Source organism: Lacticaseibacillus thailandensis DSM 22698 = JCM 13996, assembly GCF_001312865.1.
Classification (GTDB): Bacteria; Bacillota; Bacilli; order Lactobacillales; family Lactobacillaceae; genus Lacticaseibacillus; species Lacticaseibacillus thailandensis.
The window spans coordinates 115,343-173,013 of sequence record NZ_BBER01000002.1 but is presented as its reverse complement, the minus strand read 5'-3'; the positions used below and the strand labels follow the sequence as shown (position 1 = coordinate 173,013).

General features: G+C 54.1%; 42 protein-coding genes and 16 pseudogenes (2 of these 58 running past the window's edge). 20 read left to right on the top strand and 38 right to left on the bottom strand.

Annotated features, from left to right (window positions below; all coding sequences use genetic code 11):
- The 13 genes and pseudogenes from JCM13996_RS04375 to licT form a co-directional block, all read right to left on the bottom strand.
- Nucleotides 1-1,003, bottom strand: a pseudogene (locus tag JCM13996_RS04375) (MFS transporter); it reaches 247 nt to the left of the window's first position.
- A gap of 134 nt (nt 1,004-1,137) precedes the next feature.
- On the bottom strand, nt 1,138-1,803 hold the full coding sequence (locus JCM13996_RS04370) for a histidine phosphatase family protein (protein ID WP_054749924.1): 666 nt from the start codon (nt 1,801-1,803) through the stop codon (nt 1,138-1,140).
- Nucleotides 1,804-2,055: 252 nt separating this feature from the next.
- Complete coding sequence (locus JCM13996_RS04365; RefSeq protein ID WP_054749922.1) at nt 2,056-3,015, bottom strand: ABC transporter permease; 960 nt, start codon at nt 3,013-3,015, stop codon at nt 2,056-2,058.
- On the bottom strand, nt 3,016-4,257 hold the full coding sequence (locus tag JCM13996_RS04360) for an ABC transporter permease (RefSeq protein ID WP_082383823.1): 1,242 nt from the start codon (nt 4,255-4,257) through the stop codon (nt 3,016-3,018).
- Nucleotides 4,247-5,787 (bottom strand): annotated as a pseudogene (locus JCM13996_RS04355) (ABC transporter ATP-binding protein). The gene JCM13996_RS04360 and the pseudogene JCM13996_RS04355 overlap by 11 nt, the downstream one beginning before the upstream one ends.
- A 431-nt stretch (nt 5,788-6,218) precedes the next feature.
- On the bottom strand, nt 6,219-7,265 hold the full coding sequence (locus tag JCM13996_RS04350; protein WP_054749920.1) for a BMP family lipoprotein: 1,047 nt from the start codon (nt 7,263-7,265) through the stop codon (nt 6,219-6,221).
- A 399-nt stretch (nt 7,266-7,664) separates the two neighbouring features.
- The gene (locus tag JCM13996_RS04345) at nt 7,665-8,852 is read right to left on the bottom strand and encodes an ABC transporter permease family protein (protein ID WP_156321860.1); all 1,188 of its coding nucleotides are present in this window, start codon (nt 8,850-8,852) and stop codon (nt 7,665-7,667) included.
- The gene (locus JCM13996_RS04340) at nt 8,792-9,472 is read right to left on the bottom strand and encodes an FtsX-like permease family protein (protein ID WP_054749916.1); all 681 of its coding nucleotides are present in this window, start codon (nt 9,470-9,472) and stop codon (nt 8,792-8,794) included. Before JCM13996_RS04340 ends, JCM13996_RS04345 begins: the two co-directional genes overlap by 61 nt.
- Nucleotides 9,473-9,484: 12 nt before the next feature.
- Nucleotides 9,485-10,242: pseudogene (locus JCM13996_RS04335) on the bottom strand (ABC transporter ATP-binding protein).
- A gap of 158 nt (nt 10,243-10,400) precedes the next feature.
- Nucleotides 10,401-12,062, bottom strand: coding sequence for an APC family permease (locus JCM13996_RS04330; RefSeq protein WP_054749914.1), 1,662 nt, complete (start codon nt 12,060-12,062; stop codon nt 10,401-10,403).
- A gap of 338 nt (nt 12,063-12,400) precedes the next feature.
- Nucleotides 12,401-13,873 carry a glycoside hydrolase family 1 protein gene (locus JCM13996_RS04325; RefSeq protein ID WP_054749912.1) on the bottom strand — a complete coding sequence of 491 codons (1,473 nt, stop codon included), beginning with the start codon at nt 13,871-13,873 and terminating at the stop codon, nt 12,401-12,403.
- Nucleotides 13,848-15,763 (bottom strand): annotated as a pseudogene (locus JCM13996_RS13150) (beta-glucoside-specific PTS transporter subunit IIABC). Before JCM13996_RS13150 ends, JCM13996_RS04325 begins: the two are co-directional and overlap by 26 nt.
- Nucleotides 15,764-15,880: 117 nt before the next feature.
- On the bottom strand, nt 15,881-16,735 hold the full coding sequence (gene licT, locus JCM13996_RS04315) for a BglG family transcription antiterminator LicT (RefSeq protein WP_054749910.1): 855 nt from the start codon (nt 16,733-16,735) through the stop codon (nt 15,881-15,883).
- Between the two features lie 811 nt (nt 16,736-17,546).
- Between licT and hflX the strand changes: the two are divergent.
- Both hflX and JCM13996_RS04305 read left to right on the top strand, forming a co-directional pair.
- Nucleotides 17,547-18,831: pseudogene (gene hflX / locus JCM13996_RS04310) on the top strand (GTPase HflX).
- A gap of 321 nt (nt 18,832-19,152) precedes the next feature.
- The gene (locus tag JCM13996_RS04305) at nt 19,153-19,953 is read left to right on the top strand and encodes a hypothetical protein (RefSeq protein ID WP_054749909.1); all 801 of its coding nucleotides are present in this window, start codon (nt 19,153-19,155) and stop codon (nt 19,951-19,953) included.
- Between the two features lie 125 nt (nt 19,954-20,078).
- Here JCM13996_RS04305 and JCM13996_RS04300 read toward each other — a convergent pair whose 3' ends face one another.
- Together JCM13996_RS04300 and JCM13996_RS04295 are read right to left on the bottom strand one after the other, a co-directional pair.
- A complete protein-coding gene (locus JCM13996_RS04300; RefSeq protein ID WP_054749907.1) occupies nt 20,079-20,717 on the bottom strand; it encodes a DUF1648 domain-containing protein in 639 nt (212 codons plus the stop codon).
- Nucleotides 20,704-20,982, bottom strand: coding sequence for an autorepressor SdpR family transcription factor (locus JCM13996_RS04295; RefSeq protein ID WP_054749905.1), 279 nt, complete (start codon nt 20,980-20,982; stop codon nt 20,704-20,706). The genes JCM13996_RS04300 and JCM13996_RS04295 overlap by 14 nt, the downstream gene beginning before the upstream one ends.
- 302 nt (nt 20,983-21,284) lie before the next feature.
- Between JCM13996_RS04295 and JCM13996_RS11610 the strand changes: the two genes are divergently transcribed.
- From JCM13996_RS11610 to JCM13996_RS04280, 4 genes and pseudogenes are all read left to right on the top strand, one after another.
- Nucleotides 21,285-21,524 carry a DeoR family transcriptional regulator gene (locus JCM13996_RS11610; RefSeq protein WP_225353460.1) on the top strand — a complete coding sequence of 80 codons (240 nt, stop codon included), beginning with the start codon at nt 21,285-21,287 and terminating at the stop codon, nt 21,522-21,524.
- Nucleotides 21,521-22,040, top strand: a pseudogene (locus JCM13996_RS11600) (DeoR/GlpR family DNA-binding transcription regulator). Before JCM13996_RS11610 ends, JCM13996_RS11600 begins: the two are co-directional and overlap by 4 nt.
- Nucleotides 22,041-22,058: 18 nt before the next feature.
- Nucleotides 22,059-22,972 (top strand): annotated as a pseudogene (pfkB, locus tag JCM13996_RS04285) (1-phosphofructokinase).
- 24 nt (nt 22,973-22,996) lie between these two features.
- Nucleotides 22,997-24,958: pseudogene (locus JCM13996_RS04280) on the top strand (PTS fructose transporter subunit IIABC).
- A 69-nt stretch (nt 24,959-25,027) separates the two neighbouring features.
- Here the strand turns inward: JCM13996_RS04280 and JCM13996_RS12345 are convergent.
- On the bottom strand, nt 25,028-26,374 hold the full coding sequence (locus tag JCM13996_RS12345) for a gluconokinase (protein ID WP_162205184.1): 1,347 nt from the start codon (nt 26,372-26,374) through the stop codon (nt 25,028-25,030).
- Nucleotides 26,307-26,588 (bottom strand): FGGY family carbohydrate kinase, encoded by a 282-nt coding sequence (locus JCM13996_RS12340; protein ID WP_054749902.1) that lies wholly within the window; start codon nt 26,586-26,588, stop codon nt 26,307-26,309. The genes JCM13996_RS12345 and JCM13996_RS12340 overlap by 68 nt, the downstream gene beginning before the upstream one ends.
- A gap of 143 nt (nt 26,589-26,731) precedes the next feature.
- On the opposite strand from JCM13996_RS12340, the gene JCM13996_RS04265 reads away from it, so the two are divergent.
- Entirely contained in the window at nt 26,732-27,622 is an 891-nt protein-coding gene (locus JCM13996_RS04265) for a deoxyribonuclease IV (protein ID WP_054749900.1), read from the top strand.
- Between the two features lie 18 nt (nt 27,623-27,640).
- Nucleotides 27,641-28,468, top strand: coding sequence for a dihydrodipicolinate synthase family protein (locus JCM13996_RS04260; protein ID WP_054749897.1), 828 nt, complete (start codon nt 27,641-27,643; stop codon nt 28,466-28,468).
- Nucleotides 28,469-28,576: 108 nt separating this feature from the next.
- On the opposite strand, the gene JCM13996_RS04255 is transcribed toward JCM13996_RS04260, so the two are convergent.
- The 5 genes and pseudogenes from JCM13996_RS04255 to msrB form a co-directional block, all read right to left on the bottom strand.
- Nucleotides 28,577-29,203: a histidine phosphatase family protein gene (locus tag JCM13996_RS04255; protein WP_054749895.1), complete on the bottom strand. Its 627-nt coding sequence runs from the start codon at nt 29,201-29,203 to the stop codon at nt 28,577-28,579.
- Between the two features lie 11 nt (nt 29,204-29,214).
- Nucleotides 29,215-29,585: pseudogene (locus JCM13996_RS04250) on the bottom strand (HAD hydrolase family protein).
- Nucleotides 29,582-30,016, bottom strand: a complete 435-nt coding sequence (locus JCM13996_RS04245) for an HAD family hydrolase (protein WP_054749890.1) — start codon at nt 30,014-30,016, stop codon at nt 29,582-29,584. Before JCM13996_RS04245 ends, JCM13996_RS04250 begins: the two are co-directional and overlap by 4 nt.
- A gap of 369 nt (nt 30,017-30,385) precedes the next feature.
- Nucleotides 30,386-31,342, bottom strand: a complete 957-nt coding sequence (locus JCM13996_RS04240) for an aldo/keto reductase (RefSeq protein WP_054749887.1) — start codon at nt 31,340-31,342, stop codon at nt 30,386-30,388.
- Nucleotides 31,343-31,434: 92 nt separating this feature from the next.
- Nucleotides 31,435-31,866 carry a peptide-methionine (R)-S-oxide reductase MsrB gene (msrB, locus tag JCM13996_RS04235; RefSeq protein WP_054749885.1) on the bottom strand — a complete coding sequence of 144 codons (432 nt, stop codon included), beginning with the start codon at nt 31,864-31,866 and terminating at the stop codon, nt 31,435-31,437.
- 290 nt (nt 31,867-32,156) lie between these two features.
- On the opposite strand from msrB, the gene JCM13996_RS04230 reads away from it, so the two are divergent.
- Complete coding sequence (locus JCM13996_RS04230; protein WP_054749884.1) at nt 32,157-33,086, top strand: LysR family transcriptional regulator; 930 nt, start codon at nt 32,157-32,159, stop codon at nt 33,084-33,086.
- Between the two features lie 541 nt (nt 33,087-33,627).
- On the opposite strand, the gene JCM13996_RS11115 is transcribed toward JCM13996_RS04230, so the two are convergent.
- Entirely contained in the window at nt 33,628-33,831 is a 204-nt protein-coding gene (locus tag JCM13996_RS11115) for a hypothetical protein (RefSeq protein WP_162205183.1), read from the bottom strand.
- 58 nt (nt 33,832-33,889) lie between these two features.
- Here JCM13996_RS11115 and JCM13996_RS04220 point away from each other — a divergent pair, with 58 nt between their 5' ends.
- Nucleotides 33,890-34,288 carry a Crp/Fnr family transcriptional regulator gene (locus JCM13996_RS04220; protein ID WP_054749880.1) on the top strand — a complete coding sequence of 133 codons (399 nt, stop codon included), beginning with the start codon at nt 33,890-33,892 and terminating at the stop codon, nt 34,286-34,288.
- Nucleotides 34,289-35,731: 1,443 nt separating this feature from the next.
- Here JCM13996_RS04220 and JCM13996_RS04210 read toward each other — a convergent pair.
- From JCM13996_RS04210 to JCM13996_RS04205, 3 genes are all read right to left on the bottom strand, one after another.
- Nucleotides 35,732-36,517 (bottom strand): hypothetical protein, encoded by a 786-nt coding sequence (locus JCM13996_RS04210; protein WP_054749876.1) that lies wholly within the window; start codon nt 36,515-36,517, stop codon nt 35,732-35,734.
- A gap of 422 nt (nt 36,518-36,939) precedes the next feature.
- Nucleotides 36,940-37,188 carry an HAD family hydrolase gene (locus tag JCM13996_RS12850; RefSeq protein ID WP_162205182.1) on the bottom strand — a complete coding sequence of 83 codons (249 nt, stop codon included), beginning with the start codon at nt 37,186-37,188 and terminating at the stop codon, nt 36,940-36,942.
- Nucleotides 37,113-37,754: an HAD-IIB family hydrolase gene (locus JCM13996_RS04205; protein ID WP_162205181.1), complete on the bottom strand. Its 642-nt coding sequence runs from the start codon at nt 37,752-37,754 to the stop codon at nt 37,113-37,115. The genes JCM13996_RS12850 and JCM13996_RS04205 overlap by 76 nt, the downstream gene beginning before the upstream one ends.
- A 531-nt stretch (nt 37,755-38,285) precedes the next feature.
- Between JCM13996_RS04205 and JCM13996_RS04200 the strand changes: the two genes are divergently transcribed.
- Nucleotides 38,286-38,765, top strand: a complete 480-nt coding sequence (locus JCM13996_RS04200; protein WP_162205180.1) for a hypothetical protein — start codon at nt 38,286-38,288, stop codon at nt 38,763-38,765.
- Nucleotides 38,684-39,904 (top strand): bifunctional diguanylate cyclase/phosphodiesterase, encoded by a 1,221-nt coding sequence (locus JCM13996_RS04195; RefSeq protein ID WP_054749872.1) that lies wholly within the window; start codon nt 38,684-38,686, stop codon nt 39,902-39,904. Before JCM13996_RS04200 ends, JCM13996_RS04195 begins: the two co-directional genes overlap by 82 nt.
- Before the next feature lie 127 nt (nt 39,905-40,031).
- Here JCM13996_RS04195 and JCM13996_RS04190 read toward each other — a convergent pair whose 3' ends face one another.
- The 6 genes and pseudogenes from JCM13996_RS04190 to JCM13996_RS04165 form a co-directional block, all read right to left on the bottom strand.
- Nucleotides 40,032-41,393 carry a PTS transporter subunit IIC gene (locus JCM13996_RS04190; RefSeq protein WP_156321859.1) on the bottom strand — a complete coding sequence of 454 codons (1,362 nt, stop codon included), beginning with the start codon at nt 41,391-41,393 and terminating at the stop codon, nt 40,032-40,034.
- An 87-nt stretch (nt 41,394-41,480) separates the two neighbouring features.
- Nucleotides 41,481-42,905, bottom strand: a pseudogene (lacG, locus tag JCM13996_RS04185) (6-phospho-beta-galactosidase).
- Nucleotides 42,906-42,923: 18 nt separating this feature from the next.
- Nucleotides 42,924-43,250 carry a PTS lactose/cellobiose transporter subunit IIA gene (locus JCM13996_RS04180; protein WP_054749870.1) on the bottom strand — a complete coding sequence of 109 codons (327 nt, stop codon included), beginning with the start codon at nt 43,248-43,250 and terminating at the stop codon, nt 42,924-42,926.
- A gap of 50 nt (nt 43,251-43,300) precedes the next feature.
- Nucleotides 43,301-44,170 carry a PRD domain-containing protein gene (locus JCM13996_RS04175; RefSeq protein WP_054749868.1) on the bottom strand — a complete coding sequence of 290 codons (870 nt, stop codon included), beginning with the start codon at nt 44,168-44,170 and terminating at the stop codon, nt 43,301-43,303.
- A 27-nt stretch (nt 44,171-44,197) separates the two neighbouring features.
- Nucleotides 44,198-45,952 carry a PTS lactose transporter subunit IIBC gene (locus JCM13996_RS04170; RefSeq protein ID WP_054749865.1) on the bottom strand — a complete coding sequence of 585 codons (1,755 nt, stop codon included), beginning with the start codon at nt 45,950-45,952 and terminating at the stop codon, nt 44,198-44,200.
- Nucleotides 45,953-46,258: 306 nt separating this feature from the next.
- Nucleotides 46,259-46,945, bottom strand: a complete 687-nt coding sequence (locus tag JCM13996_RS04165; protein WP_054749863.1) for a Crp/Fnr family transcriptional regulator — start codon at nt 46,943-46,945, stop codon at nt 46,259-46,261.
- A 90-nt stretch (nt 46,946-47,035) separates the two neighbouring features.
- Here JCM13996_RS04165 and JCM13996_RS04160 point away from each other — a divergent pair.
- Nucleotides 47,036-47,595, top strand: a pseudogene (locus JCM13996_RS04160) (hypothetical protein).
- A 111-nt stretch (nt 47,596-47,706) separates the two neighbouring features.
- On the opposite strand, the gene JCM13996_RS11210 reads toward JCM13996_RS04160, so the two are convergent.
- The 5 genes and pseudogenes from JCM13996_RS11210 to JCM13996_RS13145 form a co-directional block, all read right to left on the bottom strand.
- The gene (locus tag JCM13996_RS11210; protein ID WP_156321858.1) at nt 47,707-47,847 is read right to left on the bottom strand and encodes a hypothetical protein; all 141 of its coding nucleotides are present in this window, start codon (nt 47,845-47,847) and stop codon (nt 47,707-47,709) included.
- A 12-nt stretch (nt 47,848-47,859) separates the two neighbouring features.
- Nucleotides 47,860-48,111 (bottom strand): GlsB/YeaQ/YmgE family stress response membrane protein, encoded by a 252-nt coding sequence (locus JCM13996_RS04155; RefSeq protein ID WP_054749861.1) that lies wholly within the window; start codon nt 48,109-48,111, stop codon nt 47,860-47,862.
- 348 nt (nt 48,112-48,459) lie between these two features.
- Nucleotides 48,460-49,646 (bottom strand): annotated as a pseudogene (gene coaBC, locus JCM13996_RS04150) (bifunctional phosphopantothenoylcysteine decarboxylase/phosphopantothenate--cysteine ligase CoaBC).
- A gap of 30 nt (nt 49,647-49,676) precedes the next feature.
- Nucleotides 49,677-50,051 carry a nucleotide pyrophosphohydrolase gene (locus tag JCM13996_RS04145; protein ID WP_082383812.1) on the bottom strand — a complete coding sequence of 125 codons (375 nt, stop codon included), beginning with the start codon at nt 50,049-50,051 and terminating at the stop codon, nt 49,677-49,679.
- Nucleotides 50,052-50,179: 128 nt separating this feature from the next.
- A pseudogene (locus tag JCM13996_RS13145) lies at nt 50,180-51,092 on the bottom strand (restriction endonuclease).
- 160 nt (nt 51,093-51,252) lie between these two features.
- Here JCM13996_RS13145 and JCM13996_RS04135 point away from each other — a divergent pair.
- From JCM13996_RS04135 to JCM13996_RS04120, 7 genes and pseudogenes are all read left to right on the top strand, one after another.
- Nucleotides 51,253-54,326: pseudogene (locus JCM13996_RS04135) on the top strand (type I restriction endonuclease subunit R).
- A 71-nt stretch (nt 54,327-54,397) separates the two neighbouring features.
- Nucleotides 54,398-54,706 carry a type I restriction-modification system subunit M N-terminal domain-containing protein gene (locus JCM13996_RS13140; protein WP_439646466.1) on the top strand — a complete coding sequence of 103 codons (309 nt, stop codon included), beginning with the start codon at nt 54,398-54,400 and terminating at the stop codon, nt 54,704-54,706.
- Nucleotides 54,589-54,975, top strand: a complete 387-nt coding sequence (locus JCM13996_RS13135) for a hypothetical protein (protein WP_439646469.1) — start codon at nt 54,589-54,591, stop codon at nt 54,973-54,975. The genes JCM13996_RS13140 and JCM13996_RS13135 overlap by 118 nt, the downstream gene beginning before the upstream one ends.
- Nucleotides 54,926-55,692: pseudogene (locus JCM13996_RS13130) on the top strand (type I restriction-modification system subunit M). The gene JCM13996_RS13135 and the pseudogene JCM13996_RS13130 overlap by 50 nt, the downstream one beginning before the upstream one ends.
- A 46-nt stretch (nt 55,693-55,738) precedes the next feature.
- Nucleotides 55,739-55,957 (top strand): annotated as a pseudogene (locus tag JCM13996_RS13125) (N-6 DNA methylase); the annotation flags it as partial.
- On the top strand, nt 55,947-56,687 hold the full coding sequence (locus tag JCM13996_RS04125; RefSeq protein ID WP_082383811.1) for a restriction endonuclease subunit S: 741 nt from the start codon (nt 55,947-55,949) through the stop codon (nt 56,685-56,687). The pseudogene JCM13996_RS13125 and the gene JCM13996_RS04125, both read left to right, overlap by 11 nt.
- A gap of 25 nt (nt 56,688-56,712) precedes the next feature.
- Nucleotides 56,713-57,264, top strand: a complete 552-nt coding sequence (locus JCM13996_RS04120) for a restriction endonuclease subunit S (protein WP_082383810.1) — start codon at nt 56,713-56,715, stop codon at nt 57,262-57,264.
- On the opposite strand, the gene JCM13996_RS04115 is transcribed toward JCM13996_RS04120, so the two are convergent.
- On the bottom strand, nt 57,243-57,671 hold the end of the coding sequence (locus tag JCM13996_RS04115) for a site-specific integrase (protein WP_054750215.1). 507 nt of this gene lie beyond the right edge of the window; 429 of the gene's 936 nt are visible here — the last part of the coding sequence; its start codon lies off the right edge, out of view; it ends in the stop codon at nt 57,243-57,245. The two genes, JCM13996_RS04120 and JCM13996_RS04115, sit on opposite strands and share 22 nt — an antisense overlap.

Here is a 57,671-nt window from a genome sequence, read left to right as displayed (position 1 = left end):
GCGTTGGACTGGTTAAGGAAAATCATGTTGCAAAAACCGATGGCCACCATCAGGATCATTGCCAACCCGTACGACCGGATGACGATCATCGCTGCTTGCAGCGCTGCGGTGCCGACCCCGACGGACAGGTAAATATTGCGCTGTAGGCCAAAGCGGGACAAATAACTCATCAGGATCGCCGCAATGAGTGACCCGACCCCAGTCGCCGACAGTAGGTTAGCGTACGTTTGCGCCCCGGAATGGAGGACCTCCTTGGCAAAGATAGGGATAATGACGTTATTGTTGTAGTTCAACGTGCAAACAATGATCATCATTTCCGCACTCAGACGAATCTCCGCGTGACTCCACACGTAGCGCAACCCGTCTTTGACGTCCGCCCAGATGTGCTTCTTGGACGGCGTGGCTAGTGGGTGCGTCTGCTTGATCAGGAAGAGGCCCAACAGCACGGCCAGGTAGCTAATGGCGTCAACCAGGAAGCAGAAGCCCAGGCTGAACTTAACCATCAAGAGTCCGACTAACGACGGTCCCGCGATTTTAGCGAGGTTAAAAATCGTCGAGTTCAAGGAGATCCCGTTGAGTAGGTCTTTGTGCCCCACCAGCTCCACAACAAACGACTGCCGCGTTGTGGTATCAAAACTTTGCAACACCCCGTAACCGAGGCAATGGCCACGACTTCCCAATACTGCACAATATTGGTGTACACCAGCACCGTCATAACGACCCCTAGGAGCAAGAAGCCACTCTGCGTAATAATGAGGATCAATCGCTTAGAGTACCGGTCGATCAACGTTCCCGCCACAAGCGTCAGTAGTAAAATTGGCAAAAATTGCGCCGCCGCCAGTAACCCGACCAAAAAGGCCGAGTTGGTCATTTTGTAAACCAACCACGTTTGGGCAGTCCGTTGCACCCAGGTACCCATCACTGACACACACTGCCCAATCCAGAAGTACCGGAAGTTCTTGGAGTGAATGAGTGATGAAAATGTATTATCAAAAAAGTGCATGTTAACCGCCACCTTAATCGTTATTAACCCAACCGCTTATATTGACATTCCCCCAGAATGATGTGGTCCCAGAAAATATTCGTACTGAAACAAAAAGGCCACGGCCGCAACCGTGGTCTCAGTCAATCAACGTGTTAAGCTTTTGGTACAAAATTATAGCTCAGAACCTTGATGCCTGCGTCGGTCAACTGGATCTTGGTAATACTGCCATTTTTCGGCCCCACGGACACGTCGTAACCGTCGTGCCGACCAAACTTGTCGACAATGCTGCGAATCGTGGTCCCGTGGCTGACCATCAGAACGTCGCCACCATCGGGATTATCTTCGCGTAATTCCTTAAAGCCATGCATCAACCGCGTCCAGTAAGTCCGGGCATCCTCGGCGTCGCCAAACGGATCGGCGGCTGCCATAAAGTCCTTGCTGGCGTCCATCCCGTGTTCCCTAATAATCTCGTGGAAGGTGCGCAAGCCACCATGAGGCATCCCAATCACGTACCAAGTACGGGCGGAATCATCACCCTCAAAGTAGCCGTAGCTTTGCTCCCGAAAGTTTTCCGTCAGGTGCAGGGAGGTGCCCGGATACAAGTTAGCGGTCAGGATGTGCTTGGCCGTGTTCCGTGCCCGCATGGTGTCACTGCAGTACGCCCGCTGGAAGTGCACTTCACGCAGGTAGCGGCCGGCACGATCGGCGTCGGCTTCGCCCTTAGCGGTCAGCGGTGAATCACACCAACCCTGCATCCGGTTGTACTTGTTCAGGTAAGTCTGACCGTGACGCACAAGGTAGACGGTTACTGGTTCCATAATGGACCTCCTTATGGTGTCTTATTTACCTTCATCATACCATTATCACTGTTGATTGGCGTACGGTTCTTAACGGGTTAACCCAGCATATGTGGTGATCGTAACTGGCTGTTTGGCGCCCCGGTTTGCAATCGTTAGGAAGTGACCTACAAAACCGCAGCATCACACAGCGCCAACATTCGGTCTCACGCAATCCACCAAAAAAAGCCCCCACACACGTGGAGGCTATTGTTAACTGTACAACTATAACTACTACTTTGCCTTAACGAAGGTCGACCCATCGGCTGCGGGTGCCGCCGACTTCCCGACGAAGGCAACTAGCACGATGATGGTGATCAGGTACGGCGCGATACTGAAGATGACGTCCGGCATCGACTTGATGAACGGAATGTACGCCCCGACAATCGACAGGCTCTGTGCAAAGCCGAAGAAGACGGCCGCGCCCATCGCGCCCACTGGGTGCCACTTACCGAAAACCATGGCAGCCAGGGCCATGAACCCTTGCCCCACAATGGTCGTCACCGAGAAGTTTAACGTGATGGATTCTGCCATGACGGCACCACCGATCCCGCCGAGGAACCCGGACAACATCACGCCCATGTAGCGGTACTTGTAGACCGAAATCCCCACGGAATCCGCAGCCTCGGGGTGCTCACCGACTGACCGCAGCCGGAGCCCAAAGCGCGTGTGGGTCAAAACCCATGCGCAGTAAATGGAAATGATGATACCTAGATAAGCCACCAAGGACGTCTTCGTGAAGAAGATTGGCCCAATCAACGGAATCTTGGATAGCACCGGAATGGTCATCGTTGACAGCGGGTGTTGCAGAATGGCCGTTTGCCCCCGGCCGTCGTACAACAACCGGGTCAGGTAGACCCCGAGTGCCGGTGCCATCAGGTTCAGCACCGTACCACTGATAATGTGGTCCGTCCGCCAGTTAATGGTAGCCACGGCATGGATCAGTGAAAACAGTACACCGACCACACCACCAGCCAGCAACCCGACCCACGGGGTCCAGTTGCCCAACTGGTGACCAAAGGTGAGGTTGAAGACGGACCCAGCAAAGGCGCCCATGACCATGATGCCTTCCAAACCCACGTTGACGATCCCGGAATGTTCCGAGAAGGCCCCACCAATCGCGGTGAAAATGAGTGGAGCGGAATAAACGAGCGTCGTTGAAACCAACGTCAATAAGATAACTTGTAAGTCCATTTATTTCGCCTCCCCATCATCATCATCGTGGTGGTCTGGTGCTTGCTCCACGGGCGGCTGCTTCTGCCCCCGTTGACGTGGCGGAATCGCATCCGCACGCGGTTGGTCCGGTGCTCCGTCACCCGGCCCGGAATCGACCCCGGCCGTGGCTACCGTTGTCGCCGCCACTTGAGCGGCATTTTTAGCTGCTTGCCGCCGCGCACTCGTGTTCAGCGCGTACCGGATAATGTACTGCGCCCCAACGAAGAAGATGACGGCCGCAATAACGATGTCGACAATTTCCGACGGCGTGTTGGACATGATAGAAATGTTCAACCCACCAATCTTTAACAGCCCAAACAGGACGGCGGCAAAGATGATCCCGATGGCTGAGCCACCTGCCAGCAGGGAGACTGACATCCCGTCGTACCCGATACTTGGCATTGCGTCATTCACAATAATGTTTTCGTAGTTACCCAGACCATCGACCGCACCGCCCAGGCCACAAAAGGCACCGGAAATCAGCATCGAGAGGATGATCGTCTTTTTGTCGGACATCCCGGCGTAACGGGCACCATCGGGGTTCATCCCGACGGCCCGAATTTCAAAGCCGAGCGTCGTCTTTTTCATCAGCCACCACAGGAAGATGGCCGCGATAATTGCAATAAACAGACCATAGTGGAAGGTCGAGTTTTGTGTTAGCCTTTCCAGAAATGGAGTCCGCAACCGTGCCGCCACGGGCACCGTCGGGGAGTAGTCGTTATCCCCTTTGGCCAGCACACCCTTCACGAACGCGTTGGTGCCGTACAACGCCACGTAGTTCAACATGATCGTCGTAATAACTTCACTAGTCCCGAAGAATGCCCGCAGGAAGCCGGCAATTCCGGACCAAACGGCCCCGCAAATGACACCAGCGATCAGGGCGCCAGGCAACATGATGATCCGCGGTAGGTTGGGGAACCAGAGGGCAAAGGCGACCCCACCGGCCCAGCCCAGGAGCGCCTGACCAGCAACACCAATGTTGAAGAACCCCGCCGAATTGGCAATCGCAAAGCCACACCCCGTCAAAATCAATGGGGTTGCGGTACGCAGTACTTCACCAATGGCGTTAGGCGTTCCCACGGCCCCGATGAACATATTACTGTAGTTTTGAATCGGGTTGAAACCCGACAGCAGCATGATGATTGCCCCCACCAACAGGCCCAGGAAGACCGCGATGATAGGAATCCAAATGCTACGAATCCACGTCTTACTAATCCGCATTGGTAGTGGCCTCCTTGTCCGTCTGGCCGGAGCCGGCCATCATCAAACCAATTTGTTGTTCCGTCAAGTTTTCTGCATCCTCCGTCGCCACTAGGTGCCCAGCATGAATAACCGCAATCCGGTCCGCAAGCTGACGAATTTCGTCCAGTTCGTACGAAATCAGCAGCACCGCGTGGCCTGAAGCCCGGGCGTTAAGAATCTGTTGGTGAATAAACTCAATGGCACCAACATCCAACCCCCGGGTCGGGTTCATCGCAATCATTAATTGTGGGTCCCGACTCATTTCCCGGGCAATAATCAGCTTTTGCTGGTTACCACCGGACATGGAGCCGGCCGAATTATGCATATCGGCGATACGGACGTCGAACTCTTTGTTCAAGCGTGCCGTCATTTCCGCGGCCGCTTTGGCATCCCGCACGCCATGATGCGCCAGTGGTGGCCGGTAATACTGCATCATACTCATGTTATCAATTTCGGACATCGGCATAATTAACCCAAACCGTTGCCGGTCTTCAGGAATGTGCCCCACACCCGCTTCAATCACTTGCCGCGGTTTGGAGTGTGTCGTGTCCTTGCCACCGATCAGCACCTTACCACCGGTCACGGGCATCAAGCCGGTCAGGGCTTTGACCAGTTCACTTTGGCCATTACCATCGACCCCTGCCAGCCCGACAATTTCGCCGGCGTGGACGGTCAGGTTAAAGTCACGGACGCGGTGCACCTTGTTATGGTCAACCACGTCGAGGTGCTCAATTTGCAGGATAGCCGGACCGTCATGATACGGGGCCTTATCCAACGCAAAGTTGATGGCACGTCCAACCATCATCGTGGCTAGATCTTCGGCAGATTCATCCGCGGTGCGCACCGTCCGGATGACGCGTCCTCGCCGCACGATGGTCGTGTAATCAGCCACCTGGCGGATTTCCTCCAGTTTGTGCGTGATCAGGATGACGGCTTTGCTTCATCTGCGAGCTTACGCATAATCTTCAACAACTCGGTAATTTCCTGCGGTGTTAACACGGCGGTGGGTTCGTCAAAAATCAGCACGTCCGCTTCACGAAACAGGATTTTGACAATTTCTACCCGCTGTTGCATCCCCACGGAAATGTCGCTGACCTTAGCGTCTAGGTCAAGTTCCAGATCATACTGATCAAGGATGGCCTGAATCTTTTTGCGTGCCTGTCGCTTGTCCAAGCGACCCGCACTAGTTGGCTCAGCGCCTAAGATAATGTTTTCCAGGACGGTGAAGGCCTCGACGAGCATGAAGTGCTGGTGCACCATGCCGACACCGAGGTCCGTCGCGTCTTTGGCGGAGTGTAGGTGCACGACCTGGCCCTTGATCTTGATCTCCCCGCTCGTTGGGCGGAGGATTCCCGACAGCATGTTCATCAGGGTCGACTTACCGGCCCCGTTTTCGCCGAGCAATGCGTGTACCTGGCCGTTGTAAAACGAAATGGAAATATCATCATTGGCCTTGAAAGTACCGAAAGCTTTGGTTAAATGCTTAATCTCAATAGCTGCTGTAGGCATATAGCTGTCCCCCAGCATGCGTGTTACTATCCACGCACACCAAAAATGAATTATTCCTCTGCATTATGTAGGCGGCGGTCAACCACAATGTATGCGCCTCCACTGGTGTCTATCATACTACCAGTTGTGGGTGTTGAGCGGTGACCACCAAAATACCTAACTAATATATTACCGTGTTTTTGTGCATGCGGATACGACAAATTGCAATTTTCCGTACGTTGAACGCTTTCACTTCCAATCGTTCGGGTTGTAAACGATGACATTGATAACGAACAGTGGCACTGGGTGGTGACTGTCATTACTAACACCAGCTCACAGTCAATACTAGACGTGTGTGTAAGCGATGGTCCCACGCACCCCAGCCAGCACAAAAACTGTATAGAAAAACCGGAGCCATTACGCTCCGGTTTGGTCAAACTGTCAATTCAGGATTACTTCAGTTCACTAGGCCGTTCAGCAACTTTGATCTTGCCGTTGATGACGTCAGTCCGGTACTTCTGAACGTCCTTCCAGACGGAGGCACTCATGTTGTCGCGGGCCAACTTAACACCATTGCCCTTCAGGCCGTAAGCAATCGTCTTGCCACCAGGGAACTTGCCCTTCTTGGCGTCAGTTGCGAGGTCCTTAACGGCAGTGTCCACACCCTTAACGGTGGAAGCCAAAGTCAGGTTGCCACCCTTGTACTTACCTTCAGCAGTCTGGTCACGGTCAACACCGATGACCCAAACCTTCTTGGACTTGATGGCGTTCTTGGCTGCGGAGAAGACCCCGGAACCAGTACCACCGGCAGCTTGGTAGATCACGTCTTCATTGTTGTTGTACATCGTCTGGGCTAACGTCTGCCCAACATCTGGCTTGCTGAAACTGTTGGCGTACTTCACGTCAACGGTAACCTTCTTGCCCTGGTCCTTGTTGACCTGCGCAACACCCTGACGGAAACCAGCTTCAAACCGGTCGATCACGGCACCGTGCACACCACCGATAAAGCCGACCTTGTTGGTCTTGGTGGTTTCAGCTGCGGCCACACCAGCTAGAAAGGCGGCTTCGTTGTCACGGAACGTCGCACTAGCGACGTTCTTTTCCTTAACAACGGAGTCAATAATGATGAAGTTGGTCTTCGGGTTCTTCTTGGCTGCCGCCTTGATGGTCTTGCTCAGCTTATAGCCACTACCAATAATGGTGGCGTACTTAGCCTGGATCATCTTGTTAACGTTGGGCGTAAAGTCGGCTTCGGAATCACTCTGGGCGTAGTTATAACCACCAACGCCCTTCTTCAAACCGTTAGCCTTGCCCCAAGCCTGCAAGCCTTCCCATTCAGACTGGTTGAAACTCTTATCGTCGATCCCACCACCATCAGTGACCAACGCTACCGAGTGCTTACTCGTCTTGCCTGAACTGGACGAATTCGAACCACACGCCGCTAAAACCAACGTTAATGCTGCAGCCGCCGCCACAGTCGCTACCTTAGTGAATTTCACTACAAGTCCTCCTCTGTTTTAAGGGTCCGTTCCCTGACTACCAAAAAGATACCACTGATATTCACGTAAAACAAGAACAATCGCCACACATTTTTCACAAATTGTTCGAACCCGCATTGGTATTGTTTTTACACGAAAAAAACGTGTGTGTCAGCAACCTGGTTGCAAACGCACACGTCAATTTGTCATGTTATTGGTTTGGTGACCGCCTGTCCGAACGACTATTAATAAGCGCCGTGACGCGGTCTATACCCGTTAAAATGAGAACTACACGTTCATTATCCTCTATTCCCAGTCAAATTGCACGCACAAATTGCGCCGAAAATCATAACCCACAAAAAAATGTGTACAACCCACAACCAATCGTGAGACATTGTTCGGAAATCCAGGAACGCGTATTTATGCACGTGGACGCACAATGCCATTGTACAGCAGCACGGTGAGTCCAAAGTACAGGGCGTACAAGACGGCAAAGATAACAAACGGAATCCAAATGCCCGTATACGGATTGAGCAATAGCGCCTTAAAGAGCTGGAGCCCGAACAATACGTGGGCTACTCCCAAGATGGCGGGCACCCCGAACAGCACCCCAATCTCGGTACGAATCGATCCGCGTAGCAACCGGGGCCGCACCCCCATCCGTGCCAACATGCGGTATCGCGCCCGGTCGGCGGCGGCACCCGACAGAATCTTGAACATCAACGTGCTGGCCAACATCGCGAGGAACGCCAGCCCCAGGAAAAAGCCCATAAAGGCAAAGCCGCTATTCATCCCGTTCATCATGCGGTAGACCAGGTACTTATCTGGCAACACCCGGGTCGCTAGTTGCGGGTAACGCCGCATCTCACGCCGATGAATTCGCTTCAGCACGGGTATGTTGGCACGCAGGTCGCGCACGCGGTAAGTGACGATGGTTTCGGGTTGCCCCGCCGTCCGCGCAAAATCCTGGGCGGACACAAATTGCAACTTGGTGGCGTCCGTAATATTAGCGGTCGTCAAGCTGAGAAAGGCATTTTGGTACGTGAGGTTGTCAGTGCGTGCCGGGTCGGCCCGGTAGCGTCGGTAGTTGACCACTTTGGTCTTGGACACGTCCGCCTTGACGTCCAAGACTGGCTGGGCGCTCACCTCCGCCGTTTGGAAGGACACGCGGTGCTTGGCGACCTTCACGTGGTAAGTCTGCTTGCTGGTCACGCCGGTCAGTTGGCGCGTCGCCCGTTTGGTAGCGGCGTCCGGGTTATGCACCACCACGTCATACGTGGTCAACGCGTTGGTCATCAAGGGCGTCTCCCGGTTGAAGTTCATCCCCACGGTAATGGCCCCCAACGCCAACGCAAAGAGGATGGACACAACTGCCAGAATCGCCGTGTAGGAGTGCAGCCGAAAACCAATCTGCGCCAGGGTAAAGCTGCGCAGGTTCTGCTGGGCAAAGTGGTGGTTACGCCGCAACGCGCCCACGATAGAAGTCACCACTGCCCCCACCAACAAGAAACTACCAAGTACGATTGTCACCAGGGCGATGGGAATACTCAGCAACTGTAAGTCGTTGATGGCCTGCATGGCCCAGTAACCCACACCCAAACTGACCAACCCAAACCGGCCAGGAGCAGGTCTCGCACCGGGTGCCGCCGAATCACAACGGGCTGAGCGTCCGCGTGCAATAGTTCCAGGACGGGCGTTTGCCGCATCTTGTGGGCGTTCACTAGTGCGGCCAGCAAGAAGAGTGCCGCGAAGAAGATGATGGTCGCCGCGACCGCCGGCCAGTATAGGCTGACCAGGTGCCGCGCTGGGGCGTCGAGCGTTTGTCGCAATAGCTGACTCACGCCGGCGGTCAGTCCCACCCCAATAGTGGTACCGACCACCGTCGCACCGAGGCCCAATACCAGCGTTTCGGTAAAAATCAGCCGACTGATCTTACGCGACTTTGCCCCTAGCATCATGAACAGAGCGTAATCCCGTTGCCGTAACGTGAGGAGAAAGGAATTAGCGTAGATAATGTAGACAAAGGTGATAATTGCCAGTAACACCGCGCCAAAGCCGAAAATCAGCGGCGTCGCCGACAGCGTGGAATTGGCCTTCTGGAACTCATCGTTGGTGGCCAGTGCATGAACATGTAAAAAAATGGCACTGCCAATAACCAGGCCGGAGAACAACACGAGGTAATCACGGAGCCGGCTCTTGATGCCCGCCAAGGCTAATTTGTTCAGCATCTAACCCACCCCCTAGTTCTGGAACGTGCCGAGCACATCCAGCAACTCGCGGTAAAATTCCTCACGGTTACAATCGCCCCGCTTAATCTCCTGACCAATCACGCCGTCTTTGATCAGCAGGATGCGCTGGGCGTAACTGGCGGAAAACGGGTCGTGCGTCACCAGTAGAATGGGGACCTGTTGCTCCGTGTTGAGCATCTTCATGGTTTCTAGCAACTCGCGGGCACTCTGCGAATCCAAAGCGCCGGTCGGCTCGTCACCAAAGAGGATGGCTGGTTTGTGCACTAGTGCCCGCGCGGCGGCGACACGCTGCTTTTGGCCACCACTGATGGCGCTCGGGTAGGAATCCAAAATGGGGGTGATACCAAGCGCTGGGCAATCTCGTCGACAGCCTCGGTGATGCGCCCGGACGGGACGTTCTGTAACGCCAGGGGCAACGCGATATTTTCACGGGCCGTTAACGTTTCGAGCAGGTTAAAGTCCTGGAAGATGAAACCAATCGTTTGCGCGCGGAAATCGGCCAACTGGTCACCCTTGAGCTGGGTCACGTCCGTCCCGTTAATGGTGACGGTGCCGCTTGTCGGCCGGTCCAGAGTGCTCAACAAGTTGAGCAACGTGGTTTTCCCAGACCCACTGGCGCCCATGATGCCGACAAACTCCCCGGGGGCCACGTCAAAGCTGATGCCCTTGAGCGCTTGATATTGTTTGGTCCCCTTCTTCCCGTATGTTTTCGTGAGGTCGCGTACGGACACGACGTTTTGCTCCACCATAATGTACCTCCCATTTGGTTACGTCCCAGTTAAACGCGACCACTACTGCTAGCCGCGGAATACTTATTATAGTAGCCGGGCGGCACCCCCGTTGCCATCGGGCGGAAGGCTGAAAAAAAGGACACGCCCATAACGCGGCGTGTCCCCCGAGCAATTAACTATTCTTGATAACTACTGATTTGCGTCCGGCTGTCACGGGTCATCCCCCAGATGATCACAAAGATGACCAGGTCCACGACCAGCATGATCAGCCACCGCCCGATGCCGAGCGTCACCGGTAGTAGTGACTCCAGCAACCCCCACGAGGTCAACCCCATGAGTGCCACCAACATGACTGCCGTCAGCACGTACCAAGTCCCGCGACCAAAGGCGATACCGCCCCGCGCGGCGGCCTGGCGTTTAGCGACCCATGGCATCACGAAGCCCAGGACGATCATCCCCAGGGTAACGCCAATGTTAAGTATCATCTCCATCGTCCACTTGCCGGTACCAAAAACGGCGTCAACCGGGAAGAAGCCCAACACGGCCAACAAGGCGGTAATACCGAACATCCACCAACCCATGGTCAGACCGGCCCAACGGTGCTTGAGGTACACGTACTCGCCACCATGGTACTGGTCGTCGTGCTTGCGGACCATGATATAGGCCCAGAACAGGAACAGGGTGCTGGCCGGACTGACGATTCCGTTCAGGTTCAGCAGCCAGTTAAAGATATCGTTGATCTGCGGCAACAGTCCCGCTAGCGCCATGATAATGCCACAGATGGCGGTCGTCAGCCAGTAACCGTTGATGGGCAGTCCATCGCTAGTCAACTTGGTCAGCTGTTTAGGCATGTACTGCTTGGCGACGTCACCAAGGAAGATGCGGGTGGACGCGTCCAGAATTACGGCCAGCTGCGCCAACATGTAGATCCCCTGCACCACGGCAAAGACATACATCAGCGTGTTACCCATGCCGTACTGCCGTCCAATAGCCTGAAAGGCGTAGTAAGATCCGTTCATTTTCAGGTCGTTGGGCAGGTGGTGGGCGTTAAAGTAGACGCCCAGGCTGAACGTTCCGAACAGCGTCAGGAACATGGTCATGATGGCGATCATCTTCAGCGCCTTGGGGAAGTCCCGGGACGGGTGCCGCATGTCCTTGGTGTACGGCGCCGCAATTTCGGAACCGTTCATGGCAAAAACGAACAGGCCAAAGGTGGCCAGGAACCGGAAGTCGAAGTGTTTCGGCAGGAACGCCTGCAGGTTAAACGGGTGCGTGGCAATCGGTTTGCCTGACGTCAACCCGGCAACGGTCATCACGACGAAGAGGACGGTCATCAGGAACATCGCCCCACCACCGATGGTACTGAGAATTTCGAGCGAGCGGTTCTTGAACAGGTGTTGAAACCAGATAAAGCCGACAAAGATGGCGGCGGTCAGGATGCCAAACCAAGCGTTACCCAGGTGACTTTGGATATTCCCGTTGCCGGTCATGATCCACCCGAGCGACACCACGACGGAGTTGGCCACGTCGACCACGTACGGCAAGCCGGTGATCCAGTAAAACCAGGCGGCAAAGTAGCCGACTTTGTCCCCGTTGACGGCGCGCATCCAGGATGTGATCCCGCCGCCACGGTCCTCGAACTGCGAACCCATGTGGGCGACAATCAGGTTATACGGAATGACGTAAAGCACCGTCATGACGATCCAGGTAAAGACGGCAACGAGCCCTTGGTTCTGGAAGTTGTAGATGATGTCGTCGAACCCAATGACGGTCACAAAGTCCATCAGGCCCACGATCACCCAGGGAATGTAACATTGTTGCGGTTGTTGATTATTCATAAGATTTTTTTGCCCTCAGCTTAGTGTTTACAGTAAACGACGCAACTGTTGTCCGGGTGACTTATTACTGAAACGGTTCATCGGCCGGTCCTCACTATGTATGCTTACTGAAACTCTGCGTTGGCAATACGCCTTGACCATGGTACCAGACTTCCCCCGGCACGCAAAGCCAGCAAAATGTGGGTGACCGGACCCAAATTTTCCGTTTTCCGCCCCGGTTTGCACGGGGGCATGGCTACAACCAATGGGTATCTACGTGGCTGATGCGCTTGTCCACCCAAATGCGGCCACCAAAAAGGCTTCCTGCCAGCTAAGCCGGCAGGAAGCCACATCATACATTAAGACGGAATGTCGCTGAGGTCAGCGCCATTCGACGCAATCACCTGTTTGTACCAGTAGAACGAATCCTTGCGAATCCGCTTCAACGTCCCGTGCCCCGCGTCGTCCTGGTCCACATAAATGAACCCGTAACGCTTGGACATCTCGGAGGTGGAGAAGCTGATCAGGTCGATTGGCCCCCACATCGTGTAGCCCATCAGCTGGACGCCATCGCTGACCGCTTCGCGCATCTGCTCAATGTGCTGCCGCAAGTAATCGATGCGGTAGCCGTCATGCACGTGCCCATCTTCGAGCTTGTCCACCGCACCTAGGCCATTTTCGACCACGAACAGTGGCTTACGGTAGCGATCCCACATTTCATCGAGCGTGATCCGCAGGCCAACCGGGTCGATCTGCCAACCCCAATCAGACTCCTTGAGGTATGGGTTCCGACCCCCCGTAGCCATGTTACCAGCTGCGTTGCCATCTTCATTGGCGGACGTCACGGTGGTCATGTAGTAGCTAAAACTAATGAAGTCCACCGGATTCTCCCGCAGCACCTGTGCATCGTGTTCACCAAACTCAATGTGCACGTGGTGTTCAGCAAAGTAGCGGTTCATGTACTCCGGGTACTCACCCCGAGCCTGCACGTCGGTGAAGAAGAGGTTGAGGTCATCCGCCTGCTGGGCTGCGACCACGTCGACCGGATTGGGCGTCTTGGGGTACGTCTGTTGCCGCGCCAGCATGCACCCAATTTGCGCATGCGGGTCAATCGTGTGCAACTGCTTGGTGGCAATGGCACTGGCCACGAATTGGTTGTGCACCGACTGGTAGCGAATCTGCATTTGTTGCTCCGGCGTCATCCCCGCGTCAATCGCCCCGGTTTCGTGGAAGCCCCACGTGGAGGTATTGATTTCGTTAAAGGTCAACCAGTACTTGACCCGCCCACGGTAACGTTTGAAGACAACTTCAGTAAAGCGGTTGAAGTCGGCGATGGTCTTACGACTCGCCCACCCGTTTTGCTTGATCGTTAACCCAATCGGCATCTCGTAGTGGGAGAGCGTGATCAACGGTTCAATGTTGTACTTGGCCAGTTCATCCAGCACGCGGTCGTAAAACTTGAGCCCAGCCTCGTTCGGAGTCGCTTCATCGCCGTTGGGAAAAATCCGGGACCAGGCAATGGAGAAACGGTACACCTTGAAGCCCATCTCGGCAAACAGCTTAATGTCTTCCTGGTAGTGGTGGTAAAAGTCGACCCCGCGCCGTTTCGGGTAGTGGGTGTCCGTTTGGTCCGCCAGCGCAACTTTGAGGCTCTCCTGGTCGACCGCATCCGCGGACGCCATGTCCTTGCGGTTGTCCGCCTTGCGCACCACGTCTGCGGTGGTCAGGCCCTTACCGTCAACGTTCCAGGCCCCTTCGACCTGGTTGGCGGCAGTGGCGCCACCCCACAAAAAGCCTTCAGGAAACTTAGTCGGATAATCCGGTTTGTACATTTGTCGAAACTCCTTCCTTGCTATCATCAGTTTTGGCGTCCGCCTTTAAGAACCATTGGTCATCCGTGGCCGTGGCGGTCGTCGTTTCGATCGCACCATATTCATTGGTGTTGGTGACCACGACCATCACGGTTGGATCGTAACCATCCTTTTGAATGGCCGCGTAATCAAATTTGACCAAAGTGTCGCCCTGGTGGACGTGCTGATTCTGCTTGACTAGCGTTTCAAAGTGCTTACCGTTCAGTTCAACGGTGTTGATACCAATGTGAATAAGTATCTCCACCCCACTATCACTGGTAATGCCAATCGCATGTCCAGTTGGGTACAGTGCGGTAATCGTCCCGTCAACCGGAGCTTTAACCACACCACTAGTTGGGACGATGGCCAACCCTTGGCCCATAGCTTGGGAAGAGAATACTTCGTCGTTCACGCTAGATAGTGGAATAATTGTCCCCTCAACGGGAGCCACGATGGCAGTGCTTGTGGTGCTGTCAGCGGCACTGGCTTTAGTCGTACCCGCCGTGTCGACATCACTCGTACGCTTAAAGCCGAACAGTAACGTGCTGACAAAGGCGGCGACGAACGCAACGGCCAGCCCCAGTACGGCACCGATAAAGCCTTTGCCCATGTAGGTAGGAATGGCAAGCACACTACCAAAAGCGTAAGAGTAACTGTGGGCCCCTAGCTGAGCGGCAATGGCCCCACCGATACCACCACTAATAATAGCGCAGTAGAATGGGCGCTTCAGGGCTAACGTTACCCCGTAAACGGTCGGTTCAGTAATCCCAAAGATGGAGACAGGAAGCCAGAGCCAGACAAGCTCTTCATCTTCGGATCATGAGTCCGGAAGAAGACCCCCAGAGCCGCACCAGCCTGAGCTAGCACTGCGGCTGCGGTGATGGGCAGAATTGGGTCAGCACCCAACTTGGATAAGTTGTTCATGATCACTGGTACGAAGGTCCAGTGCACACCGAAGATAACGAAGACCTGCCAGAAGGCGCCCAACAGTAACCCCGCAACGGCCGGCACGTACTTGTAAATAAACAGGATAATGGCCGCCAGAACGTTACCAATGACAGTCCCCAACGGCCCAACGACCATCATCGTCAGCGGCACCATAATGGCCAACGACAGTAGTGGCGTCAGGAACGTCTTTAGTGCACCCGGCAATATCCGGTTCAACACTGGTTCCAGGTAGGACATTGCCCATACGGCCAGTAGAATTGGGATCACGGTTGAAGTGTAACTCATTGGCACCACGGGAATACCAAAGAAGTGAATGGTGACACTCTTACTACCCAAAGCTACAATGCTGGGATAAGTTAGTACCGCCCCCAACGTGGCTGCCACGTACTGGTCCACGTGCAACTGCTTAGCCGCCGTGAAGGCCAGGAAGATCGGCAGGAAGTAGAAGACCACGTCGGATGCGGCGTACCAGAGTTTGTAAGCCCCACTATTTGCGGATAGCCAGCCAAACGTAGTGCAGAGTGCCAGAATACCTTTGAACACCCCGGCACCAGCCAAAGCGCCAAGGAACGGCGTGAAGACCCCGGCAATGAAGCCCATGAAGCGGCTGATGATGTTAACCTTTTTGCCGCTCTCAGTTTGTGCGGCCCCGTTATCAGCGTCCGCATCGGCGTCCAGCGGGCCCGTAATGTTGACGAGCGCGTCGTACACGTTACCCACGGAGTTACCAATGACGACCTGGAACTGGCCGGCACTCTTCACGACGGTGATCACGCCATCAACGTTCTTGACGGCATCCACGTCGGCCTTGCTTTCATCCTTTAAGTAGAACCGCAACCGGGTAGCGCAATGCCACCCCTTCTTGATGTTGTCACGACCACCGATGTGCTTCAACACACCCTGTGCTGTTGTTGCATAATCCATTAATATCACCCCAAAATATAAAATAAAAGGCCCAAGGATGCCCACCACGTCGCCGTGCTGACCAACACTTGAGTCTTGCCTAATTGAATAGTTACAATCTCTAGATTGATTATGAAATTATTGCTGATGACTGACCTCGTCCAGCACTCGCTGAACGTGAATCGTCAAATACATTTGTTCGTTCCGTGTGACCTGGCGTTGAGTTTGTTGCGCCACAAACACCACAATTTTCTGCACGCACGCGTAGGCCGTCGGGTACTGGCCCACGATATGCTGGAACAGCGCGCCATCCACGTCGTCATGCCCAGGATGCGCATCATTTGCGGTGACGCGTTGGGCAAAGAAGCGCAGGTGCACGAGGAAGCGCTGGTAGTTCAGGCCATCCTCGTCGAACGTGATCCGCAACTGGTACTTCACAATATCGAGGATACCGTTGATCAGGCGCATGACGCGTTCGCTCTGTTCCCCCAGCTTGTCGTTGAGGCTGTTTTCGACAAACTTCATTGCGATGAAGCCGGCTTCATCGTCCGGTAGTTGCACCTTAAAGTGACTAGCGATAAGGTCCACGGCTTGCTGGCCAAGCAAGTATTCGTGCCGGTAAATTCGTTTGATCTCCCACAGAACCTCGTTTTTGATGTCGATCCCGTGCTGGTGGCGGTAAACGGCAAAGTGGATATGGTCGGCGAGCGCAATCAACATGTTGTCGTTAAACTGCGTTTGCAGTTGCTGACTGCCCATGGTGATAATTTGGCCCGCAACTTCAAAATACTCGGGGTCGATATCGGCCACCAACGTTTTGAAGTTGCTCAGCCACTGTTCGGTAGTCGGCGCGTAGACTTGATCGACTTTGCTTTGGTCAACCGTATCACCGGGATGCTTTTGGAAACCAATACCACGTCCAAGGAGCACTTGTTCTCTAGAACCCGAAGTGGCTAAAACGACGTTGTTGTTAAAAATCTTTTTGATCTGCACGCGCCCCACCCCGTTTCTAGTGATTGTAGACGGAAAATAAAAAGCCGAACCCGCGCATACCCCATCACAAGCAAGTATGGCGATTCGGTTTTGCCCACTACCTGAAGCGGTTACAATCCTTGTCTACAAGAAACAGTGTAGGGGACCAAGCAAAAAAAATGCAAGGGGTTTCATTATATTCTTGATTATATAAATTGTTTTTCCATGAAAAGCTAGATGGATAAGGGCATCTCCCGGACGGTGTCCAAGCCCGGTACTACGGAAGTTTTCATTGTTGAAATGAGTTGCTAGAAATTCGACAAAAAAATATCGGCAACTAGTGTGAATATTTGCACATTAATAGCTAGGCCACGCTCGCCCACCTATGTAGTAGTGATTACTACTATCAAGCCGTAATTTGTTTGGCTGCGCCTTTCACCGTAACGGAAATCCGGGGCTGGTGGGGGACGAAGGCATCGTGGCCCGGAGCGTGGGGGTGGTAGCAATTTGTGGCGTAGGCCGCGTCAACCGCAGTCACCCCCCGCCAACGCCGGAACCAGCCCACCAACTACCGACCGCGCTAAACCGACAAATAACGGCGCTAATATGTTACAATAATGGCAACTTTGACGGAAAGAGGGTGCACTGACATGCGTATTAAAAGTGTTGTTTTGGCAGGTTAATGAAACAGAGCGCTGACTGATACGTGTGCCCGTAACCGAGCACCTGTAGGGCCCCAGCGGCCCTTTTTTTCATGCCTGTCGCCACCCATAATTGCGAGCCACCGCATTGTGGGGTACACCGCAAGCATTATTTGATCAAGGAGGATTTTATGCCCGAAACACAAACTAACGCTATCGTCGCCGGCATTACCCGGCGCCAACCCAACTTTGATTACACCATGACGGAACTGGCCAACCTGCTGCCGCCAACAACTACGTGGTGGTCGACTCCGTGCGGCAAAACGCCGACCAGGTCGTCGCCGCCACCTACTTTGGTAAGGGTAAAGCCGAGGAACTCGGCGAACTGGCCCGCCTCAAAGACGCGCAAACCGTCATCGTTAACGACGAACTGACCCCCAGTCAGTTGCGTAACCTGGAAAAGATTATCGGCGTGGATGTCGTGGACCGCACGCAACTGATTCTCGATATCTTTGGCACCCGTGCCCGTTCCAAGCAAGCTAAGACGCAGGTCGAAATCGCCCAACTCCGGTACGCCTTGCCCCGTCTACGGCAGCGCAACGCCAACTTTGACCAGCAAAGCGCCGGGACCGGGGCTGGCGGGGCCGGCCTTGCCAACCGTGGTAGTGGTGAAACCCAACTGGAACTGGACCGCCGGCGCCTGACCAAGCGCATCAGCCGCCTCAAGCAGGAGCTCGCTGACGAAGCCAAAGACGAAGAAACCCGTAGTGCCCAGCGTAACGAGAGCCACCTGCCACCGTTGCCCTGGTTGGTTACACTAACGCGGGTAAGTCCACGACCATGAACGGCCTGCTCAACCTCTTTGCCGAGCAGGGTGAGGCTAAAAACGTGGAAGAAAAGGACATGCTGTTCGCCACGCTCGACACCTCCGTCCGCAAAATCGAGTTGCCAAGTAACCGCGCCTTCCTGCTCAGCGACACCGTCGGCTTTGTCAGCAAGTTGCCCACGAAACTCGTCGATTCCTTTAAGGCCACGCTGGCTGAGGCCAAGAACGCCGACTTGCTGCTCCACGTGGTCGATTACGCCGACCCGCACTACCAGGACATGATGGCGGTCACCGAGGCTACCCTCGCCGACATCGGCATTCACGATGTGCCGACCATTATCATCGATAACAAAGCTGACCTCCGTCCCGACACCACCTACCCCGAAATGGTGGGTGATTCCGAGTTGATTTTCTCCGCCCGCGATCAGCGGTCGCTACAAAAGCTGGCTGAACTCATTGAAGCCAAGCTGTTTGCTCATGAAGAGACGCACACCTACCTGATTCCGTTTAGTGATGGTCAAGTGGTTAGTTACATTAACGACCACCTGAAGATCGACGCCACGGAGTACACCGACGCCGGCACCCGCATCACTGCGTCTGTCGATGCCACCCAGGCCGGACGCCTGGCACGCTACCTGGACGAGGACTAACCACCGTTGACGGCGACTAATCAACATGGTCGCAAGTAACCAGCAAAATTAGGTTAGGCGGTCCGCGTCATTACAGTTCTAACCAGTCATAGTTTGATGACACCCCACCACCACTCTGGTTACCCCCAGGCTGGTGGTTTTTGCGTGCAGTCAGAATCAACTGATCAGTGTGCTGCAGGTCGAGCATTTACACACCACTTGTGGCTAAATGGTGTCGCGTAAGGGCATTCATCCCCAATCATTACCCCACCAGCGCTCAGCTTTGATATAATAACAGCAACGTGTGCAATCTTTTTTTTGCACTTCTGGAGGCTAATCCGCATGGCAAGGACGTCAGCACAACTCATTGCGCAGTTAAAGCACCAATTGACCCGTACGCGCACTGTGCGCGCCACGATGCGGTCAGCGAACATCTGGGCTACGGTGCTCGATATTCTGTGGGTCACCGCGGCGTTGTTGGCGCTGCTCAGCCTTTTTGTCTACCTATCGGACCCCACACTACGGGTCCTGTACTGGTACCAACTCACCACCCCGGCGTTCTGGGCGGGCAACATCGTCCTGTTTTGGCCGTGGGCAGCACTACTGGGTCTGAGCGTACTGGAGCTAGTTCGGCTGGGCATCCGGACCTTCCGCTCGCACCGTGTGGCAGCAAATATTCAACAACACCCCGACACGGTGGTGCTTGCACAGATATTGCGGATCAACGGCCGCATCGCGATGACCTACTCCCAACCGAATGACGCGCTGCCCGTACCACAGGTGATTGCTAACCTATCCGACGCCGACCGGGTGTTGTGGAAGGACCTCACCGCCCAACGGTGTCACCACAGTGGCGCGTCGGGGCATCAGTTTACCGGGTATGATGATCAGGGTATCCGCCGCTTCCTGGCGGCTCGCACCACGTTGCGGGTCTACGAATTCATCAACACTACCAACACCATCCCCTACCTGTGGTCCACCAGCGATGGCGACGACGTGGCCGTGTATTACCAACCGCAAAGTGGTCCCGCACACCTGATCATGGCCCGCATCACCCCGAAAGGTTCAATTCAGCACAGTAGCCTGCGGTTATGGTTGCTCCTGACCTTTGCGGAAATTCGGAGTATCGGCGAAGACAGCTAAACGCAGCATGCATACAAAGGAGCGTACCCAGTTTCGTCTGGGTACGCTCCTTTTTGGTAGCGAGCAGCACTCCGCGGGTCGCAAGCACGCGTGAGGGTTGCTCCGCTCTATTTTTGAATTCACCATCAATTATCCTCGGTTGACACCCGGTAGCCCCACCAGGTGACGCCGAGTAGCGCCACAATGGCAACAACTAGGGCCACCACCGAACCCATAGGCGGCGTTAAAAGACTCGCCAGCAAAACCACCCCGCCACCGACCATGGTATACCCCAACCGCCGGGCCACCCGCGGCCAGGTGTGCGGATTAGCAGCGGCGGTGCGCATCCCGTTCAAAGTGGTGTTGGACCCTGCCGGCACGGTGGGCAAAAAGTTACCCATCCCCATAAACAGCAAGGCTACCACCAGGATGGCCACCCGACGGATATCGACAGTACGCCCGAGGTTGGCCTGGATGGTCGCAAAGTATAACACCACCATCATTAGCGGGATAATGGCATAACACATCCGTTCGAAGCGCGACACCGCCCCTTTGCGCTGGGCGCTTAGCCGTGAAGCCCCGACGACGATCAACTGCAGCACCGTCATCAGTACCGGAATACCATAAATGGCCACCGCTTTGGGTAGCCACCCGTTCGGCGTGTTGTTGACACCCCAGTGTGTCGCCATCCGGCTGGGTAGCTCAGTGTACTGCGACCAACCATACAGTACCGGTGCCCAGATCACCACAAAACTAAACGGAATGATTTTGCTAGCCCTTTTCATCGCGATGTCCTCCCATTGAGTAGATCCACGTCAGCACGTCCTCAAAAACACTGGCGTTAATATCATAGTAGATAAAATTTTTCTCCCGCCGTTCCGCCACGAGACCGGCCTGCTTCAACAGCTTGAGGTGGTATGAGACCGTCGCCTGGCTAAGGTCAAAGTGATCGGCAATCGCCCCGGCAGAATAGGATTGCTGCTTTAATAGCTCCAAAATTTTCCGCCGTACCGGATCGGCAATCGCCTTTAACGTTTCTGTCATCGCCACCCGGACTCGCCTCCTAACTATTTAGATATCTTTCTAAATAGATTATAAGTCCACGTGGGTGATAAATACAGCACTATTTAGAATTTTTTTCGATATGGCTGGGACGCTCGACCCGCCAAAAGTGCGCACGTTGCGGATCATTTGACCAAAATGCCGCGTCAATCACCCCGCAAATTAGCTAGGATTCGGCATAATGGTCAATTTTTTTTACGTCGTAAAGCCGATAATACCGGCATTTGACAATTGGTCCATCCAATTTTTGCATGTTTTTGCGCGTTTATGGTTGCTAATGACCGTTTAGCGTGTATAATAAATGTCGGAAGGTGATGAAAGTGCTTACAGACGAACGCAAACGCCACATCCTACACGTGCTTGATCGCGACGGCATGGCTTCGGTACAGAACCTGTGCACCGACATGAACACGTCGCCGTCGACCGTCCGCCGGGACCTGGCCGACCTCGAGAGCGAGGCTTACTCGAACGGATCCACGGTGGCGCCAAACGTCGCGGCGGGTTACGCGATGAACCCACCGTCCGCGTGAAGGCAAACCAAAACACCAACGCCAAGGCGCAAATCGCCCGGGCGGCGGTGACGGCAGTCAAAGCAGGCGACCTGATTTTCCTCGACGCCGGCACGACTACCGCGCACTTGGTGCCGTTGCTCCATGACGTACCGGACATTACCGTGGTCACCCCGGGGGTTGATAATGCTTCCCTCCTCGCCGACCACCAAGGCCGTTATCGGGGCGGAAGCGGCGCAACAGTTACAACGTTTCCGCTTCAACATCGCCTTTATCGGGGCCAACGGCATTCATCCCGACTACGGGGTGACCACGCCGGACCCGGAGGAAGCGGCCATCAAGCGCCTGGCCATCGACCACGCGGTGGACACGTTCATCCTGGCTGACCACAGTAAGTTCGACCAGGCCAGCTTTAGCCAAATCGTGGGGTTGCGCGCCAACACGATCATTACCACAGATATTGAGACCCTGAACAGTCCGTACAACGAATGCCGCAACATTGTGGATTCGCTACGCGCCACGACTGTCCGCCAGTAATAGAAAGAGGTACAGCAATTGATTTACTCAGTGACACTAAACCCGGCCATCGATTACGTCATCGGCCTGCCCCACCTCGAGTTGGGGGCCGTGAACCGGTTGGCCAGCGCCGTCAAGCTGCCGGGGGGCAAGGGCATTAACGTCTCCCGTATCCTGCAGGCGCTCGATATTCCGACCACCGCTTGGGGCTTCAATGGTGGCGCCACCGGCGAATACCTAACCAATAGCCTGCACCAGTTAGGGCTACACACCGACTTTGCCCCAGCCGCCGGCGACACGCGCATCAACGTGAAACTCAAAGCTGAAAGCGAAACCGAACTCAACGCCGCGGGCCCAACAATTACCGACGACAACGTGGCCGCCTTCAAAGCTAAGTTTGACGCCCTCCAGCCCGGCGACGTGGTCGTCATGGCGGGTAGCATTCCTCAAGCTTGGGTGACTCGTTCTACCGCGACCTGATCCCGCTAATTCACCAACACGGTGCCGACTTCGTGATCGACACTACGGGTCAGGCACTACTAGACACCCTGCCGGAGCACCCACTGGTCGTCAAACCGAACCACCACGAACTCGCCGCCCTCTTTGACGACGCCGAGTACACCGACCTGGACGAGGTGGTGGAACGTGGTCGCCGCCTGCTGGAAATGGGTGCCCAACACGTGTTGGTATCCATGGCCGGCGCCGGTGCGTTGATGATCACCAAGGATCATGCTTGGCACGGCACCGTACCGAAGGGTGAAGTTAAAAACTCCGTGGGTGCGGGCGACAGCATGTTGGCCGGCTTTACCGGCACCTTTGCCCAGACCCACGAAGCCTTAACCAGTTTCAAAACCGCGATCGCCTGCGGAAGCGCCACCGCGTTCTCCACGGACCTCGCCGATAAAGAAAAGATTGACGCTGTGCTGGCCACCGTCAGCATCGAAGCATTGTAGAACATACGGATTGGAGTAAATATCATGGACATTCGCGAATTACTATTAAAAGACGTCATGATTATGAACCTCAAAGCCACGACGAAGGAGGAAGCCATCGACGAGATGGTCGCCAAGTACGCCGAGCAGGGAATCATTACCGACGCCGAATTGTACGCCAAGGATATCCGCAAGCGTGAGGGTGAGTCCACCACCGGGATCGGTGACGGAATCGCCATGCCCCACGCGAAGGACAAAGCCGTTACGCGGGCCACGGTCCTCTTTGCTAAGAGTGACGCTGGGATCGACTTCAACGCCCTCGACGGTCAACCGGTCCACCTGTTCTTCATGATTGCCGCCCCGGAAGGCGCCGACAACACGCACCTGGCCGCCCTCGCCGCCTTGTCCTCCCTGCTGATCAACCTGCAACTGGTTGCTCAGTTGAAGACCGCCAAGACGCCAGACGACGTCGTCAACTTGTTCAGTGCAGCGCAGGAAGCTAAGGAAGCCAAAGAGGCAGCGGAAAACGCTCAGTCTGACGCATCCACCAATGCCGACCAGGCCGCCCCACAGGCAAGCACCCAGACCGCAACCACCGGCACTAAGCCGTTCATCGTTGCCGTCACGGCTTGCCCCACTGGCATCGCCCACACCTACATGGCCGAAGCCGCGCTGAAGGAACAAGCCGAAAAAAATGGGCGTCGACATCAAGGTCGAGACCAACGGTTCTGAGGGGGTCAAGCACAAGCTGACCGCCGACGATATTGCCCGCGCGCAGGGGGTCATCATTGCTGCCGATAAGAAGGTCGACATGGACCGCTTTGACGGCAAACACCTGATCAACCACCCCGTAATCGATGGGATCAAGAAGCCGGAAGAATTGATCACCACGACTTTGCACGACGAAGGCCCCATCTTCCACGGTAACGGTGCTGGTGGCGCCGAAGACGAGGAAGAAACTGGCTCCCTCTGGAACCGCATCTACAAAGACCTGATGAACGGTGTTTCGAACATGCTGCCATTCGTTGTTGGTGGTGGTATCATCATGGCCATTTCCTTCATCTTTGAACGTTACGCTGGTGCTCACTCCGGGCTGTTCACGTTCACGAACAACCTGGGGAACTACGCCTTTAGTTTCTTGGTCCCAGTCCTGGCCGCTTACATTGCCGTATCGATTGGTGACCGCCCCGCCCTGATGCCTGGGTTCGTCGGTGGCTGGATGGCCACGTTGACCGCCGCTTCCTTCGTTAAGGCCCAGAACCCCGCTGGTTTCCTGGGTGGCCTGGTCGCCGGGTTCGTTGCCGGCTGGATGGTCGTCGGTCTGAAGAAGCTGTTTGCCGGCATGCCACACAACCTGGACGGGATGAAGACCATCCTGATCTATCCGGTGATTGGACTCGCCATTATGGGCTTGATTATGTTCTTCATCGTCAACCCGATCTTTGCCGCCATTAACGGTGCGCTGATCGGTGCCCTGGAATCCATGGGCACTGGTAACGCCGTGCTGGTCGGCACCATCCTCGCCGCGATGATGAGTATCGACATGGGTGGCCCCTTCAACAAGGCCGCTTACACCTTCGCCATCGGGATCTACTCCGCATCCAACTACACGGATGGCCGCTGGATGGCTGCCGTCATGGTTGGGGGCATGATTCCACCACTGGCCATCGCCCTGGCTTCCACGTTCTTCCCCAAGAAGTTCACGGAACAGGAACGTCAGTCCGGCCTCTCCAACTACGCGTTGGGTCTGACCTTCATCACTGAAGGTGCCATTCCGTTTGCTGCGACCGACCCAGTACACATCATTGGTAGTTCCGTTATTGGTTCAGCCATTGCTGGTGCGCTGACTCAACTGTTCAAGGTCAATGTTCCTGCTCCTCATGGTGGGATCGTGGCGTTAGCCTGACCAACCAGAAGCTCGGCTTTCTCGTTTCCTTGGTTGTCGGTGCGGTCGTTGCTGGTTTGATTCTCGGCATCTGGCGGCCAGTAGCAAAGGAAAACGCCTAAGGCCAGATTTGCATACAAAAAGCGGTGTACCCTAGCGGTACACCGTTTTTTTTGTTACCCATGCAGTGTTTATTGCCCGTGATAATCGCCCGCACCGGCTTTGCCGGCATGGAGGGTCTGGAAAGTCGCCAACTGATCGTCCACGGCCCGCGTTTGGTCCACCAATTGGCACCATAGCGGGTACAGTTGCGCGTAAACCGCCACGTCCGCAGACTGTGGTGGCACCATCTGGAAATGTTGTTGTAAGTTATCGATCAGCGGCTGGGTGGTCACACCAAGGCTACGCAACCCCAACATGGCGGCACCGCGGGCCGAACTGTCGACGCCCTGTGGAATGGCTAACGGTCCGTCCAGGACGCTGGCCAGAATTCCACACCATAACGGGCTGCGTGCAAAGCCGCCAGCCGCAGCCACCGTGGTCACCGGGCCCGTCACGTTAATGACGGTGGCCAGCACCCGTTTGAGGTTGTACGCAACCCCCTCTAACGCCGCCCGGGCCATGTGTAGTCGGGAGTGCTCAGCGTTAAGCCCATGGAACGCCGCCCGCGCGTTGGCGTCCCATAAAGGGGCGCGGGCACCGTGCAGGTACGGCACAAACAGTAGTCCGGCGGCACCAGCGGGAATGTTCGCCAACGCCCGCAATAACGTTGCGGTACTGGTGCTACCAACCTGTGCGGCCGCGCCGGGCAACTGCGGGAAGAGGGCGGTTTGGAGCCATTGCAACACGTTACCACCGTTGCTCGTGGCACCGCCAACCACCCACTGGTGCGGCGCCAGGTAGTAGGTAAACAGGTCATGATGTGGTGCCACCAGCGGCCGGTCAGTCATGACCCGGACGGCGCCGGATGTGCCGATGTTGATGGCGGCCGCCCCGGGGTTGATGGCACCGAGGCCCAGATTGCTCAACACCCCATCGCTGGCGCCCACCACCACCGTGACCTGCGGCGATAGTCCTGTGGCTTGGACTGCGGCTGGGGTCAAACCGTGCAGCTGGTAGCCGGTATCCACCAACGGCGGTAATTGGTCCAAACGCACCCCGGCTAAACTCAGCGCAGCTGGGTACCAGGACAAACTGCGCACGTCCATCAGTCCGGTGGCACTAGCAATCGAGTAATCCTCAACCAGTTGGCCAGTCAGCCGGGCCAGTATGTACTCCTTGATGCCCAGTACGTAGTGGGCCTGCTGGAGCAAGTCGGGCCGCCGGTGGTGCAGCCACATAAGTTTGGCTAGCGGCGTCATCGGGTGCGCGGGGATGGGGACATGGGCAAAGAAGTCGGTGCTGGCAATAGTCCGCTGGATGGTGGCAACGGCGCCGCGGGCCCGGGTATCAGCCAGGTCATCAATCGTGTCAACGGTTGCAGGTGGGCGTCCACCAACAGGAGCTATGCATCGCCGCGGAGAACGATAGTCCCGCAATGGCGGTAGGCGCGATGCCACCCGCACCCACGACGGTAGCGATACCCGTGAGCACCGCTTGGTAAATGGCGTCAGGATCTTCTTCGGCCATGCCAGCCGCATCCTGGTATAGCTGGTAGCCGTTGTTGGCCCGGGCTAGTTGGGTGCCGTGGTCGTCATACAGAATCACCTTCGTGCTCGTTGTCCCGATGTCCACCCCGATAATGTACTCCATCCCGTCTGTACCTCCCTATTCGTTCGTACCTACCGTCATTCTACCAGGTTTGGTTGCTTCTTGGTTGCCAACCCCAGATTCGCACCACCAACTAACGCCTGTGCTACACTAAGGCCAGTAGCCAAGACGAGGAGGAAGACAGTATGTTAATTGGTGCAAACGTCAGTATGTCGGGCAAAGCAATGTTCCCCGGTGCGGTCGCGGAAGCCGTCAGTTATGGGGCGACGACGCTACAGTTCTATATCGGTGCGCCCCAAAACACCCGCCGCAAGGACGTGAGTGCCATGCGGATTTCCGAGGGCCTGGCCGCCATGAAGACGGCTGGCCTCAGCCACCTGGTAATCCACGCGCCGTACATCGTCAACCTCGGCAACACCAAGAAACCGGGCAACTACGACTTTGCCGTTGAATTTATGCGGGCCGAAGTCGCCCGTGCCGAGGCCCTCCACGCCTACAGCATGCCGTTCCATCCCGGTGCACACGTGGGGGCCGGCGCCGACGCGGCCATCGCCCAAATTGCGCGCGGACTCAACGAGATCATTACGGCGGACCAGCACGTCACCATTGCGCTGGAAACCATGGCTGGCAAAGGCACGGAGGTCGGCCGCACCTTTGAGGAACTTGCTGCCATTCTGGACCGCGTCACGAATAACGATAAAGTCATGGTCACCATGGACACCTGCCACATGAGTGACGCGGGTTACAACGTGCGCGACGACTTTGACGGCGTCCTCAACGAATTCGACCACGTGGTGGGGCTCGACAAACTGAGCATTATTCACGTCAACGATTCCAAGAATCCTCGTGGCAGCCATAAAGACCGCCACGCCAATATTGGGGCTGGTACCATTGGCTTCGACGCGCTCTACGCCATCGTCCACCATCCCCAACTCACGGATATTCCGAAAATTCTCGAGACCCCATACGTCGGGCCGGACAAGCGCCACATGCACCCACCTTATGGCGTGGAGTTGAATTGGCTGAAAACTGGCAACTACCAGCCGGAGGAGTTAACCGCGCTGGCGCAATCATAACAATAGAAGGACATGCCCATGACTACATTACAACCGTTCCAGGCGGCGGTTCCCACCGCCTTTAACGACGACGAGTCCCTGAACGTGGACGCCACCATTGCGCACATCCAGTACCTCGCTCACCACGGGATTCGCAGCGTGCTGGTCAGCGGCGCCACCGGTGAGCAGCATAGTCTGACCCTGGCCGAAAAGCAGGCCCTCGCGGTGGCCGTTAATAATGCGTCATTCCCCGACGACCTCGAAATCATCTTTGGTGTTGCTAGCATCCAGCAACGTGAAGCCGTCGCCCTCGCCACCACCGTTGCTGCCCAACCGCGTATCAGCGGGATCTTGCTCGGCTTGCCACCGTACATTCTGCCCACGCAACAGGAGGCGGCTAACTACGTCCGTGCCATCATGGCCGCCGCCCAGCGTCCCACCATTCTCGCCAACGACCCGCACCGTACGGGCTTCAACCTGGAGCTAACCACCTTGCGGCAACTTGTCCGTTCGCCGCAAGTGGTGGGCCTCAAAGAAGCGGGTGACCCTGAACGCGTACCCGCCATTCGTCAGCTAATGGGTAATGACTGGCCCATTTACACTGGTAACGAAACGGACCTACGCCACCGCCTGGCGCTGGGTTATAACCACCTATCGTCAATCAGCGCCAACCTGTACTCGGAAGACATGCACACGTGGTTTGACCACCTACGCACCGGTACACAGGGGCCCGATGACCTGATGATACGCCGGCTGGCCGCAATCCACAGCGGCAGCACCCTCACCTTTGTTAAGGCGCGAATCACCGCCCAGGAGGGAACCCCCATGGGCCAACCACGCACACCACTAGGTAACTTTGCCGAGTAAGGCTAATTTGATTATATCGTCACATTCAGGCCGCTGACTAGCAGATTAGCGGCCTTTTGGGACGCAAAAAGGGGCCACCCACTACGGTGACCCCTGGTCGATAATTAGTTAGAAGTTGAGCGGTTGGCCCGCACCCGGTTTCACGTTCCACGCTGCTTTGGTCCAAGTCTGCCCATCCGTCCGCAACACCGTGACGCTGGTATTGGCCACCTCACCGGTATCCCGAGCGTGGTCCAGCGGCACGCCAGTCAGCACGTTGGCGGTCACCGTCAAGACGATACCGTGGCTGACGACCAACGCCCGGCCCGTTGGTCCTACCGACACAGCCAGATCGTTGAAGGCCGCGCGCGTGCGCCGCAGCAATGCCTGGTAACCCTCCGCGTGCACCGCCCGGTAATTCCAGTGTTCCATGTGGTGGCGGTAATTAATGAACTCGGGGTCATCCATCCACGGCGCCAACAGCTGGCCGTCCCAATCGCCGAGACTCATCTCGCGCAGGCGGTCGTCGAGTTCAATTGGCGCGTCGGCCGCCGTCACTAGCCGTGCCGTCGCGACCGCTCGGGGCAACGGCGAACTAACAATGCGGTCAAAGTGGATGCCTTGTAGCAACGTGTGGACGGCTTGCGCCCCCGCCACACCCTTGGCGGTCAGTGGGCCGTCCACCCCACCGCCATTAAAGCGCCCCTCTGTGTTCACGACGGTCTGGCCGTGGCGCACCAAGTATAAGTAGGTCAACTGCTCGCCCCCTAAATAATGTCCGCTAAGACTTTATCAATGATCCGCAAAACCCCGTGGCGTCGGTTGGACGCCGTGGTAAAGCGCGCCGCCGCAGCAGCGGGCGGCAGGGCGTTGAGCACGTGGTAGCTGTACTTCACCGTCCGTAACATCGGTACATCGTTGGCGCCGTCACCGAACGCATCATGTGGGCGGTCGGAATGCCGTACGCCGACCCGATCTGGCGAATCGCCGCCCCTTTGTCCACGTCGGGATTCATCACGTCAACAAAGTGGACGCCGCCGACGGTCACGGAGAGGTCACTACCAAAGGGCCGGTCAAACTCCTTCTCCACCCGGTCGTACGCATCCCCATCCGGATAGAAGGCCGTGAACTTGGTCACATCCTGCTGGAACTGTTCAAGGTGGGGCACCACGCGCACGGCGTTGAAAAAGTTACCCAACTGGGCAATGTAGCGCCGATCCCGCGCATCGATGTACCTGCGTCCACGCCTGACAGGATGGGCACCCCCGCGCGCTGCCGCTGGGCATGCACAACTAAGTGCTGCTGGGTCGCCGTCGGCAGGGCGTTGGTGTACACCCGCCGACTGCCCCGCTCAATTACGGCCCCATTGTCGCCGACCAACGTCACCGCTTTGCGTACGGGAGCGAAGAGTCCCTGTAGGGTGGCAATGGAGCGTCCGCTCACCGCGGCGAATTCCACGCCGTGCTCACGAAGGGCACGAATCCGGTCAAAGAGGCCGGTGGGCACGCTGCCATCCTCCTCCAACAACGTGTGGTCCATATCAGATGCAATTAGCTGAATGTCGGTCATGCGGTTACCCCCAAAGTTAAGTAACACCAGGGCGCCAACCCTGGTGTCTGTTACATAACCCCATTCTAATCCGGCGCATGATTGGGGACAAGATTAGGAGAGCAGAATCTGCAGCTGGTAGTGGGACTGCGGCTGACGGGCCCAGCTTGGGTGCACGGCGGGTTCCACACCCCCCAACCGACCACTGAGGGTAAACAGTGCTAGTGATATTCAACCCACCACGAACCCAGGCCCAAGCGCAAGTAGCGTAAGTTCTAATTAATGTTGCCCGCCCGCCAAATTGGCAAAAAAAATAGCCACCCGCCGAAGACCGCCACGCGTCCTTCTGGGGAAGCTATATTTTACCAAATCACGCCTAACCGCAAACCATTACGGCATATCATTCCCAGCAGCGTAGTAAATGTCGTACCACTCCTGCCGGGTCAGGTCGACGTCCGCACCAGCCGCACTGTCGCGGATGTGATCCGGATTCATCGTCCCGATAATGACCTGCATGTGGGCCGGGTGCCGCAGAATCCATGCCGTGGCAATCGCATTCTTCGATACACCGTGCTTCTTAGCGGCCACGTCCAGAACCCGGTTGACCTCCGGGAAGGCCGGGTTGTTAATGAACGTACCCTCAATCTGACCGTACTGGAATGGTGACCACGTCTGAATCGTCATCTTGTGCAACCGTGAGTATTCGATCACACCGCCATCACGGTTGATACTGCCGTCATCCGTCATGTTCGTGTGCATCCCGAACGTAATCGGACCCGTGTGCATCACACCAAACTGTAGCTGGTTGATCAGTAACTTCTGGTTCACTACCGACTGCAACAAGTCGACCTGCCGTGGGTTGAAGTTTGATACCCCAAAGTGGCGCACCTTGCCGCTAGCCAACAGTTCATCAAACGCCGCGGCAACCTCATCGATTTCCATCAGTGGGTCGGGCCGGTGTAGCAACAATGCGTCCAAGTAGTCAATTTGCAGACGCTCGAGGACGCCATCAACGGCCTCGAGAATGTGACGCTTCGAGAAGTCGTAACGCCCACCATACGGAGCCGCGCCTAACGGGGAGTCACCTTTGCTTTGAACAATTCCGACCTTCGACTGGATGAAAAAGTCGTTGCGGTTAGCGCCCGCACGCTTGAGTGCCTGGCCCAGGACCCGCTCGGAGTCACCAGCACCATAAATGTCCGCAGAATCAATGTAGTTGATGCCCACGTCCTTGATGGTGTCCAGCACGGTCGCCGCCTCGGGTACAGACAACGCGTTCATCCGCATCACGCCTAACGCTACGGCGGATGCCTGGTAGTTACTATTGCCTAATTGTACTTTATGCATATTGCTAACCTCGATTCTATGAAATCGTTTCCTTTTTAAAAGTAAAACAAGCCGCCACGAACGTCAAGTCGTGGCGGCCTAATGTCACCTGTTTATTGAAATAGTTGCCGGTACTCGCCATAACCTGCCGCCTCAAGGTCCGCCACGGGGATAAACCGCAACGCTGCGGAGTTAATACAATACCGCAGGCCACCCGCCGCGGCCGGCCCATCCGAAAAGACGTGGCCGAGGTGCGACCCGGCGCTTTTGCTCCGCACCTCCGTCCGCTCCATGCCGAAGCTCTGGTCCCGGTGCTCAGCCAATTTGGTAATTGGCCGCGTAAATGACGGCCAGCCACAGCCCGCATCATACTTATCCTGCGAAGAAAACAGCGGCTCGCCACTCACAACGTCCACGTAAATACCCGCTTGGTAAAAGTCGTCGTACTGGCCGCTAAACGGGCGTTCAGTCGCGGCCTCCTGCGTCACCGCGTACTGTTCGGGCGTCAACCGGCGCCGCAACGCCTCATCATCTTTGTCTGCCAATGGTTACATCCCCCTTTGTCCGGATACCGTTACTTTTTGTTAGTGCTTGTGGTTAGAATACCACTAACACCATTACCTGCCAACAGCGGTCCAGCGGCGGCAGTTGGGTAATTAGCACGGATACCGACCGCCATTGGGTGCCACTTTCTACTATATTATTAGTACTACGCGCTCCTACCCCAACAGTACCCATGGGACTGGCCAACACACCCCACACTTGCACCCCATTGACGTTGGGCGCATACTGACTAATGATAAGGTTAGATTACGGTTACAAAAGGAGGTCGCTCATGACACCACCACTAAGTCACGAACGTCAGCTCATTAACATCCTCACCGAGATTAGCCAGACCGGGAGTGTCTCCCAGACTGCAGCCAACCTCTTTATGACGCAGCCCACCGTCAGCAAGCTGATTCGCAACCAGGAAAAACAGTACGGCGTCGCGCTGATTGACCGCGCCCAGCACCCGCTGCGCCTGACGTACGCGGGTGAATACTACCTCCGCCAGATGCAGCAACTGGTCCGCTCCTTTCAGACGGTCAGCAACAACCTCAAAGCCTACGCCCATACCGACGTCGGCCGCATCACGTTGGGCGTTAACCCGTCCCTCGCCCAAGTCATTTTGCCGCAACTCTTACCGGAATTTCATCGGCGCTTTCCCCAGGTGCAGATCCACCTCTTTGAACAACCCGCAGTCGCCATGGCGCAAGCCGTACTGGCTGGCGACATCGATATGCACATTGGGATTGGCCGCACCTACGACGAAGCACTGGAGCACCAACGTCTGTTCACGGATAGCGCAGCGTTGATCATGCCCAGCCGCCTATTGCCGCCCGACTTTGACGCCAACGCCACTCCCGGAATCGCCACGCTGATTCACGACCAAGACTTCATCGCCGAAACTGACGACTCGGGCTTTCAGCACCTTGTAACCAGCTTCCTCGCCCAAAACGAGGCGACCCCCAACATCATTTTGCGTACCCCTAACCTGACCACCGCGGTCCAGTTGGCCAACGCCGGGTTGGGTGCCACGATTGTGCCGGCGTCCCTACTGACGGCCACCACCCTTCAGGGTGACACCCAAATTGTGCCGCTGCCCGTAACCGACTTTCAGGCTGATGTGGCCATCACCTACAAAGTTGGTATGCCCCTCAGTGAACCCGTCCAGGAATTTCTCACGTTGGCGCAAGCGACTTTCGACCCCACCAAGATGCCGTAATCGCGGGGACACTGCACATACACGTCTACAGGTCACTGGTGCCTTGCACAATCGCACTGCCTCACCTTCAGTTAGCGTCCATAACACCGATACCGCCACACAATAACACCCCACCGCGTGATTAGGCGCCAATGCTTGGTGTTATCTATGACTAGTTGGCGCCGCGCATACATATAACTAGCACCAATGCTTTTTTTTGCTTTACTTTCATTATGTAAACCAAGTAAAATAAGGGTGTCAGAGCAACCGGAATATTTTGCAACACCTTCCACCCTCCTCGACGGCAAGCGGCCCGCCATCAAGGTGCCAGTATTATTTTTTTTGAATCAGATGCATGGTTTATAACATCATAAAATTAACACTGTTAATTATCGACGAATATTTTCGTGTGTAAATTCTACGCATATAATTGGGGAATGATGGCATCGGTCACACCGAATGCGCACGTCGACCCTCAGGTAGTATTCACATACCATGGCAAGCCGAATGCACCCGCCGGTCACCATCCGCAGACATCCGGGGAGATGCAACAATGAACAAATTAAACTTCTACGTCAACGGGGACTACGCCAAGTTTAAGTCCCTTCTTACTGGTCTTGCGACTAAACGCATCACCGTCCACGTCGGTGAACGCCTGCAAGACACCAATGGCCGCCATTTCTACTACTACATTGAGGACGGTCTCATCATGCGCTCGGTACTCTTCAAGTCGGGATTGGAGCACGGTCTTTTGTTGTGCGGTCACGACACACTTACACCAGTGTACCGTTCCGAAGGCACCAGCAGAGAGCACGCTCAGCCTCGTGGCAATTCACGAAGCCCACGTCTTAGCAATTAGCCATGATAAGATCGACCAACTGGTGTATAACAACCGCGACTTTAATCATCAACTCATTCTCAGCTACCAGCGCAACATCGATTACCTGATCCGCAAAAAGGAGTTGTTGCTGACCAGTACGGGGTGGCAGCGACTGGCATACTACCTGACCTGCTACCTGGACGAATACGAACCCAGCGATGATACGGTCCACGTGAGCCAATCACTAATGGGCAGTCTGGTCGTGCTGAACCCGGTCAACACCTCCCGCAACATGAAAAAGCTCCGGCAACTCGGGCTGATTTCCACGGATCGCAACGGCATTAAGGTGCTGCAGCGCGAAAAGCTGCGGCAGTTGGGCGAGATCGAAGAAATTACAATTTAACGTCAGCCAGAAGGTGGTAGCGTGTGGCTGCCGCCTTTTTGTATGGCGTGAATAACTCCATATACTCAGGTCGAGCACGGCGCGCACCAAGTGGTCGCCGTAACCAAATGCGTTCATGTAAACACGGACTGAATTATGACCGACAGTGGCAAAGTCAATCGTTACCATAAGCGCAAGCATACCGATTTTTCAGAGATTTGTGCTACCGTCACCCAACATTTGCCATGATTAACGCCAATTGGTACGGCTAATTTCCTTGATTGCGTAAGCCCAGGCGCTAATTGGTCTAAATAACAGACCTTTTTTTGTCGAAATATAAGTTTGTTTATCTTGCGATAATGGACAAGTATATACAAAAAAAATGTATAGTTTCATCTGTAAAGTGTAAGTTGTGGGTACGCTGCGGACCAAATGGACGGAGCACTTAGCAACTGAACGTATGGTTACCGATACTTGTTGAAGCAATTCAACGTTCGCGAAGGCGCCACGGTGGGGGCCGTGGAGTATTGGGTGCCTGCGTTGCCTGCGTGTGGGGCACGCCTCAGCAGGATTACCAGGAAGAAGTGCGCAAGTGGGACATTGGCTCCCCATGCGGGCTTCTTTTTTTTGCGCTGGCCCTTAGCGCTTTAGCGCTTAGGGCCAGCCACTCGCAGGGCTCGCAAAGCTAGCCCGAGAGACTGCAGCCCGATACATACCGGATGTCAGAACGAGTTCAGTGACAGATTATCACTACCGCGCTTTAGCGCTTAGGACCAGCCACTCGCAGGGCTCGCAAAGCTAGCCCGAGAGACTGTTGCCCGATACATATCGGGCGTCAGAGCGAGTTCAGTGACAGATTACCACCACTGCGCTTTAGCGCTTAGGACCAGCCACTCGCAGGCTGCGCGCCAGCTCAGCCGAGAGACTGTTGCCCGATACATATCGGACGTCAGAGCGAGTTCAGTGACAGATTACCACCACTGCGCTTCAGCGCTTCGGGCCAGCCACTCGCAGGCTGCGCGTCAGCTCAGCCGAGAGACTGCAGCCCGATAATTATAGGTAGTAACGGAAATCGAAACGCATCCCACCACCGCCGCTCTTTTCAACTTCCTATTATCTATGATAATATTCGCCCACCCACAACCCGTGTCCCACTTCACGCAACAAAAAAAGGCCCCCCGCTGTCCACACGGAGGTCCTCAATGAGGGAGGGTAATGTGATTCTGGGAAACCACATCACGATTATGAAGAAGAAGTTTAGGAGCGAGGTTCTGGGGTACCTCGTTTCTATGTTGATTAGTATGCCGGGAAAGTGTGAAGAAACTGTGCAGGCCGAGTTACGCTTCTTTGCCAATTCCCTTAAGGTGCCATTAAGATATCCCAACCTTCACCATACAAATAGACCCGTTAATTACGTGTCCGCAACTAACGGGTCTATTTATGTACCTATGAATGTAATACTAACTAGTTAGCAAAGTACAGACGTACGTAACCATTGGTAGCTTCACAGGTCTGGAAACTGATCCCGCCCCACTTAGCCTTACCAGCCATCAACGCGTCATACGCCGCGTCGGTCGTGTTGTTCTGGTTGTACAGCACCTGACGGATGGTGTACTGGTGGCCGTTAACGGCAACGGTCGAACCAACACCAGCACTAGCCAAAGAACCAAACGCTACCCCCGTCCGTTCGAACAGGTAGTGGTTGCTCATGCCAGTCCACTGGTAAACGTAGCTGTCGGCTGGAACTGAACCACTACCACTAAAGGACCGGATGGCGTACGTGGAGCCACCGATCGTGAAGCCTGTGGTTGGCGTGGTTGCATGGCTAGCTGCCGGTTGACTGGTTTTGGCTGCTGGTGCCGCGGCCGTAGTGTTTGCACTGGCTGCAGTACTCGTGGTACTGGTGCTGTTAGCCGCCTGGCTGGCCTGGCTACTGCTAGTACTGGTCGCACTCGCCTGGCTGGCACTCGTGTTGCTAGCGCTGGACGCACTAGCAACCTTAGCCTGCTTAGCCGCTTTAGCTGCTGCCTGTTGATGGTCCTTTTTGGCCGTCTTAGCAGCAGTGTCCTTGCTCTTCTTGGCCGTAGACTTCTTGGCAGTATCCTTCTTCACCACTTTGTGGGCCGAAGTTGACTGCGAAGAGCGCACTGCACCATTAGCACTGCCTGACTGACTTGGTGTCCCCCCCAGGACGCCAACTGCCAACAAAGCCGCACTTGCTACAGAAGCAAATACATATTTAATTTTCAAAAGTATCCCCCAAAACTTAAAAACCTAGTAACAACCTACACTCAATAACGTGATAATAGCCGGTAATCATTGGCACGTCCTTATCTTTGGATAACTTTTACCCAATAAATACCTTTGTACATGCTAGTGAAGCCGCCTTCATTCTACCAACCAGTACCTTTGCCTAAATTGGAATAACAGCAAATTTATTTTTCAAATTATGGCAACTTGGTAAGAACGGCCAATGTTTTGCCGCTCTCACACACATACAATCGTGCCCAATGCTGATATTTAAAGGGCGCAACATGGTTATGATAAAAGTGGCGTTATCATTACCATCACCTGGAAAATATATTATTTAACGTCAAATAAAAAAAATCGGTCGCAATCAAATAAGGATTGCCGACCGACATGCATCTTTTGGCATACTGATATCAATTTAACTAAATACCGAAGCGGTTGATTGCTTCCGCGACCCCACCAGCATTATTATCGGCGACCACAGCGTCCGCCGCCTGCCGCAACGCCGCAGCGCCATTACCCATAGCGACCCCAACCCCGGCCGCTTGAATCATTGGGAGGTCATTACCCCCATCGCCGATGGCTAGCGTGGCGGCTAACGGCACCTTGAAGTAGTCGCGCAGGAAAGCCAACGCCGCAGCTTTGGTAACGCCGCGGTGCGTGATTTCCAAATAGGTCGGCTTGGAACGAGAGAGGCTAGGTCTAATTCTGGCCGGTCTGCCAGCGTCGCCTGTAACACGTCGATGTCGGGCTCTTCACCCATCACCAGCACCTTGTGGATCGGGTCTTCTCCCGCCAACACCTCGTGTAGCGGTTGGACCTCCGGCGGGAAGCCCGTGATGTCCGCTTCCTGTGTCTCCCAGTACTCCTGCTCATCCACAAACCAGTGCTGGCCGGAAAAGACGTTGATGCTTAAGCCGGGATCCTGTTGCCGGGCAACCTGGTATACCGTCCGGGCCGCGCCCGGTGCTAGTGGCGCCTCATAAATGGGGGCAAGCACGCCGTCCGCATCCCGTTGGGCGATGTACGCACCGTTGAAGCTGACCAGCGGCACGTCAAAGCCGAGCTGGTCGGCCAAGGCCGTCATTCCCAACGGTGGGCGGGCCGAGGCCAACACGAAGCGGCCACCGCGCGCCTTAAAGTCCTGGATCGTGGTCACAACCTTTGCGGGAATCACGTGGTCATCGTTGACCAGCGTCCCGTCGATATCACTCATGATCAGTCGTACCTTTGCCATTATGACTACCCCCATTCATCATCCCCAGTTTAGCACGATTGGCCCCATTGAATAGCGCTTACACCACAATTTCCACATCTTCACTAGTCCAGCATTAGTACTGCCCAATAGTTGTATTACGTTACCATAACTGATTGATTAATTTGCTTGTAGATTGGCGGATGAAGACATAAACTGAACGTAGATAAATAGGCAAACATCCGTTGCTTATTGTACGTTTATTGCACTACTGCACTCGTGGTAACATCAAAGTCCCAGGCATTTTGGTGGCACCGTTTGTAGCTGATCGTTACCAGCGTTAGGCCCATCTTCGGGGGAACATGGGCTTAACCAAGAACCGCATTTGGGGAGTACTGTCCATGTCCATCAACCAAATCCAACCACAAATTGTTCAACTCGTGGTCATGACGTTTTTTTATCACTAGTTTCATCGGCTTCTACGCTAATTACTGGCACCGCCTCGTCACGTTACGGCGCACCGACCCGCAAGGCCAATTTTCGCGGCTATTGCTCTCACTCGGTATTGTCGCCGTGGGCATTGTGCTATTCGTGACCGCGCGGATGGTGGGCCAGTACAACGCAATTACCTACACTAACGGCGCGCTCATCATGCTGGCAGCCGTCCTTTTTGATACCGCCACGACCCGCACCGAGTATGCTATCCGCGTAGATGGCCTCCTCATCGTCTGGTTAACCGCCCACTGGTCCAACATCACCAGCGCCAACACTATTATTGCCACGGTGCTCCTGATTGCGGCCCTGACTGGGATTCGGCGGTATACGAACATGATTCGCCATAACCCGGCATTGACGGTTGGCCTGGCCGCAGTGGGGGCCGCTGGCTTCTGGCTCACCCTGCCAGCCCGGTCACCATTGGGCCCGGCCGGTAGTCCCACCAGTTTGGTACTAGCCATCGGGACCTCATTGCCATGGCCGCCATCCTCAGCCTGTACTGGACGTACCTGGAACACCTGCGGGCCAAAGCCGCGACGGCTAAAAACAACGTGTTGACCACCGCCGACACCTATGAACGCTATGAGCACCACATGACCGACGCCTTCAACTATTCGCAGGGACACGCGGGCGTTTTCACCATGGCCGTCTTGGATATCGACCACTTTACCCGCATCAATGCCAACTACGGCCACATGGGGGGCAATAGCATCCTCTTGGCGTTGACCCAGCTGCTGGAGGACACGTTACACCCATATGGTGACGCGGCGGAAATTTTACGGACTGGTGGTCAGGAGTTCATGATTGTCGTTAAGGACGTCACGGCGGACGACGCAATGCCAATCATCGTCGCTTGCTGGGAGGCGGTCCGGACGCACCCGTTCCAATACAAAGACGACCAGATAGCCATCACCGTCTCGGTCGGGGTCACCACTATGCAGCCAAGCGATGAGTCGGTGGAAGACACCTACCAGCGCGCCACAATCAACTTGCAAGAGAGTAAACGCTCCGGACGCGACGTGATCACCGTTGACGGGCAGGTGTACGGCCAGCACCACCGCGCCCACCACGCCGAACTGGCCTATTTTGGTCAGGGTATCTACGACGTAACTGGTGGCGACCCCCAAATCGTCCATAACGAACTATTGCTGCGTCAGTACGATGCCAACCACGACCGCTGGGTACTGCCCGAAAGCTTTGACATTGGCGTTGGCACTCAGATCGACCTGTTGCGCCGGTTTCTGCGTTACGCTACCTGCAAGTCCGTGACGCTCAACCTGACGGCTGACGAGTTTAGCGATGCAACGGTGGCTACCGCTTTGACCCTGTTCCATCAGCGCTCAGAGGGTCCCCATGAATTGATCGTGGAGATCATGGACGCGCCTAGTCTCAACTTTGTTCGCGAAATCAGTAGCATCTACCACGCCGGCGGGGTCAAAATCTACATCGACGACGTGGGGAGTGACAACAGCTTTGAGCTCGTTCACAAGCTCTTCCCGTACGTCGACGGCGTGAAGTTTGCCATGCAAAACTTGCGCAAGACCGCGACCTTCGACCAGATGGCGGAGCGCATCAAGTTCTGGACTGGTATCGCCCAGCAAAACCACCTGGAGTTTATTCTCGAGGGAGTCGAAACCCAGTACGAGATGGCGTTCGACCACTCCCACTTTGGCGTCCAGCTGGAGCAGGGCTACTAATTTGGCCGGCCGGCACCTGCGGAAAAGGGCGTTGATGAAGCGGTATAACTAACAACTGCACGTACAACCAAAGGGCAGAATCAACAGTCACACGACCGTTGATCCTGTCCCTTTTGCATACCCTTCATTATGACTCCGTGTAATCCCGGTTCCGGCGCCGCATCGCGTGGGCGTACCACGCGAAGAGTAACAGGTAGACCGTAAACGCCACTACCGTGATGACCAGCCACCGCCAATCACCGGTGTGGCAACGCCCCAGCGTGATGGCCAAAAACTGTTCGATGGGCCCTTCCTTGGTGGCCGCACTAATCGCCATGAGGTGTTGCGAACCGGCCAGTGCGTTGGTCGCGTGCGTGACAAACCCCGCGGACAGCGACCCAGCCCACAGAAACAGTGGTAGTTCGACCGCACCAATGACCACCATGCGGATGACTTTGCCTCGCGTCACCACTAGTAATGCTGGGGTCACCCCCATCGCCATAATTCCGCCGAGGGGGAGAATCCGGTTGCCGGGCAGCACCAGTGCTTCCAGCAACATGATGGGCGCCAAGATGTTGGCGGTCGCCCACACCTCGGCCCGGCTGGACAGAAACGCCCAATCCAAGCCGATGTTGAACGGCTGACCGGCAAAGTGGGCGTTCAGCTTGTCGGTGAGCGCCTGGGTCAGCGGGTCAACGGCGGCGGTGAACCAGCCCCCGATGATGTTAAACAGCTCAAGCGTGGTGGCTAACGTGAATCCCAGTACCAGCATCGGCCCCACGCCTAGCCGCCCCAGCAGGCCCACGAAAATACCAATGTACATCCCAATGGCAAAGCGGCTCCCCGCAAAGCCAATCCGGTTGTTTAGTGCCGCCGCATCAATGTCGTAGCGGTCCAGCCAACCTGAACACCGCGAATAGATACGGTCGAGCACCATCACCAGGGGGTTGATCATGTAGTTGAGGTGCGTGGTCGTCATCAAGCTACTGGTATCACCCAAAAGGTCGTTAAACGTTGGCTTCATCAGGTCGGCATTCATCAACTTTAATACGACCAGCAACACGATGAAGAGCAAGACGACCACTACCGGCGCCCCAACATACAGGGCCAGCAACCCCGTAAACGCCAGGTGCCAGATATCAAAAATATCGATATCAATGGTCCGCGTCCGGTGCCACTTAAACATCGCCACGTTGACCAGCAACGCCAGCCCCAGAAACAGCAGGGTGTACGGCGACGACCAGGTAATGGTCGCAATGGGCGCCCAGCCAACGTCCGCCACCGGTAAGTCAATGCCAGTGTGCTGAGCCATGGCGCGTAACGCCGGCTGGTAGACCGTGGTCAGCACACCCACCGTAGCGACAATCCCGGTGATGGCGATTGCTAGCTGGACCGCGCCCGCAACGGCTTTGCTGAAGTGGGCACCACTCACCCAGGCTGCCGCGGCTAGGCACAGGGCCATCACCACCGTGGGGTTGGCCCGCACAAAATCCCAAATTACGTTCATCATCAATTCCCCCTCGTCTACAACGCGAAAAGGCACAACCGATACGATCAGTTGTACCCTTCACGAGACCATCACCGATAGTCGGGGTGATTAACTACCGATGGTCCGCCCCAGCTCACGGAACCAGAGTGCACTCTTCTTAATCTCACGGGCCTGCGTATCAAAGTTGACGTAGAACAGGCCGTAACGCTTGTTGTAACCATTGGCCCAGGAGAACTGGTCCTGCAATGACCAAACAAAGTAACCTTGGACGTTCACACCTGCAGCACGCGCTTGTAGCAAGGCGGCCACGTGCCGGTCGAGAAAGTCGATCCGCTTATCGTCGTTGATCAGCTGCCCGACACCCTGGTATTCATCCTTGTAACCTAGACCGTTTTCGGTAATGTAAATCGTTTTACTTTCCGGATACTCACGGGCGACCCGCTTGAGCATGTCGTACATCCCCTCGGGGTATATATTCCAGTCCCAATCGGTTTGGTCCACGCCGGGTTTCTTGACGTGTTGCCCCACACCCTTGAACTTGAAATCACTGGTACCCTTCTCGCCGGTGCCGTTAAAGCGGTTGGTGCTTTCGCCGCTGTACGCAGCGACAAACGCCGGCTGGTAGTAATTCATGCCAAAGTAATCGTTCTGGGTGGCCGCCGCCTTAATGATATCCATGTCACCCGGCTCAATCGTCAGGTGCGCATCATTAGCGTCAAGCAACTCGTTGATGAGCGCCATCGTGTCGTCGGTGTACTCACCTTTGAACGTCCCATCCAGCAGGAACCGGTTCATGAACGCGTCTTCCAGTGCCGCCGCGTGTTGATTTTCCGGGGTCTCCGGGTAGGCGTAGACCGGCTCCAACACGTGGATCAGGCCGATCCGGCCAGCGTAACCTTTGTCCTTGAACAGGTTGACCACGCGCGCGTGGGCCAGCAACTCGTTGTGCTCAGCCTGGATAGCGCTAGTCACGTCAAAGTGGTGACTAGGCGGGAAGTTGCCCTGGATGTACTGCGAAAATGCCAGGGAGATCAGTTCGTTAATGGTGAACCAATTCTTGACCTCGGTAAATTCGCCAAAGCAGAAGTCGGCGTACCGTACAAACGCATCAATTGTGGCCCGGTTCAGCCAGTCCCCCGCGTCAAACAGGGTCTTGGGGGTGTCAAAGTGGTGTAGGGACACATACGGCGTGATGCCGTTCGCCAAGCAGTCGGCGAACAAACGGTGGTAGTAGGCCACCCCCGCCGCGTTGGGCTCACCCGTCCCGCTGGGGAAAATGCGGGACCAGGCGATCGACACGCGGATGGCGTTGAGCCGTACAACTTGGCCAACTCGATATCCTCCGGGTACAGGTGGTAAAAGTCGCTAGCAGGATCCGGGCTGAAGCGACCCTGCTGGGCCAGGTAGTCATCCCACATCGTCTTCCCCTTACCGTCCGCCTGGGTAGCACCCTCGACCTGGTAGGCCGCGGTGGCGCCGCCCCAAACAAAGCCGGCTGGTAATTTTTTTAACGCGATTCAACAAAGATGCCAATTTTGTTCTCCTCCAGTACTAGTGTTGCTGACTGGCAAACTGCTCTTCCAACTTGTGCAGCCGCTCATATTCGTCGATGAAGTACTTAGCTTCGTTCTTCAACATCATGGTTGTCATCAGCGTATCCTGCGCGTGGACCATGATGAACGTGACGTCCATTTCTTGGCCGCCGGCTTCCTGACTCAGGAGTTTGGTCTGCGTATTGTGCGCAAGGTTAATTGATTCTTCGGCGGACTTGACCAATTCACGTGCGTGATCAAACTCGCCTTTATGGGCCGCATCCAGTGCGTCCAGCAAGTCCGTTTCGGCATCCCCCGCGTACGCCACAATGTCAAACCCCGTCATTGAGATCTCTTTTTTTTGTTGCCATTATCAATTTACCCCCTGCGACTATTTTATTTTTGAACGTCGTTTTCGTGAATCAAGCGCTGAATATGAATGATAAAGTACAACCGCTCATTTTCAGTTAACTGCACGTGTAACCGCTGCTCCAGCTGCTGGGATATTTCCGAAGCAATACCGTATGAGTGCGGAAACTTCTGCCGGTACTCTTGGTAAATATCTGCACCCAGCGGCTCAGCATCCTGCGCGTTTTCCTTGACCCGCTCGACCATGTACTGCAAATGGATCATAAGGCGATCGAAGTAGTTCTGGTTGGCCACGTTGCGTTGAATATGGTACTCCTTGAATACGGCCTTCACCGTGTCGTTAACCACGCTGACCATATCCACGCTGGTGTCCGCCTGCGCCTCGTCATCATTTTCCTCGCCCTGTGCGTTGATAAAGTGCAACGCGAGGCTCTTGACCTCCGCCTGCGGAAACTGCACGTTCAGGCTGGTATTAATGGCTGCCAACGTATCTTGTGCCACCTGATACTCAACTGGGTAACGTTCATGAATGTCCGGGACCACGCTCGGCTGGTAGCGACCCGCCATCAACCGTTGATACATTTGGAACACGTGGTCCGTCAACGTGATGTAAACGTAGTTGAGTAACTGTAGGTGGTACTGACTTTTAGCCCGGTCCACCGCCCCAAAGACGGTCACTACGATATCGATGGGGATGTTTTTGAGTAAACTCGCGAACTGCCCACGGACGCGGCTATCGTCGAGGTACAGGATCTTCGTGGCCGCACTGGCGTCAATGACATCACCTTTGCGCTTACCAAAGCCAATGCCCTTGCCTTGTACGACGGCTTCTTTATCTTGACCAACTGCGACTAGGGCACTGTTGTTGTTATAGATCTGCCGAACTACTAACTTCATGGTGTCCCTCCTACTTCAACGTCGTCACTAATTCTTAGGTGCTTCTGGGTCCTCCGACTCATTCACGGCGTTCAGCACGAACTTCACAGCATTAGCCGGATCGTGTGTCAACTCAATGTACTGCTGACCCTTGGTAGCAACTAACTTAATACCTAACTTATCCGTATCAGCTTTCAAATCACTGTAATACGTCCGTACCTGAGGTGCCAAAACAACCAGGTCGTAGTTGGGCAGGATATCGTGGTGTGAACCATACGCACCCGCCGTGGCGACGATTGGTTCACCAGTGGCCTTCGCGCCTTCAACCAGCGCGTTGGCTAATTGTTCACTAGTACCACCGCCAGCACACAGAACCAAGACCTTCAACTGCTTATCAAGTTTCTTAACGGGCTGATCAGTGGTGCTGTCAGCTGCGTTGTCGGTGACAGCTGCAGCGGCTGGTTCAACGGTCGTCGTAGTCGTGCCAGCAGGAGCAGCGGTAGCGCCAGCCGTAGCAACGGCGGCACCAGCGTTGTTCGCTTCCTGCAGTACCAACGTCGCGTCGTACGCCTTGATGAATGGTAGGTAAATGAACGAATCAATGACTAACAGAATCGCCATCAATACCAGTGCACTCCACTGGAAGTTCGTATCCAGGAACGCCCCAATTGGCCCAGGTAGCGCCCAAGACAGCACGTACATAAACCCACGCATCAGGTGTAGATCAACGAACATCTTCCCAATGGCAACGTTGATCATTGGTGACAGCACGAATGGAACCAGGAAGTACGGGTTCAGTACGATTGGTGCACCAAACAGCAGTGGTTCGTTAACGGCGAACATAACGGGTACCACAGAAGCGGTCCCGATGGCCTTCAACTGCTTGGAACGCGCAAAGAGCAGGAACAGAATTGGTACCATGAACGTGGCACCAGTACCACCAAGTTCACCAACAAAGTTCAGGAAGTTTTCGGACAAAGCGTGAATTGGGAAGTGACCCGCTTTGAACAGTGCCAGGTTAGCGGTCGTGTTCCCGAACAGCGCAGATTCGATCGCTGGCTTGACCACGGATGGTCCGTGGATGCCCATGAACCAGAACAGCGGAATCAGGAACTCGACGAACATGATCCCAGGGTAAGTGTCGGCACCCTTGAAGATTGGTGCCAGGACGGTCTGAATAACCTGGGCAAATGGTACGTGGACCCAAGCACGGGCAGCAACATCAATCAGGGAGAAGATCAGGGTTGCCATCCCGAACGGAATGATGTCCCGGAAAGTCTGGGAAATCGCCCCGGGCACTTCCTTTGGTAGCTTGATCGTCAAATCACGAGAAACACAGAACTTGTAAACCCAAACAGTCCCAAAGGCGGCTACGAATGCGGACAGAATACCATCCGTCCCGAAGAAACCGGGGATGTAGTTGCCAGCCTTGGTCGTACCGATGGCCAGCAACATGAAGCCGACCATCGCCGCCATCATGGTGGAGGTGTTGTTAATGAAGCGACCACCCTTCATCCGCTGGTTCATGGAACCGGTCAAAGCCTTGGCGGTCGTCCCGGCAACGTAGAACCCCACAAAGCCCATGGTGTAACTGTAAATTTTATTGAACCACGCGTTCAAATCAACTGGGATCTTGATCCCAATGAGCGGTGGAACGTTTGATAGCAAAATGAAGATACTAGAGAACAGGATGATCGGCATGGCGGCAATAAAACCATCCTTGATGGCCATCAGGTAGATGTTACGAGAAATCTTCTCGAACAACTTCTGATGTTTCTCTAGGCGTTTGATGATGAATTGCATGATTTTTCCCTCTTTCAGCATCAACATACCACGACAAATAATTGCAATTGCAGGAGCATCCCGGGAAGCATCGACGCACCGTTTTTGGGCATAAAAATAACCGTGGTGTACAACACTAGCATCATCTAGTGTTGTTCAGCCACGGTCACGCCTAGTCTAGTAGTAACGATCCGTTTATGCTGTTGCTCTCAACACAGCTATAATAACCCGCACGTACCGTTTTGTAAACGCTTTCTGGGTAAAAAAAACACTCAGTTTGGGCGTAACGGCACGAGAAGATTTAAAACGGCCAGAAATTATCGCTGACTATTCGTTCAAAAAAATAACGTTTGGAGCGCTGATACTGTGACATTCATAGCACCCGCACCATCTGCCCTGCATCGCGATGCGCCCCTCCGTGACCAGCTGCTTCAAGTTGCGGCTCAAAGTTTCCGGGGTGATACTCAGCCACCCCGCCAAGTCGTGTTTGCTCATGGGCAACCGAAAGTAATTCGTCCGTAGGTGGGCACCGGTATCTTCGAGGTACCGTAACAACCGGTCGTGTGCCGTCAGCGTACCCAGCCCCGCACTGCGGTTTTCCAGCATGGTCAGCCGGTTGCCAAAGGCGCTGAGGAGGCTCACCGCGAGCTGCGGGGTCGTGGCCACTAACTCGCGAAAATCATCCCGACGAATTGAGCAAACCCGGGCGTCCGTTATGGCTACCGCTGAATTCTGGTGTGCCACGTCGGCAAACAGCGCTGCTTCACTATCCACGGACCGCGGCTCTAGCAGGTACATAATGTGTTCCGTCCCGTCCGCCGCGGTACGAAACACCTTCACCCGGCCGCTGTCCACCACTAACATCCGCTCGGCCGGCTCGCCAGCCGCGTACAACAATGCCCCTTTGGCAACGGGTTGCTGGTGGGTCGAGATTTGCGCTAGCTGCGCAATAATCGGGGCGGGCAGCCCGGCAAAGATGGGTGCGCCGGCGACACACTGTTGCGGATCATGCATACTCAGTACCTCCACGTAAAATTGATAAATGTCAATTACAGTATACGCGGACGGTGCTATACTGACCATAACAATTACGAGGAGGATTTGATGATGACCACATACAAAGCAGACATTGTGCCACTGAACGCTGATAAAATTGGGACTGCCGCCCACGGGACCGCCCGGCTGGAGCTGACCGACACGGAGTTGACTATCAACATTGAAATGTTCGATACGCCCGCTAACATTGAGCACTGGGAACATTTCCACGGCTTTCCTGACGGCCAGGACGCCCAGATTGCGACCGCAGCCCAGGACGCAAACGGCGACGGCTTCGTCGATCTCATGGAAACGGAATCCGTCTCCGGTACGACCATGGTACCGTTCGACGACGCACCGGAACACATGGACATCCCGCACGACCGCTACCCCGTTGCCGACGCGGACGGCCACTTTGCGTACACCAAAGTTGTGCCGGTCAATGAACTCCAGGACAACTTTGCCCAAGCGTTTGGTAGTCGCGACCTGCAGCTCGACAAGCGGGTCATCTACATTCACGGCGTACCAGCGGCTTGGACCTGCCCGACAGCGTGGCGGGAATGGTGGGGATGTTCGACGCCCACGTCACCCTGCCGATCGCCGTGGGTAAGATCAAACGCGTCGATTAATTACTGCACCATACTAATAAGGCCGCCCTCGTGATGAGAGCGGCCTTATTAGTATGGCTGACGGGCATGGTGACCAACGCTCACTTCGTCGTGGCGACCATGCGCTAGTCACTAGCCGTGTAACTTCCGTTGTAACTTGTCGCCCAAACCGTCGATGCCCTTAGCGGCCACGACCGTGCCGGCCACCAACACACCCCCGACGATCAGGGTGCTGGCGACCATAAACTTAAAAACCGTTTTAACTGTGTCCATTGGGTGTCCCTCCTAATCTGTCTGGCTGCGGCCGGCGATCCAGGAAACGATGACCACCAGCACCACGGCCCCAATAATTGACGGAATCAGCGCCATCCCGGCAAGCTGTGGTCCCCAGTGGCCTAGCACCGCTTCACCAACGGCGGACCCCAGTAACCCAGCGATAATGTTGGCAATCCAACCCATGGAATGCCCCTTGCTCGTGATGGCACCCGCAACGGCACCAATTAACGCACCAATAATTAACGCCCAAAGAAAATGCATGATGTCGTCCTCCTTTACACACTTCCGTGGCAGAACCTCTGCCTTATTCTTAGCGTACGGGGGTCAGAACGGTGGGTAAAGAAATATTTTGTGAACTGCTAAAAATCCCTTTATATCGGGGATAAGGCGGGGCCTACCGCCACCATAAGCAAGGATGATTTGCAAAAATTTTGGTTAATCGTGCTAATGGAATCATTGTTCAGCACAACAAAAAAATCACCCACACTTAAGCTGGGTGATTGATGCGTGATTATCAACGGTAAAGGTGCTGCCACTCTGGCTACCATCATGACCGTGAGCGCTGCCTGGCCCCGGCAGCACAATTCGCACCAGCTAGTCCGGGCACCGTTACATCGCCATGGCCGCCAGCCGCACAATGGTACTGGCCACCTCCGTCTTCGCCGCCTCATCGAGGGCCAATGGTGCCTGGTCTGGCCGCAAAATGGTGACGGTATCGGTATCGGTGTTGAAGCCCTGACCGTACCCAACCGGATTGGCGACGATCATGTCGGCACCTTTGCGCTCGAGCTTGGCCTGGGCGTTGGCCACCAGGTCGTTGGTCTCCGCGGCAAAGCCGACCAGATACTGGTGCGACTTTTGTGCGCCCATCTCGGCGAGAATATCGGGATTCTGCACCAAATCGAGGTGTAGCGCGTCGTCACCCGACTGCTTCTTGATCTTATTACCGCTGACCGTGGTCGGCCGGAAGTCCGCCACCGCCGCGGCCATCACGACCAGGTCGGCACCCTCAAAATTGGCCAGCATGGCGTCGTGCATCTCTGCGGCTGAGGTCACGTAAACCGCGTCTACTGCCGGTAGCACCGGCAACATCTTGGTCGCCACGAGCGTCACGTCAGCACCAGCGGCCGCCGCAGCGTTGGCGACCGCCGTTCCCATTTTGCCTGAGGAATCATTGCCAATGTAGCGCACAGGGTCGATGCGCTCCTGCGTGCCGCCGGCCGACACTAGGACCTGTTTGCCCGCCAGCGGCTGCTTGGCCTGATAAGTGTCCACAAACAACTGGATCACGTCCAAATCGGGCATGCGCCCCACTGCGGTGTAACCCTCGGCCAGGAAACCTTCTGCGGGCGGCAAGACGCGCACACCCATATCCTTCAGACGCCGGACATTACTTTGCGTGGCGGCGTTAGCCACATCTTGTCGTTCATGGCGGGCACGACCAGCTTAGGGCCATCAAAGGCGAGCCAGCTAGTCGAGACCACGTTGTCTGCCAGCCCCTGTGCAAACTTGGCTAAACTATTGGCGGTCGCCGGGACGACCAACATCATGTCTGCCCACTGGGCCAACTCCACGTGCACCACGTGCTCTGGGTGGTCAAACTCGTGGTCGTCGGTCACCGCCTCATGCTTGGTGAGCGTCGCCAGTGTCGCCGGGGTCACAAAGGTGGCCGCGGCGGGCGTCATGGCCACGCGCACGGTGTAATCCGCACGCATCAGGCTGCGCACGAGCAACGGCACCTTGTAGGCCGCGATGCCCCCAGTAATCAGAACGACAATATTTTTGATGGTTGGCATGAAGCGCCTCCTTTAATTACGGCCAACGTACTAATTCTTAGTCTTATGGGACCAGTCGCGGCGCTTGTTGATCTCATTTTTGGCCGCCACCAGCTTTAACGGATCCACACCCAACCGGTCGCACATGAAGAACGTGTACGTCAACACGTCGGCCAATTCTTCAGTCAGGTGCGACTCAGCGGCATGGTCAAGGGTGTCATCGGATCCCAGCCACTGAAAAATCTCCAGTACTTCGCTAGCCTCGATGCTGACCGACTTGGCGAGGTTTTGCAACGAGTGGTACTGGTCCCAGTTGCGCCCGTTGCGAAACTTGACGATAGCGTTAAGCACGTCGCGATACTGTTGCGCGGTCTCGTCGTCAACGCGGACGGTGTCAGGGTCAATGGGATGGATGGTGGAAGACATGGACAGGAACTCCTTTGTTGGTGGTGTGATGGTTAATAATTGTATTTTACACCAACGAAAAGCAACACCACATTAACGCTTGCCTTTCATACTCATACATAAAGAGCACCACAAGTATTCAGCCACGCCTAGTTTTTCTCAGTATAGTAGTCATCCAACTCAAAGGTCTGCACAGGGGAAATGTGCAGTTGATATTTTTCCACCAGTTGTACAATGCCCTGACCATCAATTAAGGTAACAGATTTTGCTCCCTGTACTGCTTTGCGTTTAGCACCGTCAGTAAAATGACTAGTAGTAATGAAGATGCCATACTCAGCGTTGAAGCTATCCATGACACCCTTAAACTTATCTATTTCTGGCTCGCCAACGGGGCCATCCCCATACCGCTTGGCCTGAATAGCTACACGCGAAGTTCTAAATTCATCGGATTGAAAGTAGCCAAACCCATCGATACCATGATCGCCAGAAATAACTTTACCCATCTTGGCGTCTATTCGCACGCCCATCTGGTGAATCAACAAACGTGCAAATTGCTCAAACTTGGCAGGTGAAAACTGCTTGATCCGTACCAACAATTCTGCCTTCCACGAATCTTCCGGATCTTCATTATCGTCATCGTTAGCTTCAACTACCGTCGTTCCATCGGCCTGGAATTTTGCTTTTTTTTGCATTCTTAGCACGCCGTGCAGCCGTAGTCCGGGACCAATAATCTCCCATGGTCTTTAATTGCTGCTTATTCGGAAAATTAGTCAGCGGGTCCGCACGACCCTGTTCGGTTAAAACAATTGCCGCACCTCGCACTGGCTTTTCGATATAACCGATAGCCGCTAAATCACGAATACCAAAATTAAAATCCAGATTAAACGGTATATATGGATTGCCATTCTTTGATATAACCGTGCCGTAAACATCATCGTGCGAAAAACCGCTATCATCATCCTCAGCAATAATAGCCTTGAGATCATCACGTGTTGCCGTACCACCAACACTCTGTAAGGCACGCACTATTGCTTTTTGGGCACCCCGCCGAACATATGCCATTATGATTCTCCCCCAATGCTTTTACTTTCCATGATATTTTACACCTGACCAAGCACTCAACTACCGCCATAACGGTTACTAATCATATTTTTAGGGTAAAATGATTTTGTAATCAAGCAATTATTTGTCGGTGAGTATCGCTACGAGTGAGGAAATAAAAATGGGCTCAGAACTACAATTCGAAAAAGATTTAATTACCTACCTGCAACATTTAGGTGGACAAAAGCAGTGGGAGTACTTGCCACAGATAAAAACCACCAACCAGTTATGGGCTAACTTTAAGCATATTCTTGAAGCCAACAACCAAAACCGTTTAACAGAGCCACTATCTGTCGATGAGTTTGCGCAGATCAAAGCGGAAATCAGTCGTCTCAACACACCATATGCCGCCGGACAGTTTTTGTATGGCTTTAATGGCATTTCACAGGTGGAGGTCAATCTGGATAACGGTGAACACACCTTCCTGACGGTATTTGACCAGGCAGAGGTCGGTGCGGGTAACACTACATATCAAATCGTGAATCAAATTAAGCGGCCCAACGTTCTGCCCGGCAAGGAAAACCGACGTTTTGACACCACCCTCCTGATCAACGGCCTCCCCATCATTCAAATTGAGGAAAAAGCCACTGCCCACGAAGCGCAAGAAGCACTTAACCAGATGCACCAGTACATTTTGGAAGGACAATATTCTGACATTTTTTTCCACCGTCCAAATTCTGGTGGGCATGACTCCTAATAGCATTCGGTATATGGCAAACACCACCGGCGATACATTCAACACCGCCTTTGCCTTTAACTGGCAGCGCGAAAAAGACAACTCGACTATTCGTGATTGGCGGGAATTTAGCAACCAGTTTCTGAGCATTCCCATGGCACACAACATGGCCACTTCCTACATGATTCTAGATGGCACTCACAACAAGCAGTCCATCAAGGTCATGCGTCCATATCAGGTATATGCCACCCGGCGCATTATTGAAGCTTTACGCACCCACGATTTTAAATATGGTAAGCAAGAAGTGGGCTACATTTGGCATACTACCGGTTCAGGTAAGACCATTAGTTCATTTAAGGCCGCATGGTTAGCTTCACGTTTACCTAACGTCGACAAAGTCGTCTTCATGGTCGACCGTATTGCCTTGACCAACCAAACAGCAGCTAATTATGCAGCCTATGATCCAGATGCGGATGACAGCAACAAGGGTGGCGTGGTTAGTGACACCCAAAACGTGGGTGACCTCAACCGTAAGTTGAAGAATAAGAACGGCATCATTGTGACATCCATTCAAAAAAAATGGACTGGTTAGTGCGCCGAAAGAGTTTTAAGGCTCCAGACAAGAATATCGTTTTCATTGTTGATGAGGCTCATCGTTCAACCGCGGGTGAAATGATGCAACGGATTAAGGAAGCCTTTAAACACTCGGCGTGGATTGGTTACACCAGTACCCCTTCGTTTGAGGGCATCACCACCCGGCAATTGTTTGGGGACGTGCTGCATACCTACACGATTCGTGAAGCCATTGCGGATGGTAACGTCCTCGGTTTCAAAGTGGACTTTAACACCACCATTCCCCTAGATAGCCTGCGCACCGAATACTTGCCCCGCTTCTACGCCAAGCAATATCCGCAGTGGACCCAACAAGACATTCAAAACAAAATTGACCACCTATCTCCGGCAGACATGGACGACCTGGTTAACCCCAGCGTCTATGACATGAACCCGACACACGTACAATTGGTCGTTAAGGACGTGCTCAACAAGTGGCGCAACCGGTCAGATGACTATCGTTATAGCGGCCTGTTTACTACCCACGTTGGTGGCGGCAAAGCCTCAATTCCGATGGCGGTCATGTACTATCGTGAATTTAAGAAGCAAAATGCAGCGTTGGAGCGACCATTACAAATTGCCATTAGTTTCTCACAGGACAATAGTAATGGCGACAACATGATTACTACCAACACGGCCCTGAGTGAGGCAATGAAGGATTATTCTGCCATGTTTGGTAATCACTTCGACGACACTAACGCCACTGAATATGCGGAAGACGTCGTGGCTCGGCTCAACCGCACCATCAATGATGACCGTTATTTGGACCTGGTCATTGTTGTGGATCAGCTACTGACTGGCTTTGATGCACCGACCCTCAACACACTTTACGTTGACCGCACACTACACGGTGCGGGCCTTATTCAAGCTTACTCACGGACTAACCGGATCCAAGACATGGTGCACAAACCCTACGGTCGCATTGTCAATTACCGTTGGCCTGAACAAAGCGAAAAGCTGATGAATGAAGCATTAGCCGTCTACGCTAATCGGGATTCAGCCAATGAGAACCTCCCTCTGGTGATAGATGATACCGGTGTAATTGCTCCCAGCTTTGACACACTAATCACCGAAGCCCAAAAATGTGTCGCAGAACTACGCACCCTTAGCTTCAATATCACCGACCTACCCAAGAGTGAGGCTGGTCGTGACCAGATGTACGAGGACTTAAAGACTTATAACCGCCTGATTAGCCAGTTGAAGCAAGATGATCAATATGACTACCGAGACCCGGACAAGCTGCTCAAACAAATTGGACTCACTGGTGACGAAGAAACCCTGCTGACCACTTCGCTTGCGCACGACCTCAAGCGTCGTATTGCCCAACACCGTGAAATCGAATATTCGGACCTAACACTAGAAATGCAACACGTACGTGATATTCAGGTGAACTACGATTATCTGGAAGAACTAGTGGCGCGCCTAGCTAACGAAGTTCATGAAGGGTGCACTAAAGCTGCTGAAGGCACCTTCAAAGAAGTTAACAAAATGGCTGATCAACTGGAAGATGAGCACTATGCCCTGCAAGTTAAGCGTACTGCCAGCGGGTTGCTGGATGGGTCCGCACAAGCAGAACATTATCCAGTCGAATCGAAGGATGCGCGGGGAATCATCACTGCGCACAACAATACTTCGAAGGCACATGAAATTGGCGAGTTTATGAAGCGTTGGGGGCTATTGGAGATTACGCCTGAAGTCATCACCACACTAATTGACCGCCACGTACCGGGACAGGATGACCTCGATGAAGATGGTTCAATCCGGAAAATTCAAAAAAAATTGCGCAAACGCATTATCGCGACTATGCCAGTGATGAGCAGGTTGCGCAATTGGCGAAGGTTAGGTATCGCAACCAGCTGCGTGAAGCCCTCACCAACTTTGCAAATTACATCAAGAAAAACTACTAATACCAAGAGGAATAATCGATGAAAAAAAATCTGAGCTTACCGCACACGAAATCACCAATAAACTTTGGAGCATGGCTAACAGCCTCCGTGGCACCATGACGGCCACCCAGTATCAAGACTACATTCTAGGGTTCATGTTCTACCGCTACCTGTCAGACCATCAGGAAGATTATCTGGTCAACGAGGACGTAATTGACGTGGCTGAGGGGCAAAGCGTTAATGCTGCTACGCAGCCGAAGCGGCGGATGACCTCGATGATTATCTGGAGGATATTAGCAAGTCGCTTGGCTATGCCATTGCACCACAGTTCACCTGGGCCACCATCATGGAAAAGATCAACGACGAACACATCAAGCCGTCTGATTACCAAGACATGTTAGACGCCTTTGAACGCAACGCAAGCTTGAATCCACAGGCCAGCGCGGACTTCCGTGGTGTGTTCTCCAACATCCATCTGAATGACTCTCAGCTAGGTAACAGTACCGCAGCCAGGGCACGGGTCTTGAGTGATGTGGTCAAGATGATCAACGACTTTGACTTCCGGGACGAAACCGGCCGCGATATTTTGGGAACAGTGTATGAATATCTAATCGCCGAATTTGCGGCCAATACCGGTAAAAAAAGCCGGGGAGTTTTACACGCCCCATGAGGTTTCCATCGTCTTGGCAAAATTAGTCACCCTGGACGCGGCAACTGAGGGACAGTTCACCGTGTACGACCCAACCATGGGGTCTGGCTCCCTTCTATTAACGGTGCAAGACCAGCTGCCAGATGGCCACAAAGCGGGCCGCGTCCACTTCCACGGTCAGGAATTGAACACCACTACGTATAACCTGGCCCGCATGAACCTGATGATGCACGGTGTTGAATACCAGAATATGGATCTGCACAATGCGGATACCCTGGAAAATGACTGGCCCGATGGTGAAATTAACGGAATTGACCATCCACGAAGTTTTGACGCCGTCGTTGCCAATCCACCTACTCCGCCCACTGGGACAATAACGCCAATAAAATGAAGGACCCTCGCTTCAAGAACTACGGCAAACTAGCGCCTAAAACCAAGGCGGACTACGCCTTTGTTTTGCATGGTATTTACCACCTGAAGAATACCGGGACGATGGCCATCATTTTGCCACATGGTGTCCTCTTCCGTGGCAGTGCCGAGGCAACTATTCGGCAAACGTTGATTGAAAACAACTACCTGGATGCCGTGATTGGAATGCCATCAGGCCTGTTCTATTCCACCAGCATTCCTACGGTAATTTTGGTGTTCAAGAAGCAGCGCAACACTAAAGATATTCTGTTTATTGACGCCTCCAAAGAATTTGAAAAGGGTAAAAAAACAGAACCGTCTAACCGATGACAACATCGACAAGATTATTTCTGCGTACCGGGAACGCAAGGATGTCGATAAGTTCGCCCATGTAGCTGATTTGGACGAGATCAAAGAAAATGAATTCAACCTTAACATCCCTCGCTACGTCGACACTTTTGAAGAGGAACCTCCCATCGATATTTCAGCGGTAGAACAAGAACTCGCCGATCTGGATAAACAGATTGCCGTCGCGGAAAAAGAATTTAATGAGATGAAGTCACAACTGGTGGAGACGAATCAAGATGAAAAATAAAAATATGAAAGTACCCCAGTTACGGTTTAAGGGATTTACTGGCGATTGGGAACAGCGTAAGCTTGGTGAATTGGCGACTTTTACTAAGGGGTCTGGGTTCTCTAAAGAGGATCTTATTGATGAAGGAAGACCAGTAATTCTGTATGGAAGCATGTACACCGACTATCACACGATTATTAATAAAGTTTCAACGTACGTGGCGACAAACTCTAAAGGTACAGTAAGCGCTGGAAATGAGGTAATTGTACCAGCCTCAGGTGAAACTGCAGAAGATATTGCAAGGGCCTCAGCGGTAATTACCCGAGGAGTTCTATTAGCTGGTGACTTAAATATAATCACTCCGTGCAACAACCTTTCTCCCATATTTCTTGCGTTAATAATATCAAACGGTCGTCAGAAGTCAGAGCTTGTGCGCAGAGCTCAAGGAATATCTATTGTGCATCTCGGAAACTCGGCTCTCAAGGATGTGGTCGTCAAATTTCCAAGCCTAGAAGAGCAAATTGCAATTTCATCTTGCATATCCTTGCTAGATCAAACTATCGCTCTTCATCAGCGGAAGCATGATTTGCTTTTGAAACTAAAGAAAGGTTACTTGCAAAAATTATTTCCCGGAAAAGGTCAAAAAGTACCCGAAATACGCTTCAAAGGGTTCACTGAAGATTGGGAACAGCGTAAGTTTGGAACGCTTTATGCTAAGGCTTCGGAAAAAAAACGATTTGTCAATTCCTAGAAGTAAAGTTATCTCGGTGGCAAAAATGCACTGGGGTAGTGTAAAGGATGATTCAACTGATGAGTACATGCGTAGCTACAATGTTTTCCGCTTGGGTGATATCGCATTTGAGGGAAATAGGAGTAAAAATTTTGCCTTCGGAAGATTTGTTGAAAATACTTTAGGAACGGGGCTGGTCTCGCATGTATTTGATGTTTTCCGTCCGAAAACTAGTTTGAATTTATATTTTTGGCAGTATTATATCCACAACGAAAACTCAATGCGGGATATTTTAAGGCACTCCACCCAAAAATCAACTATGATGACTAATTTGGTTACTAAAGACCTTCTCCGTCGGTCAATTGGGGTTCCTTCTCAGGATGAGCAACAAGAGATAGGACAGTTTATGCTACAGCTTGATCAAGCCATCGCTCTTCATCAACGTAGGTTAGATGAACTCAAAAAAACTAAAGCAAGGCTACCTACAAAAACTTTTCATATAAATCAACAAAACGCAGCCATATGGACCACTAAACTGGTCAATATAGCTGCGCTTCTCATTTACTTGAGCATAAGTCAATTTAATCCCGCTAAGTAGCGCATAACCTTATCGTTATCCTGATTTTCTAACTCCTGAATAATATGCAAGTACGTCTGTTGGGTCGTTGTCATATTTGAATGTCCTAACCTTCGCGCCACGCTCGCAATTGAAACGCCCGCAAAAAGCAATAGGGATGCGTGCGTGTGCCGTAGTCCATGTATCGAAATAACTGGTACCTCCATACGCCGACAATGCCGTTCTAGTTGATAGTTAACCGTCGAATTGAAGACCGGACCTTGTACAAATAGCGGTTTCTCCTCAGGAAGAGTTTTTACTAGTTGAGAGAATTGCATGATCGTTTGCCAATCAATCTGTACATTACGTTTGGATGAACTGTTTTTGGTTGGTTGAAAACCTCCCCTTGCATCTTTATAGTTCCAAGTCTTATTGACACTTAGGCTTTG

Coding starts and splice junctions, on each gene's coding strand:
- JCM13996_RS04360 (WP_082383823.1), bottom strand. CDS start 4,257: ATGCGGATTAGTAAGACGTGGATTCGTAGCATTTGGATTCCTATCATC.
- JCM13996_RS13140 (WP_439646466.1), top strand. CDS start 54,398: ATGGCTAACAGCCTCCGTGGCACCATGACGGCCACCCAGTATCAAGAC.
- JCM13996_RS04170 (WP_054749865.1), bottom strand. CDS start 45,952: ATGCAATTCATCATCAAACGCCTAGAGAAACATCAGAAGTTGTTCGAG.
- JCM13996_RS04180 (WP_054749870.1), bottom strand. CDS start 43,250: ATGACGGGGTTTGACATTGTGGCGTACGCGGGGGATGCCGAAACGGAC.
- JCM13996_RS04205 (WP_162205181.1), bottom strand. CDS start 37,754: ATGGCAAAGGTACGACTGATCATGAGTGATATCGACGGGACGCTGGTC.
- JCM13996_RS04120 (WP_082383810.1), top strand. CDS start 56,713: ATGCACTGGGGTAGTGTAAAGGATGATTCAACTGATGAGTACATGCGT.
- JCM13996_RS04370 (WP_054749924.1), bottom strand. CDS start 1,803: ATGGAACCAGTAACCGTCTACCTTGTGCGTCACGGTCAGACTTACCTG.
- JCM13996_RS04300 (WP_054749907.1), bottom strand. CDS start 20,717: ATGAAAAGGGCTAGCAAAATCATTCCGTTTAGTTTTGTGGTGATCTGG.
- JCM13996_RS04325 (WP_054749912.1), bottom strand. CDS start 13,873: ATGTACAAACCGGATTATCCGACTAAGTTTCCTGAAGGCTTTTTGTGG.
- JCM13996_RS11210 (WP_156321858.1), bottom strand. CDS start 47,847: ATGGACACAGTTAAAACGGTTTTTAAGTTTATGGTCGCCAGCACCCTG.
- JCM13996_RS04165 (WP_054749863.1), bottom strand. CDS start 46,945: ATGCATGATCCGCAACAGTGTGTCGCCGGCGCACCCATCTTTGCCGGG.
- JCM13996_RS04125 (WP_082383811.1), top strand. CDS start 55,947: ATGAAAAATAAAAATATGAAAGTACCCCAGTTACGGTTTAAGGGATTT.
- JCM13996_RS04195 (WP_054749872.1), top strand. CDS start 38,684: ATGGCCGCCATCCTCAGCCTGTACTGGACGTACCTGGAACACCTGCGG.
- JCM13996_RS12340 (WP_054749902.1), bottom strand. CDS start 26,588: ATGGAGTACATTATCGGGGTGGACATCGGGACAACGAGCACGAAGGTG.
- JCM13996_RS04240 (WP_054749887.1), bottom strand. CDS start 31,342: ATGCATAAAGTACAATTAGGCAATAGTAACTACCAGGCATCCGCCGTA.
- JCM13996_RS04175 (WP_054749868.1), bottom strand. CDS start 44,170: ATGAAGTTAGTAGTTCGGCAGATCTATAACAACAACAGTGCCCTAGTC.
- JCM13996_RS04340 (WP_054749916.1), bottom strand. CDS start 9,472: ATGCTGAACAAATTAGCCTTGGCGGGCATCAAGAGCCGGCTCCGTGAT.
- JCM13996_RS04265 (WP_054749900.1), top strand. CDS start 26,732: ATGTTAATTGGTGCAAACGTCAGTATGTCGGGCAAAGCAATGTTCCCC.
- JCM13996_RS04245 (WP_054749890.1), bottom strand. CDS start 30,016: ATGACCGACATTCAGCTAATTGCATCTGATATGGACCACACGTTGTTG.
- JCM13996_RS04305 (WP_054749909.1), top strand. CDS start 19,153: ATGGCAAGGACGTCAGCACAACTCATTGCGCAGTTAAAGCACCAATTG.
- JCM13996_RS04155 (WP_054749861.1), bottom strand. CDS start 48,111: ATGCATTTTCTTTGGGCGTTAATTATTGGTGCGTTAATTGGTGCCGTT.
- JCM13996_RS04230 (WP_054749884.1), top strand. CDS start 32,157: ATGACACCACCACTAAGTCACGAACGTCAGCTCATTAACATCCTCACC.
- JCM13996_RS04330 (WP_054749914.1), bottom strand. CDS start 12,062: ATGAATAATCAACAACCGCAACAATGTTACATTCCCTGGGTGATCGTG.
- JCM13996_RS04145 (WP_082383812.1), bottom strand. CDS start 50,051: ATGTCTTCCACCATCCATCCCATTGACCCTGACACCGTCCGCGTTGAC.
- JCM13996_RS04260 (WP_054749897.1), top strand. CDS start 27,641: ATGACTACATTACAACCGTTCCAGGCGGCGGTTCCCACCGCCTTTAAC.
- JCM13996_RS04365 (WP_054749922.1), bottom strand. CDS start 3,015: ATGGACTTACAAGTTATCTTATTGACGTTGGTTTCAACGACGCTCGTT.
- JCM13996_RS04190 (WP_156321859.1), bottom strand. CDS start 41,393: ATGATGAACGTAATTTGGGATTTTGTGCGGGCCAACCCCACGGTGGTG.